Raw genomic sequence first — 57,671 nt, forward strand, 5'->3', positions numbered from 1 at the left:
TAACTACCCTTTTTCCTTTAATTTCAGAAATAATAGGATTGAGTTTCAGGTTGACAATCCGCTCGCGCATTTCCTGAGTGGGAACAATAAAACTTCTGCCGATGTATCTGTTCTTAATCAAAACAGGACGGAACGGGATACCGGAAGCGATTGAAAAACCAATGGCCGCAGGAACTCCCGAATCCGGAACTCCGATGACGATATCTGCTTCTACAGGCGCCTGCTCCCAAATTTTCTTCCCTGATTTTTCCCTGATTTCATGAACATTAAGTCCTTCCATGATGGAATCCGGTCTGGCAAAATAAATATATTCGAAAGCACAGGTCCTTTTTTCACAGTTTTCTTTAACCATAAAACTTTGTAAACCGGTTTCATTTTCGTTGGTATAAATAATTTCTCCAGGCAAAATATCCCTGACATATTGCGCACCCACCGCATCTAAAGCTACGGATTCGGAAGCGACAACATACGTTTTCTCATCAATCGCTCCTAAAACCAACGGGCGGATTCCATGAAAATCACGGAATGCAAAGAATTTATTTCTGGTCATTCCGACGACGGAATATGCTCCTTCAATTTTTTCCATGGTAGTTTTGATGGCTGCACGCAGGCCTAAATCCAGGTGTTTCTGAATTAATCTCAGAATAACTTCAGAGTCTGAGGTGGCCCTGAATACAACTCCTTCTGCTTCCAGTTCTCTTTTTAATTCCGCAGCATTGGTTAAATTTCCGTTGTGTGCAATCGAAAGAATAATTTGATCATATTCGTTCTTGGCAAAAAATGGCTGGAAATTATATTTCTTTTTGTCGCCAGCCGTCGTATACCGTGTATGTCCGATGGCTGAATTGCCCATGAAGGTTTCCGGTTCCCGTATTTCTTTAAATACATCTAAAACCAGTCCTTCATCTTTAATATTAAAAATTTTTCCGCTTTTCATCACCGAAATACCGCAAGCTTCCTGACCACGATGCTGCAAAGCAAAAAGACCAAACTGCGAAAGCGAAAAGGTATCGACATTATGGTCGGAATACAATCCGAAAATACCGCATTCTTCAGCAGGTGCGTCAAACGGCTCATCTGTTTTGAGCAGATTTCTGCCGTACGTATTTTCCTTAAACTGATTTAAATAATCCTCTCTGTATTGTTGTAAATCTTTCATTTTATCCTCACCCCAACCCTCTCCGAAGAAGAGGAAGCTGGATTTATTAATAAAACACGACTTCGTGTTTCAATGATTTTTATTTGTTTAATACTTTTTTCAATCTTTCATAGATCTCCACATACGCTTCGGTTACTTCTCCCAAATCGCGTCTGAAACGGTCTTTGTCAAGTTTCTTCATCGTATCTTTATCCCAAAGCCTGCAGGTATCCGGTGAGATTTCGTCGGCTAAAATTATTTTGCCATGGGAATCTTTCCCCAGTTCAATTTTGAAATCTACCAGTATGATGTTCATCTGATCAAAAAGTTCAATCAGAATATCATTAATATCTGACGACAGTTCATACATTTCATCGAGTTCATCGTAAGTCGCAGCACCGAGGAAAACCGCGTGATGGTCGTTTATTAAAGGATCTCCAAGATCATCTCTTTTATAACAGATATCGAAAATGGTCACTGGGGATTTAATTCCTTCTTCCACGCCTAATCTCTGTGCCATACTTCCGGCAGAGTAATTGCGAACCACCATTTCCAGAGGAATGATGTGTACTTTCTTTACAAGCTGTTCTCTCTCGTCTAATTTTTTAATAAAGTGAGTCGGAATTCCTTTGTGGTTTAAATAATCGAAAATCAACGTGGTAATCGCGTTGTTCATTTCACCTTTTAAGTCCACACTCCCTTTTTTCTGTGCATTGAAAGCGGTTGCATCATCTTTGAAACGGACAATCACCTCGTTTGGATTATCGGTTTCGAAAACCTGCTTTGCCTTTCCTTCATAAAGCATTGCTCCTTTTGTCATTTTTTACTTTTTATTGATTTATTTTTTACTTTTTAGTCTTGAACAAAACCCTTCTTTTATTACCGCAAAAGCCACAAAAGAGATGTTTGAAAAAAAATTACAAAAGATTGCAAAATGTTAAACTTATATTTTGTCCGCTTTTGAACAACTTATAACCTTGAAATCTTTTGTTTCTTTTGCGGTTAAAAACCTCCTAATTAATATACCTTTTATTTTAAATTTTTATCAAAATTCCCGTAAGAACTGCGATGCCAAAACTCAGCAAAGTTCCTATTAATACATACTCTGTGAGTTTTCTCTGTTTTGCTTCGGCCAAATCACTGAACCTGAAAACCGACTTTGCGGCGATCATAAAACCTACGCCTTCCCAATGATTGACCAAAATGAATACGAAGACCAAAAGCCGCTCGAGAATACCAATATATTTTCCGGCATTGACCAGAGATTCTGTTTGTAATTTGCTGTGTTCTATGGTAACCGGCGTCCAAATTGATATGATTATTTTAATCAATATAGAAGATGGAACAGTGAGAAAAACCAAGGCGGTAAGCAATTTTAAAGTTTCGTGGTTGAAGAAATCTTCCCATCTGAAATAAGGAAAATAAAAAACCGACAGTATTCCGATGACTGAGAGATGGGCAGCCTGATCGATAAAAAACCAGGTTCTTTTGGTCTTCGCATTTTGAAACTGCAGTTTTGCCCAATCGATCAAAAAATGGGTAACGCCAATCATTACAGCAATCCACCAAAGATTCAAATCCCATAAAAAAATCAGGGCGAGAACTGCATGCAATAAAACATGGATATATAAATAAAAACTTCTACCCTTTTTTTTCTCTTTATCGGCCACCCAAAAATTAGGCTGAAGAATAAAATCTCCTAATAAATGGGCCAATATGAGAGGAATGAAAATCATTTATAATTCTGATATTTTCTTTCTGAAGAATTGATCGGTTTCCTGTAATAATTCGAAATTAGCTCTTTTAACCCTTTGACTTACTGATGACTGCGTGATATTTAATTCTCTTGCGAGCTCTTCCTGAGTCAACTCTGAATTTCGGAGAAGCTGATGAATAATCTCCGCAGTTGCTGCAGTCCAACTGTCAAAATCGAGGGAAGCCCATTTGAAAAGAATATTTAAATCGCGGTTTACTTTGTCATTTTCGGTTTGTATCGACAGTGTTTTTCCCTGAGATTTTATTTCAGTGAGTAATCTTCCCGAATTCACATAAGCCGAACCGTTTGATTCTGTAATTTTTTCAGACCGAAATACTTCGTTTCCGATGCCGATTGCCAGACGTACATCTAAATTTTCAAAAGTTCTGATAAGCGATTTCAACAGTAACGCCTTGCGAAATACTTCATCAACGCTGCATTTTAACTGAAATTCATCACCCCGGTATATTTCCCAGTTCTCAGGCGCCGCTGACCATGATTCCAACAACTCCTTCAGTTTTGGGAGCCACAACTCAGAATCGGACTTTTGAGAATTAATAATATCACCGGTAATAATTGCAATCATGATTCAAATATAAGCATTATTCCTTATAAATTCAAATTATAAGGCAAACACCTTATAATGTTTTGTTAAAACTGAGTTCAGAATATAAGCTAATTCACTAATATGTATTCAATATAAGCAAAATGACTTATAATTAAAAACTGCTTTTCTTAAATAATAATAATAATAATAGTTGAAGCTATTTCAAACCCTGCTCAATTTTTTTTAACCGCAAAAGATGCAAAAGTTTCATTTTAAAAACCAATTCAAAAGAATGCAAAATGCTTATGGATTACATTTTTTACTTTTCGCATTATTTTGAGAATCCATTTTTTGATTTCTCTTTTGCCTTTTGCGGTTAAAAACTTACATTTTCAGAAAACTATTTAAAGTATTCAACTCCATTTTTAAAAATATTATGATAATTCGCAGTTGGAATATTTTTCATCAAACCTTCAGAAAAACGCTCCGGATGTCCCATTCTTCCGAATATTTTCCCGGACTTAGAAGTTAAACCTTCAATTCCGAACAGTGAATTATTTGGGTTAAACGGCATTCCGTGGGCAATGTTTCCATCAAAATCAATGTATTGTGTAGCAATCTGACCGTTTTCGTATAATTCTTTAATGACATTTTCCGATGCCATAAACCGACCTTCACCGTGCGAAATCGGAATGGTATATACCTGATTTTTCATTCCTTTTAACCAGGGCGAATCATCATTGATCACTTTCACATCGATCATTTGAGAAATATGACGACCAATTGCGTTATGTGCTAAAGTCGGCGAATCTGCATCTAAATCCCGAATCTCACCGTAAGGCAACAAACCTGATTTCACCAATGCCTGGAAACCGTTACAGATTCCGAGAATCATTCCGTCTCTCTCCAATAATTGATGAACTGCGTTTTTCATTTTCTCATTTTTCAAAACATTGACAATGAATTTTGCAGAGCCATCTGGTTCATCGCCGGCTGAAAAACCTCCGGATAAAACCAAAATCTGAGACCGGTTAATTTCAGAAATCCATGCCTCTAAACTTTCATTTAAAAGCTGATGATTCAGATTGATTAACGGCAAACCTGAAACTTCAGCACCTTCTTTTCTAAAGGCATTTTGAGTTTCATATTCGCAATTCGTTCCCGGAAAAATCGGTGCAAAAACTTTCGGTTTTGCCAATTGATGTTTGAGGATATGAATCGTTCTTGGCTGAATTGAATTCAGTTTTGAATCAATTTCAACCACCATTTTATTTTTTTCCGTCGTTGGAAAAAGTTCTTCAAAAGTTCCTTTCCATACTTCAAGTAATTTTTTGATATCGAAGTTAAAACTACTGATTTTCAAACTATAAGAACAATTAACTTCACCAATAACTTGAAGTAAATCATTTTCTAAAACCTCCGAACTTTCTATAATTAAACTTCCGATATTCTTGGTTAAAAGCAAATTTTCATCTGCTTTAATTTCTGCTCCAAGATGATTTCCAAAACTCATTTTTGCCAACGCAACCGCAACTCCACCTTCTTTAATGGTCTTCACTGAAACAATCTTTTTGGCCTTGATATTTTCAAATATGAAATCAAAAATACGTTTCAAATCTCCATAATTCGGCATTCCATTTTCTTGCGAAATATGTTGGAATAAATACAGTTTATTTCCCGCTTTTTTAAACTCAGGTGAAATGATAGTTGCCTTTTCTCCGTTCGCACAGGCAAAAGAAATCAAGGTCGGAGGAACGTGAATATCCTGGAAACTTCCACTCATGGAATCTTTACCGCCAATCGCAGCCAGTTCGAAATTCATCTGCGCATCGTACGCTCCAAGCAAAGAAGCCAAAGGTTTCCCCCACTTCTGCGGATTGTTTCCGAGCTTTTCAAAATACTCCTGAAAACTCAAACGAATATTTTTGTAATCTCCACCCATGGCGACGATCTTGGCAACACTTTCAACGACGGCATTTGCAGCGCCAACCAGGGAGTTCTGAGATGATATATCGGCGTCGAATCCCCAACTTGCCAATGAGACGGTTTCGATGTTTTTAGCGTTTAAAATCGGTAAAGTCTGTACACTTCCTTCCATTTCAGTCAACTGGTGTTTTCCGCCAAACGGCATCGCAACCGTCGTTCCGCCAACTGAAGCATCGAACATTTCTGCCAAACCTTTTTGGGAAGCAACATTTTTGCCGGAAAGAATCTTCAAAAAGTTTTCTTCGTTAAATTCTATCCTCTCATTTTCAATCGGTTGAAGATGCGACACTTCAGCATCCTGTGTTTTCGCACAACCATTGGTATCTAAAAATTCGCGGCTTAAATCAACAATTTTATTTCCCTGCCAGAACATCTGCATTCTGCCGGAATCGGTTACTTTCGCAACTTCTACGGCTTTTATATTTTCCTTTTCACAGAAACTGATGAATCTTTCTTTGTCTTTTGCTTCAATAACGACCGCCATTCTTTCCTGAGATTCAGAAATCGCGAGTTCAGTTCCATTTAAACCTTCATATTTTAAAGGGAGAATATCGAGGTTAATTTCCAGTGAATCAGCAATTTCACCAATCGCAACCGAAACTCCGCCAGCACCAAAATCGTTTGATTTTTTAATTAAAGTCGTGACTTCAGGATTTCTGAAAAGTCTCTGAATTTTACGTTCTTCAACTGCATTTCCTTTCTGAACTTCGGTGGATAAAGTATGAATTGAGGTTTCGTCCTGAACTTTTGAACTTCCGCTTGCACCGCCAACTCCATCTCTACCGGTTGCGCCACCTAATAAAATCACGAGATCTCCATTTTGAGGCTGTTCTCTTTTGACCCAATCTTTTTTCACGGCACCTACGACGAAACCAACTTCCATCCGTTTTGCTTTGTAACCGTCGTGGTAAATTTCATTCACCGAAGTTGTGGCTAAACCAATTTGGTTTCCGTAAGAAGAATAACCGTTCGCAGCCTGTTTCGTAATCGTTCTTTGCGGAAGTTTCCCTGCTAAAGTTTCAGAAATCGGTTCTAAAACATTGGCCGCTCCGGATAAACGCATCGCCTGATAAACGAAAGCACGCCCAGACAAAGGATCACGGATTGCGCCACCTAAACAGGTTGAAGCACCACCAAAAGGTTCAATTTCGGTCGGATGATTATGTGTTTCATTTTTAAACAGCAAATACCATGGCTCTTTTTTTCCGTCGAATTCGGCTTCGATTTCAATGGTACAGGCATTTATTTCGTCGGAAACTACCAGATTCTCCAGTTTTCCGGTTTTGTGGAAATACCTGGCGCAAACCGTAGCCAAATCCATTAGTGAAATAGGTTTCAATTCCCTGCCTAAGAATTTTCTTTTCTCAATATAATCATTAAAAATAGTCTGTAAAGTCGATTCAAAAGAATCATTAAACTGAATATCAGTCAGTTCTGTTTCGAAAGTGGTATGTCGGCAATGGTCACTCCAATACGTATCCAGAACTTTAAGTTCCGTTTCAGTAGGATTCCTGTTTTCTGATTTAAAATAAGTTTGAATAAATTCTAAATCATCAATATCTAAAGCAAAACCGTGATGGTCATAAAATTCTTTTAATTCTTCTGCAGAAAAATCATTGAAACCTTCATGAACAATAACAGGATCCGGCGTTTCTTCTGCCGGAATTTCTAATTTCGACAAATCCTTAACCTGCGATTCAACTTTATTAATGAAATGATTTTTAATAGTTTCAACATCTGATTCAGCAACCCCAAACAATTCGATGACTTTCCCACTTCTCACTTTTCCATTTTCATTTTCAGTGAGTAAAGCAATACATTGCTGCGCTGAATCTGCACGCTGATCATATTGTCCGGGCAAAAATTCGGTGGCGAAATGAAGACTTCCCGCGGGATTTTCTTCATGTAAAATATCGGTCACGGGATCTACAAAAGTACTGTTGATGACTTTTGAAAACTCATTATCATTAACCCCAAAGACATCATAAATATTATAGACTTTGACCTCTTTAATATTAGGCACGATATTTTTGATTTCATTAAAAACCTGCGGACTTTCAACATCGAAAATTCCTTTTTTTTCTACGAAGATTCTTTTTTTCATTTTTTATAACAGGATTACATCCTATCCTTTATTAAATCGTCCCGATGGGACTTTGTCAATTTCAATTTATTGGAAAAAATCACTAAAAAAAATGCAGCCAAGAAAGACTGCATTAATTTTTATACTTTAAGGTCGGCTTTTAACCCGATTAATTCGGCGTACTTTTCTAAGATCGGCTTTACCTCATTTTCAATAAACTCCTCGGTTTGGATTGGCGCGAAACCAATGAAGTTTTTCGGATCGAGCACTTCCATTAATTTCGATTTATCCAGTTTTAAGGAATGATCATTTAAAATTCTTTCGAGCAGATCATTTTCTTTTCCTTCTTCTTTTACCTTTTTTGAGGCTTCCATGGAATGAACCCGAATCGTTTCGTGAATTTCCTGACGGTCACCGCCGGCTTTCACTTCTTCCATAATAATATATTCGGTGGCCATAAACGGAAGTTCTTCCATAATATGTTTCTGGATTCTGTTTTCGTAAACCACAATTCCGTTCATGATATTGTTCCAAATCATCAGAATCGCATCAACTGAAAGAAACGCTTGTGGAATAGTCAATCTCTTGTTCGCAGAATCATCCAAAGTTCTTTCAAACCATTGTGTAGAAGCGACCATTGCTGAACTTGTAGACAATGACATCACGAATTTTGCCAAAGCACCGATTCTTTCGGAACGCATCGGATTTCTTTTATATGCCATCGCAGACGAACCAATCTGGTTTTTCTCGAAAGGTTCTTCAATTTCTTTTAAATTCTGAAGCAGACGTAAATCATTGGTGAATTTATGGGCAGATTGTGCAATATTGGAAAGTAAGGCAACAACTTTTGCATCAATTTTTCGGTCGTAAGTCTGTCCGGAAACGCCGAAAACCTTGTCAAAACCAAAACGCTTTGAAAGTTCTTTATCCAGATGCTTTACTTTGGAATAATCACCATTAAATAACTCTAAGAAACTTGCGGCAGTTCCTGTTGTTCCTTTAACGCCACGAAATCTTAAAGTTTCTAAGAAAAATTCTAATTCTTCGAAATCTAAAATTAAAGACTGTAACCACAAAGTGGCACGTTTTCCAACGGTGGTTAATTGTGCTGGTTGATAATGTGTAAAACCTAGAGTTGGCAGATCCTTATATTGAATGGCAAAATCAGCCAGATTTTTCATCACATTCACCAATTGTTTTCTGATCAACAAAAGTCCATCTCGGATCTGAATTAAATCGGTATTATCACCAACAAAAGCCGAAGTGGCACCGAGGTGAATAATTCCTTTTGCTAAAGGAGCAACATCGCCATACGTGTGAACATGCGCCATCACGTCATGACGGAATTTCTTCTCGTATATCGCTGCTTTTTCGTAGTCGATTTCTTCGGAATTTTCTTTAAGTTGAGCGATCTGCTCATCGGAAATGTCAAGCCCTAAATCTTTTTCGATTTCGGCAAGGGCAATCCATAATTTCCGCCAGTTTCTGAACTTGTTGTTCGGCGAGAAATTATAGAGCATTTCCTCACTTGAATAGCGTTCTTCAAGAGGGTTTTTGTAGGAATTCATTCTTTCTTTTACTTTTTACTTGCACAAATTTAAGAAAAAATATTGAGGTCTAAAACTTATTTTCGGCCTGTAAATTCCTTCATCGTGTCATAAATTCCAAAAACATTTTCCATCACCCAGTCAAATGCCGGGATTGGTAAAAGACCTTGCGAAAGACGAATAAACCAGTATGGAAGTGGCATTGCCAACATTTTCGTTTCATTTTCAATGGCTTTAATTATCCTTTCTGAAGTTTTTTCAGGCTCCAGAATGGGAAGTACTTTGGATTTCACCCCGTCAAACATTCCTGTATTGATAAAGAATGGCATAATCGTGGTTACCCTGACATTTTTCTTTAACTGTTCCATTTCCAAACGTACGCTGTCGCCCCAACCGATTACTGCCCATTTTGAAGCAGCATAAACAGACATTTTTGGATTGGAAATCAATCCGGCCGAAGAAGCTATATTGCAAACGGAACCAGAATTCTTCGATATCATACCGGGAAGAAATTCTAACGTAATATGCATCAGAGCATTCGAATTAATCAACATACTTTTTTGAATCTGATCGTGCGTGTGTTCATGAAAATATTTACCGACCACAATTCCTGCATTGTTAATCAGAATATCCACAGAACCGACTTCAGTTCTTACCCTTTGAGCATTAATTTTGATTTCATCCAGGTTAGAGACATCAACTTTAAAAGTGAAAACTTCACCGCCCAACTTGGAGAATTCGTCTTTTGTTCTACTTAAACCGTCTTCATTAATGTCCCAGATTATCAATTTAGAGCAACCTCTTTCCAATGATTTTCTGGCCATAATCTTTCCGATTCCGGAGCAGCCGCCTGTGATGAGAACTATTTTATTTTTAAAATCCATTTTTTAAAGATATTATTTATTTAAGGTAAATTTGTTTGGATTGATAATTGTTGCTCAATTTCATTAAATACTGATTATTGCCTAAACTGTCAATAACAAAATCTAAACTACAATTAAATTAATAATTAAAAGTAATGAATTTCAAAGATATTTTAACCGAACAGCGGGAATTATTTGACAGTCAGAAAAGCAAAAATCTGAAATTCCGAAAAATGTATCTGGAGAAGCTAAAAGAAGTCATCCTGAAAAATGAGGATTTATTATATGAAGCCATCTACAAAGATTTCGGTAAATCCAGGTTTGACACTTATTCAACTGAAATTTCGTTCGTTTTGAAAGACATTGATTATTATCTGACAAATCTGAATTCTTTAGCAAAACCAAAAAGCGCACACACCAATCTCGCTAATCAACTGGGATCCAGCAAAGTGTATGCGGAACCTTTAGGATGTACTTTGGTTATTGGCGCATGGAATTATCCATATCAGCTTTCACTGTCACCGATGGTTGCGGCTTTAGCAGCCGGTAACACCTGTATTTTGAAACCCAGCGAAATAGCAGCACATTCGATGCATGCGATGGCTCAAATCATTAATGAGAATTTCCCGAAAGAATATTTATATGTTGTAGAAGGTGGTGTAGAAGAAATTACGGAAATTCTGAAACTGAAATTCGATAAGATATTTTTCACCGGCAGCCCGAAAGTCGGGCAAATCGTTTACGAAGCTGCAGCCAGGCATTTAACTCCCGTAACTTTGGAGCTGGGCGGAAAAAGTCCGGCCATTGTGACTTCCAGTACTAATTTCGAAGTGGCGGCCAAAAGAATCGTTTGGGGAAAATTCCTGAATGCAGGGCAAACCTGTGTCGCACCCGATTATATTTTAGTCGATGAAAAAGTAAAAGACAGCTTCCTGGATTCTTTAAAATCATATATCCAAAAATTTAATTATCAACCCGAATCTGAACATTATACCAGAATCATTAACGAAAAGAATTTCGACCGATTGGTGAAATTAATTGATAAAGAAAAAGTATTTTTCGGTGGTAATTCGGACTCAGCGCAAAAATTTATTGAGCCTACCATCATGCATAATGTTACATGGGACGACGCCGTAATGAAGGAGGAAATTTTCGGACCTATCCTTCCCGTTTTAACTTTTAAAAATTTCAATGAGGCTCTGCTTCAAATCGCTGCGCACGAAAAACCGCTTTCTGCCTATCTGTTTACGGACAATTCTGAGGAGAAGGAACATTTTATTTCCAAAATATCTTTCGGTGGTGGTTGCATCAATGATGTCGTAATGCATTTAAGCAATGATTATCTGCCTTTTGGCGGCGTCGGAAATTCGGGAATCGGAAACTATCACGGCAAATTCGGTTTTGAAGCATTTTCTCACCAGAAAGCCATTCTAAACAGAGCAACCTGGGGCGAACCGGACTTAAAATATCCACCATACACCGATAAAAAACTGACCTGGATTAAGAAACTTTTATAGCATTAATCACCGTAATTTCTAGCACAGAAATGATAAAAGAAAAAACACTTCCCTAAGTAATTGAAAACTTTGCAAAAGCAGTTTACATAAGCATTTGATTTAGGAATTCTTTCTTTTTCTAAATGCATTTTTGCCTCTTTTACAGTAAAAATTAATTTTTAATAATGTAGTAAAAAAGTCCCGTCATTTTGACAGGACTTTCTTATTTTATGATTTTGGCGCCCATTCGGTAAAAAACGCTTTTACTTTTTCTAAGCTATACCCTTTTCCCTCTTCTAATACTGCACTGTCCTGTGTATGAATCTGTTTACCATCCTTATCTAAAACCACGAAAACCGGATAACCGAATTTTTCGCCCGGCTTGCCATACTGGGCAAAAACTTTTTCATTTTTATTTTCCGGCGAGTAATTCAAATGATAATAGAGATAATTTTCATCGACAATATTTTTCAGTTCTGGCGTTGTTTGTACAAACTGATTGAACCTTAAGCACCAAATACACCAGTTTCCACCGGCCTGCAAAATAATGTTTTTGTTCTCTGTCTGAGCCTGTTTTACCAACTCGGCAATTTTAGCTTCTGCATTTTCCTTATCATTATAAGGTTTTGGAAGTTTTGCTTTTTCTGCGGCTGCAGCTTTTTTCTTGGCTTCCAGAATGGCCGTACTGTCTGATTCTACAAGAAGCGTCTTGTCAGAAGCAACTTCTTTTACCTTAACATTTTCAGTTTTCTGAGAACATGCCAAGGAAGTAATCAGTAATGATGCCACTGCAAAAATCTTCAAATTAACATTAATCATTGTATTTAAATTTTTATTCCCTGCAAATTAACAAAAACAGAACCAATCATAAAGTTTATTATCGCTAAATTTGCAAATCTTTATGAATTTTATTTTTAAAATAATCCTGCTTTTTTCAAAACTTCCGCTCCGGGTTTTGTATGTGTTTTCAGATTTCATGTTTTTTGTGATCTACTATGTTGTGGGCTATAGACGAAAAGCAGTACTGGAAAATCTACATAATTCTTTTCCCACAAAATCACCGGAAGAACTTAAAAAAATAGAGAAAAAATTTTACTTCAATTTCTGTGATTATATCGTAGAAACCTTTAAATCATTTACCATTTCTTCTAATGAATTGCGGGTAAGGATTCAGCATCTTAATCAGGATGTTTTTCATGAAGCCAAATCCGAAAATAAAAACGTTATTCTATTGGCGGGCCATGTTTTTAATTGGGAATGGTTCAATGTACTGGCGACAATCATTCCCCAAGAAAACAGTTTTCCTGTTTACCGTAAAGTGCAGAGCGGCTTTTGGGAAGATAAAATAAAAGGTCTTCGGAACCGGTTCGGAAATCAACCTTTAGAAGCGAAAGAAGTTATTCGTCATATTTTCAGAAATCCTAATGACGGCAATTCGGTTTATATGTTTGTTGCAGACCAAACACCCCATGTTTCAGAAATAACCTACGGTTTAAATTTCCTGAATCAGAAAACGCCCGTTTTTGTAGGTTATGATAAACTTTCACTGAGAATGGATCTGGCTTTTGTGTATTGTGAAATGAAAAAAGTAAAGCGCGGATTCTATCAGGTTAATTATTACCGGATTAGGCCTGACGGAGAAAAATTCGTTGAGCATGAAGTCGTGAAAAAATTTCATCATCTGTTGGAAAACACCATTAATAAAAGACCCGACAATTATCTCTGGTCCCACAGAAAATGGAAATACCAACAAGCCATAAAAGTCATGGAGGAATAAATTTCAAATTCTTTAAAATTATTAGCCTTTATCAATTGGATTTAGCAATCGTCATACTCAACTGGAACGGTAAAAATTGGTTAGAACAGTTTCTTCCCAACGTCATCCGGCATTCTGAAAACGCTGATATTTATGTCATCGACAACGCTTCGGGCGATGATTCCGTGTCTTTTTTAAAGAAAAATTTTCCGCGGGTTACCATCATACAGAACGAAAAAAATTACGGTTTTGCAGGAGGCTATAATGAAGGATTAAAACATATTGACCACGAGTTTTATTGTCTTTTAAATTCTGATGTCGAAGTGACTGAAAACTGGATAATCCCGGTTTTAACTATTTTTAAAAATGATGAAAATATTGCGGCCGTTCAACCGAAAATCCTTGACTATAACCGAAGAAATTATTTTGAATTTGCAGGAGCGGGCGGCGGTTTGATCGATAATCTCGGCTATCCATACTGCCGGGGCAGAATTTTTGAAAATATCGAGGAAGATCACGGACAATATAATGACGAAGTTGAAATCTTCTGGGCTTCCGGATGTTGCTTTTTTATTCGGTCAAAAGATTTCTGGTCACAAAATGGTTTCGATGCAAGATTCTTTGCGCATCAGGAAGAAATTGACTTGTGCTGGCGTTTAAAAAACTCTGGCAGGAAAATTTTCTATACAGGAAAATCAACGGTTTACCATGTCGGCGGCGGAACATTAAATAAACAAAGTCCGCAGAAAACTTTTTTAAATATCCGGAATAATTTTTCGATGATTTTGAAGAACACTCCACTTTCTAACTTACTTTGGCTGATTCCATTCCGTTTGGTTTTAGACGGATTTGCCGGGATTTACCTGGGTTACAAAAACGGAATATCGCATTTCTGGGCGGTAATCAGGGCACATTTTTCATTTTATGCCCAGATTCCCCAAACGGTAAAACTCCGCCAGAACAGCCAGATTTCTAAATTTTATCAGGATAAATGGTTGGTATTTAAAAACTTTCTTTGATTTTTTACCACTTTCTTTTCTGTTTTTTGAATTAAATTTATCTACTTTTATGTTATGAATATAAAAATAGATATCTACCTGGCTGTTGCCATCATTGCGGTGGTTATTCTCGTACTCGGGATTTTTATTTATTTTTTTCAACATAAATTTTTCTTTCAGCCTGAAAAACTTCCTCCCGATTTTAAATTTGCCTACGACAATTTAAAGGCAGAAGAAAAGACGGTAGAACCCGAGCCCAGTGCCAAAATTAATTACCTGCATTTTCAGGTTGATTCGCCCAAAGGCGTTGTTCTTTATCTGAAAGGAAATACAAAAAGCATCAAAGGTTGGGGAAAATTCGCCATCGATTTCACCAGATTGGGTTACGAAGTCATCATGATGGATTATCGCGGTTTCGGAAAAAGCACAGGAAAAAGGACTGTAGAAGCGATGAAACGGGACTCTCAGTTCATTTATAATATTGCTAAAAAAGAATTCAGCGAAGATAAAATTGTGGTGTACGGCCGCTCACTGGGTTCCGGTTTTGCAGCACGGCTTGCGTCGAAAAACAATCCACGGCTGTTAATTCTGACCTCACCACTTTATTCCCTGTTGCGGACCATTCACCGTTATCTCCCTTTTATGCCGGCGAAACCCTTTCTACGTTATAATATTCCGACTTTTCAATATTTAAAAAATGTACGCTGTCCGATTAAGATTATTCATGGGAGCGATGACCGATTGGTTCCACTCCGCACAGCGGTCGATCTGTCGGAAATAAATCCTGAACGGACAAGACTGTATGTTATTCTAGGAGCGGGACATATTAATATTCATCAGTTTGAAGAGTACCACCGCGTGATGGAAGAAATTTTCGAAGAAAAAAAGATTGTCATCGATTCGGCAAAGACAAGTCTGGGTTATTCGCACCGGAAATAAAAAATACAGTCCTACAATCAAAAAAATTAACTTTGTAATAAATATTAAAATTTAATGGAATTACTTATCATTATTTTACTTGTTTTACTTAACGGAGTTTTTGCCATGTCGGAAATGTCACTTGTCTCGTCCCGAAAATTTAAATTGGAAAATGCCGGCAGGAAAGGAAGTGAAGGAGCCAAGAAAGCGCTTGAACTTTCAGAAAATCCTACCCGATTTTTATCGACGGTACAAATCGGCATTACATTGATCGGCGTTCTACTGGGGGTTTATTCCGGTGCAAATCTCAGCAGTGATTTTAAAAGTTTTCTGGATCAGTTTGCGGTTATCCAGCCTTATTCGAAAACATTGGCAACGATGGCAATCGTTATTTTCATTACTTATCTGTCAATTCTTCTCGGAGAACTGTTACCGAAAAGAATCGCTATGACTTTTCCAGAGCGCATTATTACCCTGCTCGCAAAACCGATGGACATTTTATCTAAAATCGCCTCACCCTTTGTTTTATTGTTAACCCTGTCGAATAATTTATTATTGAAAATGTTGGGAATAAAGAATACATCAGAAAGCAACATTACCGAAGAAGAAATAAAATCGATTGTTAAAGAAAGTGCTCTGGAAGGGCAAATTGATCAGATAGAACACAATATTGTAGAAAGGGTTTTCGAACTGGGTGACCGAAAAATCAACACGCTTCTAACGCATAAAACAGCCATCACTTTTTTCAATGTCAATGAAAGTTTAGAAAATGTTCTCACTAAAATAAAAAAAGAAAAGCACGATGCATATCCCGTTACAGAGGGAAATAATCTGGATAATATCATCGGAATTGTCTTGATGAAAGATTTATTTCCTATTGAGGATCCTTTAAATTTTGACTTAAAAAAGCATGTACGGCAACCTATTTTTCTCAACGAAAATTATTATGCATACAAAGTACTGGAAATTTTCAAGAAAGAAAAAAACCATTACGGAATCGTCATCGATGAATACGGAAATACAGTGGGTATCGTAACCATGCATGATGTATTGGATGCGTTGGTGGGAGATACTACAACCAATGAAAATTTTGATTACAGAATTACGCAGCGGAGCGAAAATTCCTGGTTGGCAGATGCCCAGTTTCCTATCATAGAATTTTTAAAATATTTTGACCTGGATTATGAATTTGAGAATAAGGAAAATTACACCACCTTGGTGGGCTTTTTTCTCAACCAACACAACGGTTCTACGGAAGTGGGAGACAAAATAAGAATTGAAGATCTCGAGTTGGAAATTATCGACAAGGACCGACAGCGTGTCGATAAAATTCTGATAACCAGAACAACTCCTTTACCGCATCATTAAATGGGAAAACTATTACAATATTTACAGGAAAAAGTAGTTTTTTTTCCCATAGTTTTGCCACAGACTCATGAATTTATTTTTGAGAAAAAATTCGATGAATACATTTGGGATACTCCTTTTCAAGGCAAAATAAATGTCCTTCATTTTAAAATCGAAAACCCGAAAGGCGTGATCATTTACTTTCATGGAAATTCTGCCAATATTCACCGGTGGGGAAAAATCGCCCATGAATACACGCAGTTCGGGTATGATGTTCTGATCATGGATTACCGCGGTTACGGTAAAAGTACGGGGCCGCGAAATGAAGAATTCCTTTATTCTGATGCGCAATTCTGCTATGATTTTGCAAAAGAACATTATGGTGAAAATAAAACGGTGGTGTACGGAAGAAGTTTAGGTGGAGCATTTGCCATAAAAATTGCTTCCGATAATCATCCTAAAGCAGTGATTTTAGAAGCGACATTTTTCAACATTCAGGACATTGTCAACCGTTGGCTGCCCGAAAGAGTAACCGATAAAGTTTCGCCAAGAATGACGTATCATTTTTCATCCAATGAAAACATCTGTAAAGTAAAAGTCCCGCTCTATCAGTTTCACGGGACAAAAGATAAGGTCGTTCCTTTTACATCCGGTAAAAAACTGTTTGAGGTCTTTAAAAAAGCGCAACCTGAGGTTGAAAAAAAATTTATTGAAATTCCTGGCGGAAATCACGACAATTTAATTAATTATGACTTATTTTTGACGGAAATGAAAAAAATATTAGGTGACTGAAATTTTTGATAAAAATCTGAATCCTTTAAAATAAAATACTTTCTTATGATCGATTTCTGCGCTATTGATTTTGAAACTGCAACTCACGAAAGAAATTCTGCATGTGAAATGGGAATCTGTATAGTGGAGAATGGCGAAATCGTTTCTACCAAAACGTGGCTCATCAAACCGCCAAGCTATCCTTATTTTCATCCCAGGAATATCGACGTTCACGGAATTACGCCAAAAGAAGTTCAGGATGCGCCGACCTTTGATCAGATTTGGCATGAAGCGGAAAGTTTGATGTACGGCAATCTGATGATCGCTCACAATGCGGGTTTCGATGCCGGAGTTTTGCGTTCCTGTCTGGATTATTATGGTTTCTTTAAACCAAAACTGAATTACTTATGCAGTATTTCTTTAGCCAAAAAATCGTGGAAAAATCTACCGAGATACGGATTGAAAAATTTAGCGGAACAGCATAATATTCAGTTCAAGCATCACAGAGCTGGTGCCGATGCGGAAGTATGTGCCAAAATCTCGCTTTTGGCATTCGATAATTTAATGCTTACAAGAAATGATGAAGTAACGGAGGTGATGAAGAAAAATCTGAAAATCTTGTAAGATTATTTTCATTTTAATTATTCAAAACTTCTGAAACCAAATTGAATTTAGGGACTTCTACTTCTAATATTTCATCGCTCAGCAGATTTTTACAGTAGAAAGTACCGGACATATTGCCCACGCCCGAGCGCAGTAAAACATTTGAAAAATAGGTGAAATTATCGCCGGGTTCAATAATCGGCGTTAAACCGATCACTCCTTCTCCGGCTACTTCGGTAAAGCCATAGCCCAGATCAAAAATCAGCCATTTTCTGCTCATTAACTTTATGGTGTCCCGTCCTAAATTTTCGATGCTGATATTATAACGGAAGACGAAACGGTTCTCGGCAGGAAAACTGTTTTTGATATCATATTGCGGAACAACAGAAACTTTAATATCGAAAGTAGTAGTTGAAAACATTATTCAAATTTTAAATGAAACAAAGCAAAAATCCCGCCTATGTAGACGGGATTTATATAATTGGTTAAAATCTTTAAATTAATTAAAGTTCTAGTCCTTTTCTTTCATCTCCTCCTAATAAGAATTCAACAGGATTGTCTATCGCTTCTTTTACTGCAACGAGGAATCCTACCGATTCTTTGCCATCGATAATTCTGTGGTCATAAGACAATGCCACGTACATCATCGGACGGATCACAACCTGACCATCAATTGCCATAGGTCTTTGAAGGATATTGTGCATTCCCAGAATCGCTGACTGTGGCGGGTTGATAATCGGCGTCGACATCATCGATCCGAACGTACCGCCATTGGTAAGCGTAAAGGTACCGCCGGTCATTTCGTCAACGGTAATTTTGCCATCTCTCACTTTTTCTGCCAAAGATTTAATATTACTTTCCACCCCTCTGAAAGACATATCTTCTGCATTTCTCAGGACCGGCACCATCAATCCTTTTGGACCAGAAACTGCTACCGAAATATCGCAGAAATCATAATTGATTTTATAATCGCCGTCTATAGAAGCGTTTACGTCCGGATATAATTTCAATGCTCTGGTAACCGCTTTGGTAAAGAAAGACATAAATCCTAAACCAACACCGTGTTTCTTTGCAAATTCTTCTTTATATTGTTTTCTGATTCTGAAAATTTCCGACATATCCACTTCGTTAAAAGTAGTCAACATCGCTGTTTCATTTTTCACGCTCACCAATCTTGCTGCCACTTTTCTTCTTAATACAGAAAGTTTAGTGGTGCTGGATGCTCTGGAACCGCTGGTAGCAGAAATTGATCCCATTGCCGGAACCGAAGCAAATTCAGCGTCCTGTTTGGTGATTCTACCGTCTTTTCCAGAACCGCTTACTTGAGAAGCCTCCACTCCTTTTTCGTCTAAGATTTTCTTAGCCGCTGGTGAAGGGGTTCCTGTTGCATAGGTTGCTGCAGGTTTTGCTTCCACTTTCGGGATCTCCACTTTTGCCGGCTCTGCTGCTTTCACTTCCGGTTGAGCGGGAGCTGAACCTTCAGGTTTTGCGGCGGAGGTATCGATTAAACATACGACCTGACCAACTTGTACTACTTCACCTTCTTCTGCTTTCAGCGTGATGGTGCCGCTTTCTTCAGCAGGTAATTCAAGGGTTGCTTTATCAGAATCTACTTCTGCGATGGGTTGATCCTTCTCTACATAATCGCCGTCTTTTACTAACCACGTCGCGATTTCAACTTCGGTGATCGATTCTCCCGGAGAAGGGACTTTCATTTCTAATATTGACATCGGATATATTTTTTATTTTTTGTTTATTAATTTGATGATCTTAACAACGATTCCGGGATAAACTGTTTGAGAATCGGAATTTGTTTTTTTTCTATGATGATGAACTTCCAGTTTTTTAAATCGGCAGAATTGGCCACCGCTTCTCTTACCGTTCTTACTTCAAAAAGTCCGCTACTTTCTTTATAATCTACCTGTCCGTTTCCAAATTCTGCCTGCAATGCCGAAAGCAGCTGTCCTGACTTTAGACCGGGCATATTGAACTTCATCTCCAGGTTTTGTCTGTAACTTAATTTAACGAAAGTATTATTTTTATCTTTAATGATTTCAGTGCTTACAATCACATTTTCGGGTTGATGAATCTTTAAGTCAAAATCTTTAGAATTGAACATCTGATCCATCACAGCAATCACCTGTTCTTTTGGAAAAATTTTCAAAAAATCTTCATTACCGTAAATATCAAGGGCTTTACCAAAGTTTTTATTTTCAATTAAAGAACTGTAATCTCTAAACTGACTTTCGATATCAGACTGAATATTCTGCGAAAAAGACAGTACAGAAAATGAAAAGCATAAAAATAAAAACACCTTTTTCATTATCGGAATTAAGCGGTTACCGGCCTTTTTGCCGGCTCATCATTTCTATCAAAAACTCTGTTGATTACGCTGTTTTGATTTTTCTCAAACATTTTATGGCTTCCCGGCGCTGGTGAACCACTTGGTACCGCAGCAACGACCTGAATTCCTGTATCGCGGAAGTTTCTTAAAATATAACCCCAGGCTCCCATATTCTCCGGTTCCTCCTGAACCCAAAGTAACTGTTTTCTGTTGCTGTATTTTGCAAAAACCTCATCGATTTTATCTTGCTGAAGCGGATACAACTGCTCCATTCTCACCAATGCAATAGTTTCGCAGTTCAATTCTTCTTTCTTCGCTAAAAGTTCATAGTAAATTTTACCTGAACAGAGGACTAATTTTTCAACCTTTTCTGCGTTGGCAGTTTCATCATCAATGATGGGCTGGAACTGTCCGTTGGCTAAATCTTCGATGGTTGAAATTACTTTTGGATGACGCAATAACGATTTCGGAGTCATTACTACCAAAGGTTTTCTAAAGTTCCACTTCATCTGTCTTCTCAACAAATGGAAGTAATTCGCCGGTGTTGTCGCATTGGCAACGACCATATTTTCATTGGCACAAAGTCCTAAGAATCTTTCTAATCTTGCGGAAGAATGCTCTGCACCCTGCCCCTCGTAACCATGCGGAAGAAGCATGACCAAACCGTTCTGGATCTTCCATTTTTCTTCTGCTGCCACCAAATACTGGTCAATAATGATCTGCGCTCCATTAACAAAGTCACCAAACTGTGCTTCCCAAACCGTTAAGGTATTGGGAGAAGCCATTGCATAACCGTAATCGAAACCAAGCACTCCGTATTCTGAAAGGTGCGAGTTATAAATATCGAAACGGTTTTCGGAAATGTGTCTTAATGGAATATATTCTTCTTCGGTATCTTCGGTTTTCACTAAAGCGTGACGGTGCGAGAAAGTTCCCCGTTCCACATCTTCCCCTGAAATTCTGATATTGTGACCTTCTGTAAGTAATGTTGCGTACGCTAACCACTCACCAATTGCCCAGTCCAAAGTATTTCCTTCGATCGCTTTGATTCGGTTCTCAAAAAGACGCGTTACTTTATTAATGAATTTTTTGTCGCCTGGTAAAGTTGACATTCTGATGGCTAAATCCTTTAATTCTTTAGCATCGAATTTAGTATCAACAGTATTGTAAACCGCGCCTTTACCAGACATTGGCAAAGTCTTCCAATCATCAGACATAAAAGGATCCATGGTGTTTTTTTCAATTTCTTTCGACGCGTCAAAATCTGCATCTAAAAGTTTCTTGAAAGAAGTTTCCATATTCTTCAGAACCTCATCAGAAAGCATTCCTTCTTTAATCAGCTGTTCTTTGTAAATCTCCCTCGGGTTAGGATGTTTTGAAATTGATTTATACAAATTAGGTTGTGTAAATCTCGGTTCATCGCCTTCGTTATGCCCGTATTTTCTGTATCCTAAAAGATCGATATAGACATCTTTACCAAACTGCGCACGGAAATCTGCTGCGAAGCGGATCGCGTGTACAACCGCTTCTACATCATCAGCATTCACGTGCATTACCGGTGATTCGGTCACTTTGGCAACATCAGTACAGTAGTTGGATGAACGCGCGTCTAAGAAATTCGTGGTAAATGAAACTTGATTGTTCACTACAATATGTACGGTTCCACCCGTTCTGTATCCTTCCAAAGTCATCATTTGAGCCACCTCGTATACGATTCCCTGTCCGGCAATCGCGCCGTCACCATGAATAATGATCGGTAAGACTTTCTTGAAATCTTTGTATTTGTTATCTACTTTTGCACGGCAAATTCCTTCTACCAAGGCTGCAACCGTTTCTAAGTGCGATGGGTTGGGTGTTAAATTGATCGCTACCTCCTCTCCATTTTCAGTTTTTATAATCTTGGAAGAACCTAAGTGGTATTTTACGTCACCGGAAAACACATCTTCTTCAAATTCTTTCCCTTCAAATTCCGAGAAAATCTGCTTGTAAGATTTACCGAAAATATTGGTTAAAACATTTAATCGGCCTCTGTGCGCCATTCCTAAAACCACTTCATCAACGCCTAACTGCGATGAACGCGTAATCAGCTGATCCAATGCCGGAATCAACGACTCCCCTCCTTCCAGAGAGAATCTTTTTTGTCCGACGAATTTGGTATGAAGATAATTTTCAAAAGCAACTGCCTGATTGAGTTTTTCTAAAATCTCTATCTTCTCTGCAGCATTTAATTTCGGATGGTTTTCATTGACCTGCAACCATTCTCTAATAAATTTGCGCTCAGCAATATTATTAATGTGCATGTATTCCACGCCGATCGATTTGCAATAAATCTTTTCGAGATGATCAATGAGCTCCTGAAGCGTCATCGCATTCGGAAGACCTGTAGTCGTCGCAGAATTAAACTTTCGGGATAAGTCTGCCGCCGTTAGACCAAAATTTTCAATGGCTAAAGTGGGTTCGTAATGCCTTCTCTGTCTCACCGGATTGGTATTGGTAAAGAGATGACCACGGTGTCTGTAAGCCTCGATCAGATTGAGAACCTGAAATTCTTTCTGAATATCTGCAGGAATCTGACCATTTGCAGAAGCTTGCTGAGCCAACTGCACTGGTGTCGAAACCTGTGACGGGCCCGAATTTCCCCCAAAATCATCACCATATCCCGCTAAAGCGAAATCGAATCCCTGAAAAAATGCTTTCCAGGAAGGTTCTAACGAATCAGGAAACTTTAAATATTGTTGGTATAAGTCTTCTATTAACTGCGAATGAGCAGCGTTTAGGAATGAAAATTTGTCCATTATTTACAAATTATCTGTTTATTTTTATTTAAAGAACAAATTTAACAAAAATAAGTGAAGTACTAAAGCCTAAAAATGGTTAATAAAGGGATAACGACAAATTATTTGTAAACCGGCAGAGATAACTTCATAACCGTTTTATTATCAGCAACTGGCTCTTCTAAAAAAGTCTGCTGCAAATCACCAATTCGCATGGTATCCTGTTTTGCTTTTGTTAAAAGTTGCTGAATTGCCCTTATTCTGCCTTCGTAATTTCCCTTATAGAAGATTACGTAATACGTGCCTTTTTTTAAAGTTCTAAAACTAAAATTATTATCGGTAACCGCTTCTTTTTTTGAAACCGGAATTCCGTAAAAATAAGAGACTTCTTTATCTTTATAATTATCCGCATCATTAATTAAGATCGGCTCGCCATATTCATCCTCTTTTTTACCCAAATCCATTTTCACATAGTTCATCACCTTGTTGTGATTGATAACAATGTTTTTGAAAAGCGCATCTTTTACATTTTTCGTCGTCACATTAATTCCCAAAAGTAATTGACTTTCCTGCTGCTCAACCATTAGGCTGTCGAATTTTAAACTTTCGAGCTGAGTTTCTTTATTTACTTTATTTCCTAAAATCTGATAAAGATTTTTCATGCTTTTATCAATATTGCTTACCCAAAAATCTTCTGAAATCAAATTCAAAGATCTCTTTAAAAAAGATTGTTTTGGAGTACGCACGTACCAAATAATTCTGGTTTTATCTTTTTCAGGAATAAACTTAAGGTCGATTTCGTAGGGCGTATTTTTTCGGCCTTCGAATAATTGGTATTTAAGAGTTTGCCCGGGATTTTCATACCGGATAAAAAAATCTCCGAAGACAGCCTCATCTTTTCGGTCACGGAAACTCATTGCACTTCCTTTCCCTTCATAGGGCGTAAAGTATTGTACCGACAAATTTTTATGATCTGCAAAAAAAGAATTCCATCTGGTGAAATTCTGCAAATTATTAAATTGCGGAAACACTTTATCAACAGGATAATTTATTTCTTTTTCAAGGGTAAAATTTTTGCTTTCATCCACAAAAGTCATTGAGACAGCATAAACTGCTCCAAAAAACACAACGATAATAATTCCGAATTTTAACCAACGCATGGGGCAAAAATAGGCAAAAAGACGCGCAAAAAAAACACGGTCACCAAAATAGTGCCGTGTCGTTTTATTTAAAAATGAACTTTCTTAAGAAATTTGAGTTCCGGGCGCAATCACTGCATTCTTTTTAACAATGACAATTCCATCCTTAATGGAATGGTTTTCAAAATCACCATCAGGCAAATGCTTGCCTCCAATTATTCTGACATTATCACCGATCCTGCAATTCTTGTCAAGAATCGCCTGCTCGATATAACAGTATTTCCCCACACCCAGATTAGGAATCCCGTCTCTATCATTTGAAACAATTTCCTGAGTATCCTGATAAAAATCGGCACCCATCATATAGGAATTCATGATGGTACTTCCTTTGTCAATGCGGCTTCTGTTCCCCACAATTGAATTTTCTATTTTATCTGCCATCACAATACATCCATCGCCGAAAACCGCTTTACTCACATAAGATCCTAAAATTTTGGACGGTGGCAACATTCTGGCTCTCGTATAAATGGGCGATTTGCTGAATAAGTTAAATTTCGGAAAATCGGTGGTTAAATCCAAATTTGCATCAAAGAACGACTGTATGGTTCCAATGTCAGTCCAATAGCCATCATATTGAAAACTCAGTGTTTTATATTTGCCAATACCGTTGGGAATTAATTCGCCACCGAAATCATCACCGGCGTCTTCATCAAACATTTTCTTCAACCCGTTTTTATTGAAAACGTAGATCCCCATTGAGGCCAGATATTCTTTACCTTCTGCTTTATTCTTGTCTGATACTTCAGATTTCCAGTCATGCAATAAGTCGCCGGAAGGTTTTTCTATAAATGAAGTAATATTTCCTTCTTCGTCAGATTTCAAAATACCAAATCCAGGCGCATCCTTAGAATTTACAGGAATCGTTGCGATGGTAATATCTCCTTTATTCCGGCAGTGAAAGTCGATCATTTCCCGAAAATCCATTTGATAAAGCTGATCACCCGAAAGAATGAGGATATAGTCATAATCATATTTATCCAGATGCTTCATCGACTGACGCACGGCATCTGCTGTACCCTGATACCAGGCATCGCTTTCAATATTTTGCTCTGCTGCCAAAATATCTACAAAACCTTTGCTGAAAGTATCGAAATGGTATGAGTTCTTGATGTGTGAGTTCAGTGAAGCTGAATTAAATTGAGTCAGCACCAAAATCCGGTTAAAACCCGAGTTAAGACAATTGGAAATAGGAATATCCACCAACCTGTACTTTCCGGCAATAGGAACCGCCGGTTTTGAGCGGCTATGGGTTAAAGGCGACAACCTCGTCCCTCTGCCACCACCTAGGACAATTGAAATAACACTGGGTTTCATATACTTTTATTTTAATAGATTAATAATAATGTTGCTTAACAATATTACCATTTTTCCTGTACTAATCAAAATAAAACAGCATGATTAACGCTATTATTCCTATTATATTTGAATAATAAACTTAAAACCAACAAGGTCATGAGAAGGGAAATTTGAAATTGTAAAAAGCGGGCTTAAAAAATATTATTTCAAATTTCAGACCAAAAGCTAAAAGACAACCTAAGGGGAATATTTAGAATTAATTGCTTACAAAGAACTTCGGACAGGATTAAACAAAGGAAGCCGTCTCAATACAAAGACGTTTTTTACCTCAAAGTCGCAAACTTCCGAAAAAACCCATTTTTAAATAAACTTCAGCCAATGTAACATAACTGTATCTTTTGTTGTCTAATTAATATTAAGTGAAAACTATGATGAAAAATTTTACTGCAGCGGTCATGTTTTGTGGCGGCTTTTCCTTCGCACAGGAGGCAAATGCGGATTCAGCCAAAACCGAAAATATAAAAGAGGTCGTTTTAATTGCCCGCAAACCCACTATAGAAAGCAAGGCAGACCGAACGGTTTTCAACGTGGCGAACAGCGCCATTCTTACCGGAAACACTACCTGGGACGTCCTCCGGATGACCCCTTTGGTCAATATCGACAACAATGATAATGTTCAGGCAGAAGGCAGCAGTGTTACCGTATACATCAATGACAGAAAATCTGTATTCACAGGAAAGGAACTGAAAGAATATTTAAAAACCATCGTTGCAGATAATCTCTTGAAGATAGAGGTAATCACCAGTCCTTCTGCAAAATACGAAACTTCCGGAGCCGTCATTAACATCGTTCTTAAAAAAAATGATAATGAGGGACTAAAAGGAAGCGTTTCAATGAATAATTCCCAGAGTTATAAAAACTCACAATCCTCGAGCCTCAACCTCAATTACCACAGCAAAAGATTTACACAGTCACTCAGCGGGAGTTTCGGCAACAACAATAATGTAATGAAAAGCTATAACGAAAACCTGATTTATGCAGACAACTCCCTGACCAAAATAACCTCTGAAAACAACAGTAACTGGAAATCACCCTCCGCTTCCTCATCTACAGAATTTGAGCTGGACGATAAGAATAATGTGGGAATGGTCGTGGAATATTACGGTTCAAATAACAGTGCGGTTTCCGATGCAAGAGGAGATTATTTCCTTAATGATATTCTGCAAAAATACTATACTAAAACGGTTGATTCAGACGGTAAAAATAGCTTTGTAGGCAGCAATATTTTTTATAAATACTATGATAAGGAGAAGAACAGAATACTGGACCTCAATGCAGGAATTAATTACGACAGCAACCATAATAACAGTATTCACTCGACTGTATGGGATGCATCAGCTTTCGAAGGAATAAGAACAATGGCGGATAACAAAAACCGTGAATATTATTTAAAAGTCGATTACTCGCAACCCATAGGTAAAGATGGCAATCAACTAGAGTTTGGCGGTAAAATGAATTTCCGGAATAATGTGATGCCATTTTATTATTTTAATTATCAAAATAATACCTGGGCACTGGACGGCTCGAGAAGCAATACCTTTCGGTATGATGAAAACCTGAATTCTCTATACGCTAATTTCAGCAGAACCTTTTTCAAAAAGCTGGAGACACGAATCGGTTTAAGGTACGAATACATCAATTTCAAGGTAAAACAGGAGGTGGGAACTGTTGAAAAACGTGATTCATACGGAACACTGATGCCTGATTTGCTTGTAAAATATTCTTTTAATGACAACTATAACTTAACTGCAACCTACAAACACAGTCTATGGCGTCCCTGGTACACAGAATTCAATCCTTTTTTAATGCCGACAGAAAACGGAACTTACCGGCGCGGGAATATGGACTTGCAACCCAACCCTAATGACAGATTCGGATTAAAATTAGGACTTTACAAGAAATATTTCATTTCGGCAAACTTCTCTACTACCAATCAGGATTACTGGACCTCTTATATCATAGAAGATGACAAAACGATTATGATGCCTACCACTTATTACGGCAGAATCAATAACTACTCTCTTTATGCCAATACGAATCAGAATTTTCTGAAAAACAAACTCAACATCAACCTTAACTTGGGAGTCAGCTATGTCGATAACAGCGACTTTAAACAACGGAACAATTTTGTAGGGATGAAAGATAATATCATTAATTTCAGTGGTTCAACGAACTTTTCCTACACAAACCTTTTTAATAAAAACATCAATCTCAATGGCTGGTTTGGCCTGCACTCGCAAAACTGGGGCAATTCTGTGGGTAACAAAATGAATTTCTTCCACAGCTTCGGAGCGACAAAACTTTTCCCAGAAAGGCAGATGGAAGCGGGAATCCGTTTCAATAATATCTTCCAGAGACCAGGAAACGACTATATTACTTATTCACCAATCGGAACCTTTAGAAATGTAAACCAATGGGACTGGTATGGTGTCAACCTCTCATTCGTAAAACGCTTTGGGAACCAAAAAGTAAAAGAAAGCACCAAAAGGAATGTAGAAAAGGAAAGCGGTGGAGGGAAAAATTAATACTGAGCTCATAAACTGAAAAACAAAACCCCTTCAAATCACATTATTTGAAGGGGTTTATAATAAATTAAATTTATGCCTACAATGGGACGTATTCGAACCCGTCTCGTCAGCTGCTGACGAGCTGACAGATCGGCATGCTAACCTATCAGCTTCTCGATGGATTTCCGGTTTAATTTCTTCAAACGTTTCTCTTCTTTTAAAGCTTCTTTCTTTTCATCAAATTCCTGAACGTAAACGATAATCCAATCTTTAGCCTGCGAAGTAAATTTATGTTGGGAATCTAAATGATATTCAAGACGTTTATTCACATCGGTTGAAAAATCTTTGTAATAAACATCCAAACTGGCGGAGTAAAGTATGTAAACGAAATATTCCATCAAAAAAAAATCTCCCAAAAATAATTTGAGAGATTTGCGATCCGGACGGGATTCGAACCCGTCTCGTCAGCTGCTGACGAGATGACAGGGCAGCATGCTAACCTATCAGCTTCTCGATGGATTTCCGATTTAATTTCTTCAAACGTTTCTCTTCTTTTAAAGCTTCTTTCTTTTCATCAAATTCCTGAACGTAAACGATAATCCAATCTTTAGCCTGCGAAGTAAATTTATGTTGGGAATCTAAATGATATTCAAGACGTTTATTCACATCGGTTGAAAAACCTTTGTAATAAACATCCAAACTGGCGGAGTAAAGTATGTAAACGAAATATTCCATCAAAAAAAAATCTCCCAAAAATAATTTGAGAGATTTGCGATCCGGACGGGATTTGTACTTTTTCAGAAAAAACCCTATCCATAAGCTTTATGCTGTTCTCTTATTTAATTGGTCACCGAATAGGTCACTTTTTTAAACAAGATTAAGAGCGTTTGTTTTAACTGGTGCAAATATATAATTTTTTTTATGTTTTGCAAAAAAATTGAAATTTATTTAGCAATACGAAACTTAAAGATCGGGGTATCAATTACAAAAATATAATATTACTGTTTACATACTTTAAATTTGTAAATATATTATTTGAATTTTGCTATTTTATCTAGATTTCCTACTTTCTAATCTCAGTAATTCCTCAATAATATCTTTTTTAAACTTAGAAAATGGACGACTGTGATAATCTTCTTCGTTTATCTCTATACCAAAAATCATTCTATAGGCTTCTTCTTGTGAAAGTGCCATTTCTTTAAATGTATTGTTCAATAAGATATCTAAATAATTTTTAAAATATTTATATCTAAGATCCAATAAATCTTTTAATTCTCTATGGGAATGAGATTCGTAAATTTTATCAATTTTACTAAAAACAATTGTTTTCTTTACTTTAATATTTTCCGTTTTTAGTGTTACTTTTGGTTGAGTTAATGAATTATAAAAATAACTAAACAAAAAAGTTTCATCTTTATTATCAATGTATGGATGCATAATATTAGATAAGGCTTTATACCAACCTTCATCTGGAGGTGTATTATGCTTGATATGATTACAAGAATGGCAGCTCGGGATCAAATTATAAAAACTTAATGCAAATTGGAAATGATTCTTTTGGAAACCAGTGGTCTAATTCAGCTCGGGCTCTTTCCTTTACTAATTGAGTTGTATAATTTCTGTTACAATAAATACAAGTATCTATATTCAACTTCTCCAAAAACAGTTTGTTATCGAAGTTATTATATCCTGTTTGTATAAAAAAACTTTTAATTAATTTTAACTGATGAACCGAAAATCTCTTTTTTTCGAATTCTAACTGTATTTCAAATAATCTTTTGGGTTTACTACTTATTAGTTCATTTTTAAACTGATTTAAAAATAGAATAAAGGCTTTCGGTAGATTTTTTTGTCTCTTGTTTCTAAGTACATAACCTTTATTTATGGTTTCTTCAAAAACCTTACTTACTCCTTTTTGATGAAAGTCTATAGCTTCCTGTGTGGGATTTATTTTTAACATTACAAATTGAATTTATTTTTTAAAAAGTCAATTTCCTTCTGTGCAATCTCCTGTTGTAATTTTGAACTACCTTGTAGCTCATCTAACATTTCTGCTAATTTCATTTTTAAAATGGGCTCATCCACTAACTGAACTATTTTCTTATGATATTCATAATTTTTTAAATTCAAATTATATGATTTCTCAGATTTATCTTGTTTCTTTGTTCTTTCCCGATTAAGCCACTTTATTGTTTCATCAATTTTTCCTTTGGCAAAGTCTCCCATAAGTCCATCATTAATGAAAAAGCTATCCGCCAATAAATCTGTAATATTAGCTCCAAAAGTATTCATCCTTTTAAAGTTCTGAGGTTTTCCATCATCTAAAAACAGAACATTTTCTTTAGGGATATCTGATAAAATAAATGGCGAATGGGTAATAAAAAGTATATTTAAGCCTCGAATATTATTAATTGACAACTTACTTATCCCTGCAAGTATGCTACTTACAAATTGCTTTTGCATCTCAGGGTGTGAGTACAATTCAATCTCATCTAAAATTAAATTTAGAAATTTATATTTGTTAATTGTTTCATTTTCGTAAGTAGAATTCAGATTGGTTAAATGATACAGGATTGAATTAATGCTGTATATAAATTGTTTTTCCCCTGAACTAAGATATGAGAATAAACTTCCATTTTCGAATACATAATCAATCTCAAAAATAGATGGTGGTAAATGAAAAATGTCTTCATTGGATTTTTTCACTTTATAGAATCTATCTAATTTGCCTTTGTTTTTTATACTACAAGAAATTTCATCAATTGTAAATCTTCCTTCTGAAATATTTAAAAATTTCTGATAAACTTCATTCTCAAATTCTGGAATTTTTAAATTATTAAAAAATAGAAAATTTAGTGCCTGCTTTACTTTATATGTAATATGACTATTATCCTCTCTTAACATTTCAAAAAACTGATTATAGTCTTTTGAAAACCTATAAGTTGAAAAGTTCTCGTCGTAGTGTAATCTTCCCTTGTTTAGGCACACTCAAAAGTAGAGTTTTTTGATAATATTTTATTGTTGTCGTTGTTGAAATTTTGTTGGAATGTGGGAAACTCATTTGCGCTATTTTGATTGAGTTTTCCATATTTCAATAAAAAATCCCGTGGTGTAAGGTATTGTAACGCACTATGCGGTCTCTCATTATTGTACATCCACATCCATATTTCTGCATAATTTCTCATTTGTTTGATGTTCTCAAAGAGGTAAACACTTAAAAACTCTGTCCGGAATGTTCTGTTAAATCTCTCAATCAATGAGTTTTGTGTAGGTTTCCCTAGTTGAATGAAGGCTAGTTCGATATTCTCTTTGTTGCAATAATCTTTCATTTTTTCTGCAATAAATTCCGGTCCGTTGTCCACTCTTATTTTTTCAGGTTTTCCCCGCCATTCAATTAATTGTTCCAATTGCGAGATTACTTTTGCAGAGGGCAAGCTGCTGTCAATAGTGATGTTTAAAATCTCTCTGTTAAAATCGTCAATGATATTAAGGGTTCTCACGCTTTTGCCATTTTCCAAACTGTCGTGCATAAAATCCATGCTCCAAGTAACGTTCGGATAGATGGGGCGAACCAGTGGTTGTTTTATCCGTGCTGGAAGCCGCTTTTTCCTTTTACTTCGCAAATTTAATCTCATCGACTTATAAATCCGATAAACCCTTTTGTGATTCCATCCAAAGCCTAAGTTTTTCAACCGATTGTGCATCATCCAAAAGCCCCACGTTTGATTAGAATCTGCAAGTAAAATAAGTTCTGCACGGATTTCATCATCTGAACTTTTAAATACCTGACGATAATAATAAACTGAACTTCTTAAACTGAACACTTTGCACGCCTTGCGCAAACTCATGTTATGGATTTCTTTCGAATAATCCACCAACTCACGCTTCTCACAAGGCGTTAGAGCTTTTTTTCGATCACATCTTTTAAGACGACAATCTCCAAAGTTTGCTCAGCTACGATCTTTTTATATTGCGAAAGTTGCTTTTCCATCTCTTTCATTTTTGAAAGTTGCTGAACATCCAATCCACCATATTTGCTCTTCCACTTGTAAAAGGTTGGCTGGCTAATTCCATGCTCCCGGCAAATCTCATTTACCGTTTTTCCCTGATTTTGTTCAGATAATATCTTGATGATCTGAACTTCTGAAAATTTACTGTTTTTCATAGTCTTTCAAATTTAAAAACTATATTTTTAAATGATCCTATTTTTGGGGAAGATTACAAACACTCTGATCACTTGCTGGAACTTATCATAAAAAGTAAAGTTTCTTATTCTGATAAGTACCGATCGTATTTACATTCATTTACAGGTTTAGAATTTAACGATTCAGAAATTGATCGAATGATTCTAGGCAACTATTCTGAGGAAAAAGATATCCATAAGAGACCATTAGCTAAGATGTATCAGGACATAGGATTATCCTTAGGATTAATTAAGAGGTCAAAGTAACGCTATCTCTATGAAAATCTAAAGAAAATATAAAATGTCAGCACTATTTAAAATCCCAGATACCTTATATTTACAAGAGTTACGAAGTGAGCTGTATAAAGCATCAAAAATGTACAGCGAAGACCTTGAAATTAAAAATCTACTAGAATTAGCAAGATGTGAACTTTCCGATGAGCCATTACTCAGGCTTTCTAAAAGTGTGGGCTTTATAACGCCTGTAGTGGAGACTGAAAATATGGAAATGTTAGCAAGATTAAATGACTTAAAGTTTATTTCAGGAGATCAGGATAAAATACCGAGTATTAAGATTGCTGTGTCACTTTACCAGCAGCTGTTTGATGAAACAAAAGAATTAAAATTCTTTCTGCGTTCAATAGAACTGGCTCGCAAGGTCAAAAATTTATTTATTAATGTCTTAGATGACTATGAGAGAAAAGCATTGTATATTTTTGAAAATCTTGAAACTCCTTATTACAGGAGTTTACTAATTAGTTCCTGCGACTTCCTTCTTCATGAAAATTCTAAACAAATATTGATCGAAAAATCGATTAATTTTTTAAGCAATGAGTATGCTAAGAACGAATATAGTTCAGCACAACATTATATTACAATTTTAAATAAGTTGAAGTATTATGGTAATAACGAAGTGAAAATACAACATGCTTTATGCTTAGAAAAAGAAGGGGATTTTCTCACTTCGCAGAAAAAACCAAAAACATATTATCCTACAATTTTACAAGCTTACACTAATGCTTTGAGAGAACTCAAAAGTTTGCCAAACAATGATTTTTTTAGAGATAGGCTTAACAACAAGATTAAATATGAGCAGGCAGAACAATATAATGTTCTAAAAAATTCAATTATTAATATCAAGTCAGAATTTGACATCTCCAAAATGATGAAAGATTTAAATATTACTGATTTCCAAACCGGCTTAAGCATCCTTCTGCAAATTCCTATTATTGAAGAGAAAATAATCAATACAGCTTTTGAACAGAAAGGAAAATCAGTATTTGGTCAATTTCCCGGTAATTATACTCACATATCTCATAAAGGTACAGTGAGTGGTATTACTGACGAAAAAGATTATTATAATAATGTTTTGAGAGATCACTATAGAAAAGTGAACATAGGTTTGATTCTTGAAATAAAATCTACTATGGATACTTATGAGAAACTATCAAAAGAATCAATATCGGAATTGATTCGGACAACAAATAGCTTATTCATTCCTAAAGAGAGAGAAGAATTCTTTATTGAAGGAATTTATAATGGTTTTGAAAATAATTTTATAGTATCATCTCATCTTTTAATACCTCAAATCGAGAATAGCCTTAAGAACATCGTTGAAGTCAATGGTAGAAATACTATACGTCTCGCTGATGATATTCAAAATGATAATACACTTGGTGCGATTTTAAATCCAGAAAATAGAAATAAGATGTTGAATGGAATATGTAATGAGGATCTTCAAATAGAACTTCAAAGCTTTCTTATAGATGGTAGTAGTACAAATTTCCGTAATAGAATTTGTCATGGCTTAGTTAGCCCATCCGAAACTAACCTTTACGGAATTTACTTGTGGTGGATTACACTTAAAATGATTTTCAATACAAAAGAACTTTTTACAATACCAGAATAAATACATTTGCAAAACCAAGAATTAATATAATTTGGTTAGTCAATTTGTTTGTCAAATGCATTTTTCACTGGTGTCAACGTAAAATCCTTGACAGTGACATCGTAGGAATGTTCACCGCCGGGGAGAAAGGTCTTGAAATTTGTCAGATCTGATACTATTATTTTTTGCCGAACAGGAACAGTAGGCTTTTCATTCTTAGCACAGCTTGTGTAAAAACTTAGCAGGATCAAACCGTAAAAGATATTTTTTATATCCATTGAATATATATATATATATCGATTTGTTAGCGTTGGTGAAATTTCAGGTTCTTGATGAGATCCAAAAAGTATTGCTCTCCCCATAGATCAAGTACGGATGAGTCGGGAATGAACCGAACCACATCTTCCTTAACGCTGGCAAAATTCACCGATTTAATCTTCTCTTCTAAAAGCTGAATGACCTGCACCCCATTGATGGTTTCACCCTGCCAGTCACCAGTATCCTGAGCACGCAGCAAAAAGTGGTCGAGATCCAACGGAGTTCCTTTTTTGATATACCACTCCAAGTCATACCAGTCCCTCCCCTTTACCCTTTTGATCCATTTCCGGAATAATAAAGCGTGCATCTTACCAGCAAACAGACTGGGCATTTTAAAACATTTTACATAAAATGAAAAGGGTCGCAACAACAATTTCTCTTCAGTTTCAAAACCTAAAGGCGGCTTGCGGTCTACTTCGATCTTAATCTTTACATTGGGAAGAATCCCTACACCCATCTGTGGTACAACGTCTTCCAAAACAAGCTCTTTCCACACCGTGCCTGATTTTAAAAATGCAGACTCTACATTGGATGCGGTAGATTTCTTTTTCTCCTGGATGCTGACACTGATTCCCAAAGCCTCAAATTCTTTGACGACCGCTTCAAAGTAAGGTTCAAGGGAGAACTTATCGTCAGGCTCCAATAGTGAAAAATCAAGGTCTTCAGAAAATCGATCCAAATTGTAGAAAATGCGGAGTGCAGTACCACCATAGAAAGCGGCCTTTTCAAAAAAACCGGCACGTTGAAGACCTGCCAAGGCAATCTCCTGCATAATTTCCCGCAGTGCATCGTACACATCCTGCTTGTTTTTGGGATTGTATTCCTGTAGCCATTCTTTGATCATAAGGTTTTAAGTGTTTTTGTTAACATCTCTAAACTTGATTTTTTTGGTGCATCTTGGATCCATGAGTCAATCGTATCTGAGTTTAGCTTGAGGAGCATATTTTCGTCGATGCGCATATCTTCGGTCAGAAATGTGATGACTTGGTTAATACTGCGCAGTAATATTCCCGAGGTCGTCACGATCTTATCACAGATGGCCTTTTCCGGAGACGCCATAAGCACAGCTTGTTTCTTTGTGAGACTCACACGGTCAATGCCCATCGAATAATATGGCAGAGGCAGATGATGGTAGCTGAAACGGCCTATCTCGGTATTGTAGGTTTTGGTCGTTTTTGTCGTTGCGGAAGTAACCTCATATACGCGTTCCGGAATAAATCCCCAATGTGAAAGTGCGGCTTCCAATGAGACATAGCTTGGTCCTCTAAGGTGATTGGCCACCAGAAATAATTCAGGGGATACAAGATCAAGTTTTGATCCCGGCACATATAGTCCTTTCTTTACTGTTCTAAGATATCCAGCTTTTACCATCTCCGAGATCTTGTCGTTCGGACGTTTGTAATCTGACAGCAGGGAAAGCATGACCTGTCTTGTCAAAGGTTCCTCTGAAAAGTTTTTGATAAGATTGGACACTGCTAACATTTGTAAATATTTAATACAATAATCGGAATTTTTCCGATTATATGCAAATATTTTTACATTATTGGAGTTCTTTTAAAATTCCGATGCATTTTTTACCATTTTCCAAAGCCTTGCTTTTTAGCTTAGTGTACCATCCTTATTAACTTATTGCCCTATAAACTCCTCCAATAGAATTTCTACAGAAGAGCGTTTACGATCTTTATACAGAAACCATGAGATATTAACGATCTGGAGATAATCACTTTTTGCTCCCAGCTTCTTAAATTCTTTCTCAGTTAAAAGTTCTGTGGTTGAAATGCATTCTCCTGTACGCGGAAAAAATGGGAGATTCCATTTGATTTTTACGTTTCCGTGTTGATAACATAAATGTACTTTCATATTTTTTTTACTTCTAAGATACATATTTCAGAATAAATTTTTACAATGAAAATATAAATTTTGGATCTCGAACCAAAATTAGTCCAATAAGCGGAATATAATCATATTATAAACAGATTCTTCTTTTAAAGCTTTTAAACCTCAACTTTCCTCAAAAATGGAAACAACACATTCAATCCACGATCTAAATACGCAACAAACAAAAGTGCATTTTGAAGCACTTTACTATTACTTATATTAAAATATTTATCATTACTATTATTACTGGTCATCTGGACATTGTGCTGGCATTTGGGACATTTTAGCTCAGGGGTATTTTTTGAATACTTTCTTTTTATAAAAAACCTAATTACTAACCAACTACTTGAGAGTTTGCTGCCACATTCTTTCTATCAACAAATTTTTGTTTCAATAACATCATGTCTTCGCTTACTTTTTTATCCAGAATTTTAGCATAATGCTGGGTAGTTTTAATACTTTTGTGACCCAGCATTTTACTTACACTTTCAATAGAAACCCCATTAGACAAAGTAATAGTCGTTGCAAAAGTATGACGGGCAATATGATAAGTTAATTCTTTATTAATACCACATAAATCTGCTATCTCTTTCAAATAAGCGTTCATTTTTTGATTACTAAGAATAGGGAGTAGCTTTCCATTATTCACACATACAGGATGATTTTTATATTTTTCAATGATTTTTTCAGTTTGAGAAAGCAAAGGAATATTAGAGATCGTTTTAGTTTTCTGACGTTTGGTATAAATCCATTGAGATCCATCTAGTCCCAAATTGATATTGTGATAGGTGAGTTCTTTAGTATCAATATATGCTAATCCAGTGAAACAGCTGAAGAGGAAAATATCTCTTACCAATGACAATCTTTCATTTTTAAAATCTTTAGTAAAAAGCACCTCTATTTCCTTTTCATTGAGAAACATTCTTGTTACTTCATCATACTTGGATTGATAATTCATAAAAGGATCTCTTTCCATCCATCCATTTGCAAGACAAATATGAATAATCTTTCCTAAATTTTTGATATACTTAACAGCAGAATTATTGTTACAGGATTTTTCGGTTCTTAAAAACAGTTCAAAATCATTCAGAAAAGCGTAATCTATTTTCTTAATATCAATGTCTGAAATATTATACTTCCATTTCAAAAACTCTTTGGTGTGCTTTAGAGTGGTTTTATAGCGGGTTAATGTTCCAGGAGCGAACTCCTTCCCTACCAACTTTTCCATTCGGTCATTATGATCCTGAAAAACCGGAACAAGTGTTCTTGAAAGTTCACCTCTACCCAATAGCTTATTTTTAAGCGCTTCACAAGTCACTGTTTCTTTATCCCTCATCAATTCATGATAAGTATCGTAAACTTTTTGCTCAAATGTTTTTAAATAAAAATTAAGCGATTTGCTTTCTTCTGAAGAACCACTCACCTTCTGCATCGCAGAATTCCATTTCAAAGGATTTACAGTACGTTTTGTGCTGATTTCGGATATTTTACCGTCAATCGTAATTCGCAAATAAATAGGAGCTTCTCCCGCAGAATTGACTTTAGCTTTTTTTACATAGAAAAGTAAATTGAATGTCTTGTTCATTTTGATAGGTTTTAAGATTTAAAATTAACTTTAGTAAAACCTAAGCACAAGATGTTCAGTTGCTGAACTACCTCCTGAACACGCTTTATCTGATTTCCAGTGACCTATTTTAACCTGTTTGTACAGGTCACTGAATAGGTCACTTTCAGATTGTGCTTTTTTAACTCTTTTTGAACAACCATAAAACAAAAAAAGCTTTAAAACATACGTTTTAAAGCTTTTTGTACTACTTTGATAATGTAGTTGCGATCCGGACGGGATTCGAACCCGCGACCTCCGCCGTGACAGGGCGGCATTCTAACCAGCTGAACTACCGGATCATTTTTTAAAGTAATGATAAACTTTTATTAAAATTTTTATAAATAAAATGTATTTATAAAAAGCGATCCGGACGGGATTTGTACTTTTTTAGAAAAAACCCTTATCCATAAGCTTTATGCTGTTCTCTTGTTTAATAGGTCACTGAATAGGTCACTTTTATAAACAATGTAGAGAGCGTCGTTTTTACTGGTGCAAATATATAGATTTTTTTATTTGTTGCAAACAAATTATCGTTTATTAAAATTAAATTACTGTAATAATCAGATTATCAAATAACATATTTTCAAACGTTGATTTTTCTTTTAGATTGTAAATTGTAAAAACAACTACTTCAAATGGTGCCTTTTAAAAATATATTGTATTTATTTTAAATAGAACCATTGATACAAACATATCATTAATTATTGTAAAATATTATTGCATTACAAATATAAGGAAATTTTAAAAATATGTATTGCAAAAGTAAAAACAAATGATCATATAATTCTGCAAGATACTCTTCTGATTAAGCAGACAAATGTATTGCATGCATTAGAAGATAGGAAAGTTAAATATTAAGATTAGATTCTATAATAGGTGATATATAAATTTAAATGAGACGTTGAATACATTTATCTTTTCTACCGTTACCATCAATCATATTTAATTTATAATCTTTACCATCGGTTAATCCTGTATCTTTTATCATGGTAAGTAAGTTTATTTCTTTTGCCTCAATAGTTGATCCGTCCAATAATTCTTCTTTTTTAATCTTGTCTTCTTTTGAAATAGCAATAATTACTTGTCTGTTTTTTATTTTTGCAGCTTCTTTTAAAAGCATTTTTAAATCCTCTGTTGCCATAGCATGCTGTCCTGGTTCATCTAAAACCAAAATTCCTAAATGAAATTTAGCCTTTACAAGAAGAGACAAATAAAAAGCCCATTGTGCACGAATAAAATCACTTGCAGAGGACATTAGTCTTATCGGTTGAGGAATTATGCCTGGAGTATTTACGACTGGAAACAACTTGTTATTTTCTTCTGTTGAAATAAAAATTCTACCGAGAATCTCTTTTGAATATCCAAATGATTCCAAATATTTAAGAAAGGTTTTCTGAAATGCGTATGCTAATTCATTATCTTGTGCCTGATGAGATTTCAGTATTTCTCTCCTTTCTTTTATGGCTGATAAATTCTCAGCAAATTCTGTCAAATAAACTTTAAATTGATCAAATTGTACCTTTACTTTTTCCAATTTATTTAACTCAAATCGGTAATTAATCTCATCATTAATTGCAACACGAGAAGGGATTCTGGAATCATCGACAATTTCTTTATCTATGGTTTCAAGATTAATTCTCAAATCACTAATCCGCTCATTATAATAAAGCAGAGTTCTATCAAAACGTTCAAGAAGATTCTTTGCACTTTTAATGTAAGACTCATAAAGACTGCGTTCTGCTTTATAAAATGATAAGGATTTTATAGCATTTACACGCTCAACATTTTGTAATTCAATATCTGGATTTGCCGATAATGAAGAATTACAAACAGGGCAATTTTTTACAGAACCTACATGAAACGTTTCTAAATGATTAATTTTTTGCAAACCTTCCAATACTTCAATCTCTCTTTTAAGCTGTTCTAAAGTGGATTCATACTTTGAAATTTTAGTTTGTTCATTTATTTTTTCCTTCTGGAGAGTATTTATCTCTTCGTTAAGAAATTTTAAATCGGTTCTTAGTTGTATTTGTCTTTGTAGTAACAGGCTATTGCTTTCTTTTAAATCTGTATTAACACTATTTTTTTTCTGCAATTCATCAAAGACAGTTTTTGTATACAATATCACTTGTTCTAAACTCTCGTATTTATCATTTAATGCTCTCGTATTAATTGTTAATTTACTTATCTTTTTTGGTGTCAAATCTGTTGTAAAGATTCTGGGCAAGTTTGGAGTCGAGAAATTATTATAAGCTAATAGTGACTGAAAATTGTCAACTGAATTTGACCAGTAGGTTTTAATTTCTTTTTCCTCTTCTTTTAGTTTATCGAGTTCAAATTCTTCTACAAGACCACTTAACCCCAAAGTAAATTCCACAATCTTTTGCTTTGCTTTTTTTGTGCCAAATATTGGCACTTGTGCAAAAAAGTCGGACCACCCTTTGGTTTGTTCTACGAAAGAACTAGCGAAGATTTGCTGTAAGTACAATATTTTCTGCACTCCGCTTTCACTTTCAAAAACAGGTATATCTATTCCTGAAAAATCAGATAACCAGCGATAAAAGCCACTCTCATGATCACTATCTCCTTTTGCATGAATGAACTTCTCCTCAAAATCACCATCATTTACCTGAACAAAAAGAATGTTAGCATCTTCTCCATAATTTGACTTAATTGAACGTTTTACAATGGCAAAGTCCTTTTTTTCATTGTATAAATGGAGCTCTGCATGAGACTCATCAACTGAAATAGTATTATTCTCATACTTGAAACTACTCTTTAAGCATTCTTTCAAACCATCAGAGTTACCGGTTGCAGCTAACTGTTCCATACCTAGACAGTAATATATGCAGGACAATATAGTAGATTTACCACTGGAATTATCACCAGATATAATATTTAAACCAGCACTAAAATCATATTTAAAACCATATCGTATTTTCTGCTTATCAAGTACTATTGCTTCGATACTTTGGATATTAATCATATTCTACCAGATTAGACGTTGATTTTTAAGTTCATTATTACTCACAGCTTTTGACCAAATTTTTATATCAGAAGAAAGATCCGGCAATATTTTTTCCCTTTCAATTTTTTCTATTAATGCTGAACCTTCTGTTGTTAAACTAAAACTGATTATACTATTAGTTTCTTTAATATCAAGAAAACCTTTCTCAAATGCTATTATTACCATTTTTCGCATTCCATCGGATATATGCCAGGGAGAAGAGAGCAATGTTGATAATTTAGATACATTCAAATTTTTTTTAACTGCATCCAAAATGAATGCAATTTTCTTTAACTGCACAGATAGGGTTTTTCCACCAATTGAATAGTGTAATACAAGAAGAATCATGATAACACTCACGTCATCATTTTCCCAGTATTTTTCAAAAACTTTGATTTTATTCCCTTTAATTTTTAATCTTTCATTCATTTTCTAAAAAACTTAAGCTACAATTCGCAATCCAGTCGCTAATTCCATAATTTGCTAAAATCTTAATATCATCAATACCAAGAATACCTTCAAGACATGATAAAAGATATTCTTCATATGTTTCTTTTATTTTCTTAATACCAGCATTAGCTTCTTGTCTGTTATTAGCAACTATTTCCAAATCTTCCAAAGCATAAGCATTATATGCTTTTGTATACTGGTTAAATATAGTTTCATGCTTTTTTAACTCTGTTGACAAAAATGTTTTGCCAATTATAAGCTTTCTAATAGTATTTTTTCTCATTAGATCTAAACGATCATCACTATAAGCCTTTGCTAATTTCGTATTGATATATTCCAGTTGAGGCTTGTTGATTTCATCCTCAGTCCATTTTGAAATTGCTTCATCATCGGTTTGATCAAAAATCGCATTTATTGAACTTGCTAACAATTTTTTTTCAAGATCAAGTTGACTTGCCGCTCGTATATTAAAATTAAGATTATTCAAAGCCGAAACACTGGTAAATTTTAGCTGACCATCATTACCTTTATTTGGAATATCAGTCATTACACCAAAGCAAATTAGTTCATGATGATTATCTAAAAAAAGACCGGTACCGGACCACCCTCCTAACCAATCACTACCCGATTTATAATCGTTATTCATCAGTAATGCTTTTTCAATTGTACAAAAAAACTTAAAATCGCTTTCTGTACATAATGAATTAAACTGTAGATGTCTCTGAGTGACTACTGTTTTACTTTGCTCATATTTCGCTCGAAAAGTGAATGAATGAGCAGGATTTATTGGTATTGTATAAAATTCAGGACAATGAAATGACTTAAGATCAGAACCGCATTCCAACTTAAGGATTACTATATCATGAGCTTTAGCAAAGTTCATATCACAAATACATTCCTTAATATCATGCTTTATTCCGAGATGATCTTCAACTTTCCAAAAATCAGGATCAAATACCTGATCAAAATTTTTCCCATAAATATTATGACCCGCCGTCAAACATAAAAATTCACCATCAAGTGGAAATATTACTGAACATCCCACAAAACTGCCATTTTTAATCAAAAGACCGGTTGTCTTATTCAAATGTTCCATCATCTTTCTTTTTGACAATTTCTAATTGATCAATCTCTTTAAATTCAATATTAAAACGTTCATCTTCAGAAAGCAATTTATCTATATCTAAAGAATAATTTGAGTAAATGACTATAGGCTTATCTCTGGAGGAACGACCATATTCTGATATTAAAATTAGGGTCTCTCGCGAAGGATGATAATACGGTCCGCTGCTATCAGTCGAAATCAGATAGTCAGAACAATCGATGATCTCAAGGAGTCGTTTGGTCGTATTATATTTTGCACCGTGATGGCTTATCTTCAACATTTCCAAAGGTAATTTATTATCGGGGGTGTAACCTTGATCAGAAAGCTCATCCGCAACAAGATCAGGATTAGAATCACCCATAAAAAGTATATTCGCATCGTTAAAGCTCAACACAAATGCAATTGAGGATGAATTTAATAGGTCTTTGTTCCACTGATGTGGCTGGGGAGCGTTATTTAAGATATCATCTTTTGATCGATTGTTTGAAATACCTTTCGCACTGACCTTATCATTGTCCTCAAGTTTTTTATCAAGATAATTTTGATATATTTCTCTAGCAGTCCATTCCTCAATTAGCTTTTTAAGAACCTCGCTAGTCGGAGATAAAATCTTTAATTGCAACCCATTTAGATGTAATATATTGTCTTCATATTGGTATAAGAATAAAGGACGAGGGGTAATTCCTGTTTCTTTTAGCAACTCTTCTAGATTAATCCCATGCTCTATACCGACTTTATCCGACTGTTCAGGAGTGATTAAAAGCTGTGGTGTATTCATATAAAATCCTACTGACGGATTTATTGGCTGCTGATCATCATTTAACCATTTAAAGATACCACCAATATGATCATAATCTACATGTGTAATCACAATGCTATCATTCTCGGTAAAATCTCTAACTAATGGCCCAAAGAAACGATAAGTACCTTCGATTCCCGAGTCAATTAGTAATCGATGTGTCTGACCTTTTTCCCAAGTGAGTAAGAAACAATCTCCCTTCCCGGCTTTAAAGCATCTTAAATTAAGCATCTAAGTATATAATTTTTTGCTTATTAGTATTATAACAAGCATATAGTTATTAATTTTAACGAAAAATACAAAAATCTTTTAAACAATGGATAAATATTTACGCACACAGTTAAGGATTAGCACAAATCAAAGTTAATTTTTAGATTTAAGTAAAAGTAACAAGTAGTATTCAAAAAAATTTACGGTAAACCGTAAGTAACATTTCAAGATAAAAAAAGGCAACATTACAATCGACATTTACAACCAAATTGTTTTCAAATTTTTGCTTTCTTAAATTCTATTTATACTGAAGTAATTCTTCTCGTAGCATATAGGCTTTGGGAGAACTTCTTTTGACTAGAAAATCTAAAATAAATAGAAAGTCAGCTAAAATATTTTTATCTCTTTTTATTTTACCACCATATCTATAAAAAGCTTTCTCAACGAATTTTTCTAAAATATTGTTCTCGACCTGCTCAGCATTTTGGCTCTGCAGCATCGGCACAATCCATGATATTGAGTCAGGCATAAAATTATGAAATGCAATGCCGCTTAAAAATTTAATAGATGAGTTAATTCTGTTGAATCCTAAAGTAGTTATAAAATCTTTGAAATATAAACTTCTACCATCCAATACTGACCATTTGTCAGAGCTCTCCACCCAATCAATATCAAAAAGAAAAACTGGTAAAAATCTTGCATTATTATTGCTAATCATCCAATCTTCAAGAAATTCCCAAAATATCCAGAAATTTTCGAGTTGAATTCTACCTATTGCTGCTCTAATAAACTCTTCAACTAACTTATATATAAATTTTAAATAATCATCGGGAATACTTTTTTCAGGTGTTTCTATACTTGAATCAAGTATTTCTTTTAAAAGAGGTAATGAAACTTCTGTAGGCTGATTCAGTAGATATCGTGGATAAAAAAAAGTGAATGCGTGCCTACTTTCATAAAAATCCAGCATACTTGATTTGGGATTATTTAGAAAATTAACGTGTAGTGTCAGGACATCCTGAATGAATTTGTGATGAACAGGAAGAGCTGTATTCCACGAGATGATCCGGAGCATATCATCCAAGTACCACTGAGTGTTCACGTCCAATGAAACGATAATTTCATCAGGAGCGCTTATACTTCCATTGATAACAGATGCAATTAAGACTTCCGACCAATTGTCTTCTTCCGATTTACGAAGGTCACTAGCACTTAATTTTCCCTGATGATATAGCATTCGCTTTCTTTCGCTTTCTTTATCTTGTGCTTTTAGAATTTTGATAGCTTCCGCTAATCCATACCAACAACTTAATACGAACGCTGGCTCGACTAATGCTAGATCATTTACAACTGCATGTTGCAATGCAATTCGCTCTCTTTCATCCAAACCTTTTAAAAGCAGACCGAAAATTAATTCCTTAACCTTCAGTTTTAAATATGGCACAATATCAACCTTAAAAATATAGCATAATCCTTTTAAAGGAGGTATATTATCCAATAAATCAAAGTTAATAGGGTATGGATCTATTTTAGATAATTTTTTTTCTTCTAAATTGATGATAGTTTCACAACACCATACAATTTCTTCAGTTTGAAGCTGATCAGTAAAATCACGAAGAGCAATAGATGCCATAACACCTGGGGCAACCATTATTTCCCGTTCACCATCTAGTTTCAAAATAAATTCATAACCTTTTTTCCAAGTTTCATAATTATAATCAGCAACCTCTTTATAGTCGAAAGCATTTCTTGCCCAAGTCGTATTAGCTGTTGGAATTGTATAATTTGTCCCGCTTTCTACTAAATTTCTAATTGTATCATCATATCCGGGAACTATCTGAACATAATTTCCGTTTTGATCGAAATGTTTAAATTCATATTTTCTGGCATCCATATCAAATAAAAATTTTTTAAAAAGCCAATCATCTTCCTTAACATTCTCCCACATTTTGTCAACCTGTTTATATAAAAGTTCATTAAAATCTCTTTGATAAAACATATAATCAGCAACAAATCCAACTAGGCCGATATAGTATTTGTTGCGATGAATCCTGCCGTTTGATGCAATACGTTCTTTTCTTTCAAATTCATTGTCATTATAAACATGGTTTCTTATCATATCCGAAGTAGACCGTGTAGAATCCCATTTAAAAAACAATTGAACTCCTAACATTGAAACAGAAGTTTCATCAACCAAATTGGGGAATGCCTGTAAGATACTAGAGACCACTCCTAAAACAGCAACATTATTAGACTCTCTTATCAGCCTGCCTAAAAATGTGCGAGCAATTGTAAAATCTTTCCTATCTCCAATCTCTAATAAAGTTTTTTCAAGGGCCATCAGCGATGATATTAAAACCTTATCATAAATTGAAAATCCTCGATACATAGACCAATACTCATAATTTCCATAGTATCTAACAGACGATCCATCTTCAAAAACAATATTAATACATTCCACCTCTCTCTTGTTTAGAGATAAAAGGATTTCATAATTTTTTTCAAAAGCAGTATTTAAAAAGTAAATAAGGAAATCAAGAGCTTTTTCACCGTGATACAAAAACATCCAATAAAAAAAAGTCTGATAACCAGATGGTAATCCATAATCATATTCTAAATCTTTGTTTAAACCAAAATCATTTACTTTAGGTTCCCGAATCAGCATACTATTAATACTTCCCGGTGTATATTTTTCTTCTTTTTTAGCCCAGTCTTCGGTAGCTATTTGAATAACTTCTTCAGGGAAAAAGCGACAAATTTGATCCGAAATTACACCTCCGGTAATATAAGCTCTTATTTCCCGTAAAAATGCAGGATCAGTCCATCTTTCATTGCCTGTCTCAGGACTCATGCAAGCTTGAATTATGGAAGCAATAAGTTCCTTGTCAGCTTCCGTCAATTTAAAAAGAATTTCAATATATTTTTTTAAGTATTCAGAAGATCTCCTACCCAATCTCCTTTGAACTGAACGAGCCTGCAGCCTAAAAATAAAATCTTCCAACAAAAAAGCAGCACTTTTTGCACCGGCTGGAAGTATGCCTTGGTTAAATTCAGGGAGCTGTTTTGACCATGATTCAATAAGACTCAAATGTTTTAATTCAAAATTTTGAAGTTTAATTTCATTAATATTCGTTTTAATAAAATCAATTATATAATCCCATCCGGAACCAACTGGCAGAAGATCACTAAAATTTCTTTTTTTAGGATCTATTTTTTTACAACCCGTTTGTAATAAATAGATTATGCGATCCAGCAATTTTGCTCCATCTTCAAGAAGCTGTACTTTTAAACTATCCAAAAGTACTTTCGAATGATTTGATCTAAGCGAAACAATCAGTAACTCATCTTTCCATGACGGGAACAAAGTATCATCACTTAAAAGCTCGTGCATAAAATATACGGATGCCTCCGGTTCATATTCATAAAACTCTTCCATCCATAATCTGAATGCCCTTCTCATGGCTGGAGTATTTTCTATTGAAAGTAAAAAATCTTTTGAGTTCGGAATCTCTGATTTTTGATGTCTTATAAATCTGATCAGTGCCCAATCTTCCAATATATCGTGAGATGGACTATAAGCATTAGCATCGGACATATCATCCAACTGTAGAATATTATCTTTAACAAGATCAGTGGTAACAGTGTCATCGCCCTCATATGTTGTAAAAAGAGACATTTCTCTAGATCTTTTAAGACAAATCTCATAGAAAACAGTTCCGCGTCTTGTTTGATTATTTTCGACAATATGTTGCCACATCAATTTTTTAAATTTTAATTCGTCTAGTTGTCGTTCATTTAATAATTGCGGCATGATGCGGACTGCCTTATCCAAGTAATATGGAGTATGTAATAAGCTCTTAACTTTAGGGTTTTCCAATAAAGAACTAATTTCAGGTATATTTTCACAAATAAGTTCCATTTCCTGATCATTAAACTCGTTCACTTGAAAATAAGAAGTAGTTTCAGGAAGCTCATAATAATAATTGATCCTGAATTTTTGCAAGAGGTAATCTCTAATGGTTAAGATTACAGTTATATTAGGGTTTTTCGATACCAGTTCAAGCAATTCATTAAATGCTCCTGAAATGTCGGATTCTACAATCTTTTCGAAACTCTCAATCCAAATCAGAAAATACTTATTTGATAGAGGACTTAATAATAATTGCTGAATACCCACTTTACATCTAGAATTTTCTAGAGCTTCGCTTAGTGTATCACAATAAAGATTCTCCGGTGTAAAAGTTAAAATTGTGTGATCTCCTGTTGCCTTTAAATGTGCAACAGTTGATTTCGTTAATGCAGATTTTCCAACCCCAGGATTTCCATGAACCACTACAATATTATTATCTTTAATTAACTTCAATAAACCTTTATTGTCACGAGGAACGTTATAATCACCAATTTTTTCACGTGTTCTTGCATTGACTGTTTTTTCATTCTTTTGTATTTCCTCAAAACTGGTAAGAACTTCCTGATTCGTTTCCGGATATATACTTTCAATTGGGCTGAATTTAGGCGGAATTATTTTGTTGTAAGCCAAAATTTTTGTTACTGTAAAAACACCACTATCTTCGTAAGTGTGAACAATTCCTGTGAAATAAATATTACCATATAAAAGTGAATAAGCGCCACTCCCAGATATACCTTCAACATTTTCAAGTGCCTGCTGATAATAAGTATCCATAGGATTTTCAGCCTGTAAAAGAAATCTACTAGTATTACTTTTATCATCTTCTATAAATTTCATTCGAAATGGGCGATCAGCTTCTTGATTATTAAAATTAGCAAATCCACGAATATGATAATTAAGAATTGAATCCTCTGTGTCAATCACCTGGCAAAAAAATTGTTTACCGGTAAGGGGAATAATATCCTTTTTTAAAAGAATTAACAATGCAATATCTTCTTCATTTTCTGAAACCTTCACGATATCAGTTTCAGTCAAATTATAGGAATGAAATGTCGATGTCTCCTCATTAAAGATCTTTTCAAGTTTAATATCTGTAGTAGTAAATTCTTTATTGAAATCCTTTCCCTTCAGACAGTGTTTGGCAGTCATTACGTAGACATAGTCTAAATCGGGATCGGGGAAATATATAACAGCTGTTCCGACTTCACCATTACAGATAATTTTAATTGTTGCAAGTTGCGGTATATTTTGCTTCATATTATTCAGTTATAGGTAAATAAGCAAGAATTTCACTTTCTAATCCCAGCTGCGAATAGCTGCAATTAAAATTATAATTTTCCAATGCATCGTTATCAACATCAAACATTTCCCTCAGTTCTTGGGTATCACAAGCAAAATGAATATTTATGATTTCGGAATCTCTTTTATCATTAGTAATTACCCGAACAATTGCCTCCTTATCCGGATGCCGGTTATGAATACCATTGCCTGTTATAACATAAGAATTAGTTTGAACAATTTCTAATAATTCAGGACTTGTATTTGCTTTACTGCCATGATGCGACAACTGCATAAACTGAGCTTTTACAGGATTATCTTTTGAGAAACCTAGAGTCTTAAGGCTGTCAACGATATCTGAAGGATGGCTGTCAGCAAGCAACAGTACGTTTACTTCACCGAATTGAGCAAGAACAGCAATGGAACTGCCATTAATAGGATTTGTATCAGTATTAAATTTAATACCTCTTAGTTCATCTATGCTCTTTTTGTGATCAGACTGAATTTCAGTTCTGCCAACTTTTCCATTACTTTCTTCTTTTTTCCATAGTTCAGTCGCAACAGCTTCCTTCTCTGGTGTAGGTGAGAGAATAGTTATTTTTAAACCATAACATTCAAGAGGATTGGTTATCGTATTTATTGGCACTGTGGTAAGAAGATTATGCTTAGCCAGAAAATCTCTAAGGATAATACCATCTCCGACCGAAATTTTGCCATTAGATTCTTTTATTATTTCAGGTGAATGATTGAATAAAAAATTCTTCACGACATTTTGTTTATTGTCAATTCTTTTATCGGCGACAAAACCTTTTACAGCACCTATATGATCACGATCTATATGGCTAATTATCCAATTTTCAATCTGTTCACCTAAAGTTAGAATTTCTTTAATTAATGGGGCAAAGGAATTTTTATATTCTCTACCATATCCACCATCAATAAGTATATTATGCCAATTGGAATCATTTCCTAAAAAACGAATAAAAATTGCATCTCCACCGCCTATGTCAAAAAAATGAAAACTAATTTGATGTGTTTTTTGAGTCATAAAATAATGATTATTTATATTTCTTTCTTTTTCCTAAAAGTTATTTAAATTAGGAAGGAATTTATGCATTACTTAAATAAAAATCCATTTGTAATCTTCCCCAAAAATAGGATCATTTAAAAATATAGTTTTTAAATTTGAAAGACTATGAAAAACAGTAAATTTTCAGAAGTTCAGATCATCAAGATATTATCTGAACAAAATCAGGGAAAAACGGTAAATGAGATTTGCCGGGAGCATGGAATTAGCCAGCCAACCTTTTACAAGTGGAAGAGCAAATATGGTGGATTGGATGTTCAGCAACTTTCAAAAATGAAAGAGATGGAAAAGCAACTTTCGCAATATAAAAAGATCGTAGCTGAGCAAACTTTGGAGATTGTCGTCTTAAAAGATGTGATCGAAAAAAAGCTCTAACGCCTTGTGAGAAGCGTGAGTTGGTGGATTATTCGAAAGAAATCCATAACATGAGTTTGCGCAAGGCGTGCAAAGTGTTCAGTTTAAGAAGTTCAGTTTATTATTATCGTCAGGTATTTAAAAGTTCAGATGATGAAATCCGTGCAGAACTTATTTTACTTGCAGATTCTAATCAAACGTGGGGCTTTTGGATGATGCACAATCGGTTGAAAAACTTAGGCTTTGGATGGAATCACAAAAGGGTTTATCGGATTTATAAGTCGATGAGATTAAATTTGCGAAGTAAAAGGAAAAAGCGGCTTCCAGCACGGATAAAACAACCACTGGTTCGCCCCATCTATCCGAACGTTACTTGGAGCATGGATTTTATGCACGACAGTTTGGAAAATGGCAAAAGCGTGAGAACCCTTAATATCATTGACGATTTTAACAGAGAGATTTTAAACATCACTATTGACAGCAGCTTGCCCTCTGCAAAAGTAATCTCGCAATTGGAACAATTAATTGAATGGCGGGGAAAACCTGAAAAAATAAGAGTGGACAACGGACCGGAATTTATTGCAGAAAAAATGAAAGATTATTGCAACAAAGAGAATATCGAACTAGCCTTCATTCAACCAGGGAAACCTACACAAAACTCATTGATTGAGAGATTTAACAGAACATTCCGGACAGAGTTTTTAAGTGTTTACCTCTTTGAGAACATCAAACAAATGAGAAATTATGCAGAAATATGGATGTGGATGTACAATAATGAGAGACCGCATAGTGCGTTACAATACCTTACACCACGGGATTTTTTATTGAAATATGGAAAACTCAATCAAAATAGCGCAAATGAGTTTCCCACATTCCAACAAAATTTCAACAACGACAACAATAAAATATTAACAAAAAACTCTACTTTTGAGTGTGCCTAAACAAGGGAAGATTACACATTAAAGGAAGATTACAGTGGCAATAGCTACTGCAGCACCAATTATTATTGTTGCTACAATACCAAAATTTCCGCTTGGATCGGTAAAAGTAAGGGATTATTAAATACGTACGAATATCAGTCATAACTCTACGTATTAAAAGGATCTTGAAAGTAATTATCAGGACTCAAAAATTTTCTTAGAATAGGATCATAAAGACGGGCATTCATATTAATCAGTCCCACTTTCCAAAGATGTTCGTTTCCTCCAACTCAACTTAAAACCCTGTAAATTATAGATTTACAGGGTTTTGTATCTTACGATGCTAATTTATGTGCTATTAAGATGTTTTTAAAACAAATGTGTTTTTTTTGAAATACGAGAAAGTTTACGCTCAAAATCATAATTTTAACTTTACTATTTTTCAAATTGCTTTCAAAAAAGTTTACTCTAAAAATATTTTTTAAATAGCATCGTTATATCTTATTAACTAAACGCATCTGGGTATATCGCAGTATCCTCCATCTTTTTAAACAATTTTGTTTAAGCAGTCAATAACATTTCTATTTTATAAAATTCCCAGTTATCTCCATTCTTTTTAAAAAAGTAAATTTCAGTTTTCCCACCATATCTTCCTTCTTTAAAATTATTCTCTTGCACGATAATAAACGCCTTACCCTTTTTATTATCAATAAAAAAATTAGAAAAAATCACTTCTACATATTCTTTTTCTTTGATATTTCCTTCACTGTCCTCTATTTTTATATTATTCCTACTATAGAATTCATCTAGGTCAAAAGATGTATAATTAGTTTTTTCATTAATATCAAATCCCTCTTTGTTTATAAAATTAAATAAATCTTTCTTGCAATTTTCCACCAAATTTAAACCTTTCATTTCTTCTATCGATTCACAATGTTCTACGATAAAATCTTTGCCACCCACCTTTCTCCTTATAAATATTTTTTCATTTTTCAGAGAAACATTATATAGATTAGAAATAAACAAATTAGCATTATCATTAATTATATTTTTTCCAATCTTCTGTTGGTCATGTAAATTATTACATCCTATAGATAGACATAATAAAACACATATTTTTAAAATTTTAATATTTCCAGCCATATTTATATGATAAATTAATTGTCTCCTTATTTTCACCTAATAGCATTCCAAAAGTTCTTTTTTCCCAATATTCTCCATAGTCTTCACCATTTGGACGTTTATATGTAATATTATTTGATGACCTTCCCCAATGAACAAATTCATGCAGAACAATTACTGCTAATAAAAATGAAGTACCCTGTATATATTTTTGAGTTTGTAGAGTTTCAAACCTTTCCACTAAGTCAAGGTTAATCCAAGTTTTACTAAGGTGACCTGTCAATCCATATTCTTTCATTCTTGCTAGGGCAATAACTTGTCCTTCTGGACTCTTAATATCTAAAAGTTCTAATACTCGCGTTTCAGTAAGCCCCGTATCTTCTGCTATGGTAGTTAAAACTGTGCAATTTGCTTTTAATAATTCAGGTAGCATTTCTAAAACTTTATATAACTTTGGATGATTTTGTTTAAAACCTTGAATATTCGCTTGACGACTTTCCTTTTGTATAAATTCTGTGGCTAAATGTGCTACGTGATTCAAGCCACTTGTAATTAAACCCTGTCTAAACCCATCAATAAATTTACCCCCTGCAATTGTTGAAGAAATACCCCCACTAAATCCTCCTGCTGCAATCATAGTTGCTTTCATATAGTTTTGCCCAAATCCATTATAAACATTTTTGCCTGAAATTTTAGATTCTGAAAACTTAATTCCTAAAGCACTCACTCCGCTAGAAATTAAAGAAGAAACTAAACCACTAAGCATGGCGGCGCCACCATTTCCACCATCTAAAGAAGCCATTATACCGCTGGAGAAAGAGTGCATCCCTGCTTCAAAAAGAGCCTTCCCGAAAGTTAAAAGTTCACCAAAAGAAGAAGTTGCCATACTCCCTATTCCAAAACTTATAGCCCCACTAATCGCTCCCATAAATCCGGCTTTACCTATACCATACCAAAATGGAATGCCCGAGATCATATTAGCTATTCCTTTTGCGAAAATTCCAACTGCTGCGCCAATTATTATTGCCAATCCTATGGAAATGGGTTCGTTTCCATCTATATCGATATAAAGTAGGGGATTATTCATTCCGTATCCATACCGGTCATAGGATTGGGTGTTGAACGGATCTGGAACTAAATTATCTGCGCTTAGAAATTTCCTAAGAATGGGGTCATAAAGGCGGGCATTCATATTAATCAGCCCAGCTTTCCAAAGATGTTCATGTCCTGTGTAACCTCGGTCTATGAAAAAATTATTGTTGGCTAATTGTTGCACATCTGTAATTAATGTTCCTGCTGCATTTACCAATCCTTTCAGATTCCCCCAAGCATCAAAGAACCGCTTTTCTACCACAACACCATCTGTGGCTTTGGTAATGGCAAGAATACTGCCTAAATTATCACGATGTAGAAAATAATTTTCTTTTTCGGAAAGAGTAGTTCCGTTTAAAACTTCTTTTTTAATATAATTGGCTGAGTAGGGATCACCTGTAATGTAGGTGACTATTTCCGTTTTGTTACCTGTTTTGGTAATCTCTACAGCAAAATCTGAAGAATAGTACCGCATTTTACCCGTAATCGAGGAAGTCATTGCTGATCTTGTCTTCAGGATGCTGTATTCAAAAGATAAATCTTCTTTTCCTGCAAGGGTAATTTGCAACGGACTTTTAAAGGCGTTATAAGATGCGGAAGCAAATCCTCTTTGTGCATCTACATTTTGACCATTAGCGTTAAAGGCAATATTTTGTAGTTTATAATCGGAACTATTATAATTATATTTTCCTAATTCAGAATTAGAGGTAATTCTACCTCTTTTATCGTAGGTGTATTCGTTTGTAAGAACACTATTTACGGTTTCAGTAAGCAAACGATTAAGGGTGTCGTAGGTGAAGTCTTCTTTTTTGTTGAAGGTATTATTTCTACGCCAATTGAGTACGCCTTTGTTTACATTATAATTATAATCAATATCTAAGGCAACCGTTCCATTGGTGGTATTTTGATGCTTGATATTGAACAAGGTAAAATCACTCGGATTGTATTGATTGCTTATCGAATACCCATTACCATATTCCATTTGCATGGTTTGTCCCTGCGCATTAACGTCAGATACATGCCAAACCATTCTTCCAGCATCTACATCATTTTGCTGGATGAGAATTCCATTGGTATCATAAATATTTTTAATATTTGAAATACTGGTGTAAGAAGGATTAAGTAGTTTAGTAGAAATAGAAACTACATCTGCCTTTCCGAAAGTATCAAAGGTGGTAGAAGATTCATAAGTAAATTCTGGTGTGACTTCTTTTTTACCTTTTATGCGGTAATAATTATCGTATATTGTGGTATAGGTAAATGTTTCCCCATTGCTGGTCCCTGTAATTGTTTCCGGAAGTTTTGTGATAGGATTGTAAGTGAAAGTTTTATAAATATTAGTATTTTCAGCTGCAGTAATTCCTGTGGTCGTTTCTGTTTCGGGTCTCCCTAAAGAATCATAAGTATATACTGTAGTTCCTTTGGGGTTAATCTCTATTGTAATTCTACCTATTGCATCATACTCATAGTCGAAAGTTCCTGCAGATGGATCTACAATTTTCTTTTTATTTCCCCACCCATCAATTTCAAAGGTCGTTTTTATGCCTTCATAATTAGTTTCTTTTAAAGCTCCATTTGGGTAATAACTGTAATTGATCACGCCACCATGATCTTGGTGTCTGATGGTGTTTCCCATCGCATCAAGCGTTTTAGAAGTTTTTTTGAAACCATCATCTACGGTAACTTTCATGCCTTCATAACAAGTGGTAATTACTTTGTTTGTGAAAGAGGTGTTTTTTATCGGACGGTTAAGTTCATCATATTCTACGGAGTTCCATTTTGGAGTTTCGCCCTCGAAATGAGTTTCACTGGCTTTAATTTTTTTACCAAAAATATCATATTCGGTTTTGGAAACAAGCCATTTTCCGTTGATGGATTGCGTTTTAGATTGTATTTCACGGTCGAATTTATCGAAAGTAACAATACTTTCTGTTCCGCCCTCTCTTTTTTTAGAAAGGTTATAAATACCCCCTGTGGGAAGATTAGTCGTATTTTTTGAAATTGTGGTTATCTTGCCAAGATAATCTGTAATAGAAGTAATATTACCCCAAGAATCATAAGAATAATAAGTTTTAAGATTTCCTATTGGAGCTGTTGTATCTAATGTTCTACCTAAAGCATTAATATTTGCATTTGCAATTAAACCGTCTGGCGTAGTGGTTTTGTTTACATATCGTTTTGTACTCTCATATTCGTAAGTAGTTGTCTGAGGAGTTATTCCTAAAGTGGATATGGTTTGACCAGTAAGGTTTCCTGTAGATGAATCATAGGTATAATTGGTAACAACCGGAGGGGCATTGGCTTGATTTCCAAATTTTCTGGTTTCTGAGGTTGTGCCAGTAACTAAATCATAATCGTTTTCTTCTCTTGTGCCAAACGAATCTTGCCCTTTATAAGTTGTATCTTCATAAGCAGAAATTTTTCCATAGAAATAATGATCTCCATTAGAAAATTCATTTTTATAGGTGTATTTCGATACTGAAGATGCGATGCCATCATAATCGATGTAAGCAGTTTTTAATTTTAAATCATCATTTTCATCATATTGATATTTTTTACTGATGGTGATTTTCTTTAAAAAGTCTTTAGATATTTCATCGGTTGAGAGTACTAAATATTGATGATTACCCCTGTCAAATCTTTGGTTTGTAATTTTGTTTTCTGTGAAAAATTTGTTTATCCCGCCATAAGTAGAAACTATTACAGCATTATCCATTAAAGGATCTTTGGTTTGTATATTCCAAAAAACTGCTTTCGCGGGATTTTTATTGATATATTTTCCATTTTTCACTTCCGATTCGTAAGCATCACTCGAAAAAGTTTTTTGGAATCCCATAAATCCTTTGCCTTCCAAATGTTGTAGTCCATTTTCATATCGATATTCTTTAGTAAGTATCTTTCCGTCAAATAAAGTATGGATTTTATTCACCAAATAAAGGGAAGAATTGGTATTGTGAACATAATAAGGGTATTTGAAAGATTGGGTTTGATAAGAATAAGTCATCTCATCAGTACCAGTAGTAGGTATCATATTTCTATAATCAACCCTTTGTAAAACCGTGGAGCCATTATCTACTTCCTGTATTTGTTTTTCTAAAAAACTGCTATTATCAATTGCAATAGTGGTGCGTAAACCAGTAAGGGGGTCAAAAATATAAGCTCCTGATTTTGATACATTTAGAAAATCAAACTCTGTAGCTGAAAGGATTAAGGATAATGGGGAAATCTTTGTATTCTCTACAGAATAGGTCGTAAGTTGTTGAAAAGTTCCGCCTTGTAAGTTTTTATTTTCATAAAAATTTATGCGGTTAGTAATTGAAGAAACAAATGTAACAATTGGATTAAAGATTTCTCCTGTATATTTATACAAAGTATTGCTCAGATTATTAACTGGGATATTAGAAAGAAGACCATTTGCATTATATTTTGCAGATCCTATCTTATTTAAAGTAATAATATCAGATCGACCATCATTATTAAAATCAGTAACTATAATATTGTGAGTAGAGTATCTTGTGTATTCGTACTCGTCTGGTTTTCCATTCCAAAATTTTTGCCAAAACGTAGATTTTTTTATATAGTTAGATTGTGAAGGTTTTAAGTAAGCAATTTTTTGATTTGTGTAGTTTTCTTGATTTTGAATAAATCCTTTTCCAGTACTAATGTTTTTCCACCAGAGTAAGGATTCGGTTTCCATTTGATGATAAATTCCACCCATTTTTATTCCGGAGTTATCGTCTTCAGGAATCTCATATACTTTCTGCGGAGTCAAAAAATCTGTGAGCCCATCTCCATTGAAGTCTCCAAAAAAAATTGGGGTGCTGGATCCAAAATTAGAAAGAACGTTGTCAGAGAGCACATTGTCAAGCTTATTATTTACAAAATCTATTTTGAAAATCGAATAGTTTGCGGGACTTCTATTTACTGTAAATAATTCAGGAAGTCCATCGCCATCAAATTCAATAGGGTATATTTCTTTATTATAAAAATTTGACGATGTGTCTAAAACTATTGGATTAACTTCTATTTCAGCTCCAGCATTTTGTTTGCCTAATTCTACTAAATATACCTTGTTTCCTCTGTTTAAATTTTGTGGTTCTATAATGAGAAAATCAATAAGACCATCATTATTAAAATCACCCTGAATATATTCTCTTCTTGTTTCGTCTCTGAAATAGTCCGTCACATAAGTTCCATATCCATAAGGATCATAGGGGTCATCGGGTACATAATTTTGCACTTCCGTCAATCCACCTTTTACAGGCACAGTCACCTTTCTCGACTGTCCTGTGATTATATTTTTTATTTCAAAAACAACATTATCCTTTAATAAAAAGTTAATAGAATTATTCGGATTAGTTAAATCCTCTGTTCCAACAGCAATAGAATGTTCGTTTATTGCAATTAGTTGGTCATTTTCTGTAATCTGGTTGTTTAAATCAAGTACTTTCCCTGAAAAAAGCTGTGTAGCGGAA

The 57,671-nt window shown here is 35.0% G+C and carries 44 protein-coding genes and 1 tRNA gene (2 of these 45 running past the window's edge); 11 read left to right on the forward strand and 34 right to left on the reverse strand.

Annotation, left to right across the window (positions count from 1 at the left end; translation table 11 throughout):
• The 7 genes from purF to NBC122_RS13160 form a co-directional block, all read right to left on the reverse strand.
• Positions 1–1,159, reverse strand: the 5' portion of a protein-coding gene (gene purF, locus NBC122_RS13130; protein ID WP_133440811.1) for an amidophosphoribosyltransferase. It extends 332 nt beyond the left edge of the window; the window shows 1,159 of its 1,491 coding nt (coding positions 1–1,159); the start codon lies at positions 1,157–1,159; its stop codon lies off the left edge, out of view.
• A gap of 79 nt (positions 1,160–1,238) precedes the next feature.
• Positions 1,239–1,958 carry a phosphoribosylaminoimidazolesuccinocarboxamide synthase gene (gene purC / locus NBC122_RS13135; protein WP_133440812.1) on the reverse strand — a complete coding sequence of 240 codons (720 nt, stop codon included), beginning with the start codon at positions 1,956–1,958 and terminating at the stop codon, positions 1,239–1,241.
• Positions 1,959–2,172: 214 nt separating this feature from the next.
• Positions 2,173–2,874 carry a DUF3307 domain-containing protein gene (locus tag NBC122_RS13140; protein ID WP_133440813.1) on the reverse strand — a complete coding sequence of 234 codons (702 nt, stop codon included), beginning with the start codon at positions 2,872–2,874 and terminating at the stop codon, positions 2,173–2,175.
• Positions 2,875–3,480 (reverse strand): SatD family protein, encoded by a 606-nt coding sequence (locus NBC122_RS13145; protein ID WP_133440814.1) that lies wholly within the window; start codon positions 3,478–3,480, stop codon positions 2,875–2,877. It abuts the gene before it with no gap.
• A gap of 361 nt (positions 3,481–3,841) precedes the next feature.
• A complete protein-coding gene (locus NBC122_RS13150; RefSeq protein ID WP_133440815.1) occupies positions 3,842–7,531 on the reverse strand; it encodes a phosphoribosylformylglycinamidine synthase in 3,690 nt (1,229 codons plus the stop codon).
• 119 nt (positions 7,532–7,650) lie between these two features.
• Positions 7,651–9,078 (reverse strand): adenylosuccinate lyase, encoded by a 1,428-nt coding sequence (purB, locus tag NBC122_RS13155; RefSeq protein ID WP_133440816.1) that lies wholly within the window; start codon positions 9,076–9,078, stop codon positions 7,651–7,653.
• 56 nt (positions 9,079–9,134) lie between these two features.
• Positions 9,135–9,941: an SDR family oxidoreductase gene (locus NBC122_RS13160; protein WP_133440817.1), complete on the reverse strand. Its 807-nt coding sequence runs from the start codon at positions 9,939–9,941 to the stop codon at positions 9,135–9,137.
• A gap of 134 nt (positions 9,942–10,075) precedes the next feature.
• On the opposite strand from NBC122_RS13160, the gene NBC122_RS13165 reads away from it, so the two are divergent.
• A complete protein-coding gene (locus tag NBC122_RS13165) occupies positions 10,076–11,437 on the forward strand; it encodes an aldehyde dehydrogenase (protein WP_133440818.1) in 1,362 nt (453 codons plus the stop codon).
• Positions 11,438–11,644: 207 nt separating this feature from the next.
• On the opposite strand, the gene NBC122_RS13170 is transcribed toward NBC122_RS13165, so the two are convergent.
• Positions 11,645–12,235 carry a thioredoxin family protein gene (locus NBC122_RS13170; RefSeq protein WP_133440819.1) on the reverse strand — a complete coding sequence of 197 codons (591 nt, stop codon included), beginning with the start codon at positions 12,233–12,235 and terminating at the stop codon, positions 11,645–11,647.
• Between the two features lie 82 nt (positions 12,236–12,317).
• Here NBC122_RS13170 and NBC122_RS13175 point away from each other — a divergent pair, with 82 nt between their 5' ends.
• Genes NBC122_RS13175 through NBC122_RS13200 form a run of 6 tightly spaced genes read left to right on the forward strand, consistent with a single transcriptional unit; the run spans position 12,318 to position 17,830 of the window.
• Complete coding sequence (locus tag NBC122_RS13175) at positions 12,318–13,193, forward strand: lysophospholipid acyltransferase family protein (protein ID WP_165983222.1); 876 nt, start codon at positions 12,318–12,320, stop codon at positions 13,191–13,193.
• Between the two features lie 35 nt (positions 13,194–13,228).
• Positions 13,229–14,191, forward strand: a complete 963-nt coding sequence (locus NBC122_RS13180; RefSeq protein ID WP_133441132.1) for a glycosyltransferase family 2 protein — start codon at positions 13,229–13,231, stop codon at positions 14,189–14,191.
• Between the two features lie 54 nt (positions 14,192–14,245).
• The gene (locus NBC122_RS13185; RefSeq protein WP_246012380.1) at positions 14,246–15,109 is read left to right on the forward strand and encodes an alpha/beta hydrolase; all 864 of its coding nucleotides are present in this window, start codon (positions 14,246–14,248) and stop codon (positions 15,107–15,109) included.
• 54 nt (positions 15,110–15,163) lie between these two features.
• A complete protein-coding gene (locus tag NBC122_RS13190) occupies positions 15,164–16,456 on the forward strand; it encodes a hemolysin family protein (protein WP_133440820.1) in 1,293 nt (430 codons plus the stop codon).
• Positions 16,457–17,227: an alpha/beta hydrolase gene (locus NBC122_RS13195; RefSeq protein WP_133440821.1), complete on the forward strand. Its 771-nt coding sequence runs from the start codon at positions 16,457–16,459 to the stop codon at positions 17,225–17,227.
• Positions 17,228–17,272: 45 nt separating this feature from the next.
• Positions 17,273–17,830 carry a 3'-5' exonuclease gene (locus NBC122_RS13200; RefSeq protein ID WP_246012382.1) on the forward strand — a complete coding sequence of 186 codons (558 nt, stop codon included), beginning with the start codon at positions 17,273–17,275 and terminating at the stop codon, positions 17,828–17,830.
• A 13-nt stretch (positions 17,831–17,843) separates the two neighbouring features.
• Here NBC122_RS13200 and apaG read toward each other — a convergent pair whose 3' ends face one another.
• From apaG to NBC122_RS13230, 6 genes are all read right to left on the reverse strand, one after another.
• Entirely contained in the window at positions 17,844–18,230 is a 387-nt protein-coding gene (apaG, locus tag NBC122_RS13205; RefSeq protein WP_185145766.1) for a Co2+/Mg2+ efflux protein ApaG, read from the reverse strand.
• Between the two features lie 82 nt (positions 18,231–18,312).
• Positions 18,313–19,539, reverse strand: a complete 1,227-nt coding sequence (gene odhB / locus NBC122_RS13210; protein ID WP_133440823.1) for a 2-oxoglutarate dehydrogenase complex dihydrolipoyllysine-residue succinyltransferase — start codon at positions 19,537–19,539, stop codon at positions 18,313–18,315.
• A gap of 26 nt (positions 19,540–19,565) precedes the next feature.
• Positions 19,566–20,132, reverse strand: a complete 567-nt coding sequence (locus NBC122_RS13215; RefSeq protein WP_133440824.1) for a hypothetical protein — start codon at positions 20,130–20,132, stop codon at positions 19,566–19,568.
• Positions 20,133–20,140: 8 nt separating this feature from the next.
• Positions 20,141–22,948: a 2-oxoglutarate dehydrogenase E1 component gene (locus tag NBC122_RS13220; RefSeq protein ID WP_133440825.1), complete on the reverse strand. Its 2,808-nt coding sequence runs from the start codon at positions 22,946–22,948 to the stop codon at positions 20,141–20,143.
• Positions 22,949–23,049: 101 nt separating this feature from the next.
• Positions 23,050–24,087 carry a polyketide cyclase gene (locus tag NBC122_RS13225; protein WP_133440826.1) on the reverse strand — a complete coding sequence of 346 codons (1,038 nt, stop codon included), beginning with the start codon at positions 24,085–24,087 and terminating at the stop codon, positions 23,050–23,052.
• A gap of 84 nt (positions 24,088–24,171) precedes the next feature.
• Complete coding sequence (locus tag NBC122_RS13230; protein ID WP_133440827.1) at positions 24,172–25,440, reverse strand: glucose-1-phosphate adenylyltransferase; 1,269 nt, start codon at positions 25,438–25,440, stop codon at positions 24,172–24,174.
• Between the two features lie 410 nt (positions 25,441–25,850).
• On the opposite strand from NBC122_RS13230, the gene NBC122_RS13235 reads away from it, so the two are divergent.
• Entirely contained in the window at positions 25,851–28,007 is a 2,157-nt protein-coding gene (locus NBC122_RS13235) for an outer membrane beta-barrel family protein (RefSeq protein WP_133440828.1), read from the forward strand.
• A gap of 140 nt (positions 28,008–28,147) precedes the next feature.
• On the opposite strand, the gene NBC122_RS13240 is transcribed toward NBC122_RS13235, so the two are convergent.
• The 7 genes from NBC122_RS13240 to NBC122_RS13270 all read right to left on the reverse strand — a co-directional run bounded on the left by NBC122_RS13240 (position 28,148) and on the right by NBC122_RS13270 (position 32,154).
• Complete coding sequence (locus NBC122_RS13240) at positions 28,148–28,387, reverse strand: GIY-YIG nuclease family protein (RefSeq protein WP_133440829.1); 240 nt, start codon at positions 28,385–28,387, stop codon at positions 28,148–28,150.
• A gap of 97 nt (positions 28,388–28,484) precedes the next feature.
• Positions 28,485–28,724: a GIY-YIG nuclease family protein gene (locus NBC122_RS13245; protein ID WP_133440830.1), complete on the reverse strand. Its 240-nt coding sequence runs from the start codon at positions 28,722–28,724 to the stop codon at positions 28,485–28,487.
• 315 nt (positions 28,725–29,039) lie between these two features.
• The gene (locus tag NBC122_RS13250; protein ID WP_133440831.1) at positions 29,040–29,426 is read right to left on the reverse strand and encodes a hypothetical protein; all 387 of its coding nucleotides are present in this window, start codon (positions 29,424–29,426) and stop codon (positions 29,040–29,042) included.
• Positions 29,427–29,511: 85 nt separating this feature from the next.
• On the reverse strand, positions 29,512–29,949 hold the full coding sequence (locus tag NBC122_RS13255) for a hypothetical protein (protein ID WP_133440832.1): 438 nt from the start codon (positions 29,947–29,949) through the stop codon (positions 29,512–29,514).
• On the reverse strand, positions 29,949–30,893 hold the full coding sequence (locus NBC122_RS13260) for a hypothetical protein (protein WP_133440833.1): 945 nt from the start codon (positions 30,891–30,893) through the stop codon (positions 29,949–29,951). The genes NBC122_RS13255 and NBC122_RS13260 overlap by 1 nt, the downstream gene beginning before the upstream one ends.
• Before the next feature lie 74 nt (positions 30,894–30,967).
• On the reverse strand, positions 30,968–31,864 hold the full coding sequence (locus NBC122_RS13265) for an IS3 family transposase (protein WP_246012368.1): 897 nt from the start codon (positions 31,862–31,864) through the stop codon (positions 30,968–30,970).
• 23 nt (positions 31,865–31,887) lie between these two features.
• The gene (locus NBC122_RS13270) at positions 31,888–32,154 is read right to left on the reverse strand and encodes a transposase (protein WP_133439681.1); all 267 of its coding nucleotides are present in this window, start codon (positions 32,152–32,154) and stop codon (positions 31,888–31,890) included.
• 319 nt (positions 32,155–32,473) lie between these two features.
• Between NBC122_RS13270 and NBC122_RS13275 the strand changes: the two genes are divergently transcribed.
• A complete protein-coding gene (locus NBC122_RS13275; RefSeq protein ID WP_133440834.1) occupies positions 32,474–34,081 on the forward strand; it encodes a DUF4209 domain-containing protein in 1,608 nt (535 codons plus the stop codon).
• 283 nt (positions 34,082–34,364) lie between these two features.
• On the opposite strand, the gene NBC122_RS13280 is transcribed toward NBC122_RS13275, so the two are convergent.
• The 11 genes from NBC122_RS13280 to NBC122_RS13330 form a co-directional block, all read right to left on the reverse strand.
• Positions 34,365–35,222, reverse strand: a complete 858-nt coding sequence (locus NBC122_RS13280) for a nucleotidyl transferase AbiEii/AbiGii toxin family protein (RefSeq protein ID WP_133440835.1) — start codon at positions 35,220–35,222, stop codon at positions 34,365–34,367.
• The gene (locus NBC122_RS13285; protein WP_133440836.1) at positions 35,219–35,860 is read right to left on the reverse strand and encodes a type IV toxin-antitoxin system AbiEi family antitoxin domain-containing protein; all 642 of its coding nucleotides are present in this window, start codon (positions 35,858–35,860) and stop codon (positions 35,219–35,221) included. Before NBC122_RS13285 ends, NBC122_RS13280 begins: the two co-directional genes overlap by 4 nt.
• 144 nt (positions 35,861–36,004) lie before the next feature.
• Positions 36,005–36,238 (reverse strand): hypothetical protein, encoded by a 234-nt coding sequence (locus tag NBC122_RS13290; protein WP_133440837.1) that lies wholly within the window; start codon positions 36,236–36,238, stop codon positions 36,005–36,007.
• A gap of 352 nt (positions 36,239–36,590) precedes the next feature.
• Positions 36,591–37,841: a site-specific integrase gene (locus NBC122_RS13295; protein ID WP_133440838.1), complete on the reverse strand. Its 1,251-nt coding sequence runs from the start codon at positions 37,839–37,841 to the stop codon at positions 36,591–36,593.
• 246 nt (positions 37,842–38,087) lie between these two features.
• A tRNA-Asp gene (locus NBC122_RS13300) sits at positions 38,088–38,161 on the reverse strand.
• Between the two features lie 590 nt (positions 38,162–38,751).
• Complete coding sequence (locus tag NBC122_RS13305; protein WP_133440839.1) at positions 38,752–40,848, reverse strand: SMC family protein; 2,097 nt, start codon at positions 40,846–40,848, stop codon at positions 38,752–38,754.
• A gap of 3 nt (positions 40,849–40,851) precedes the next feature.
• On the reverse strand, positions 40,852–41,298 hold the full coding sequence (locus NBC122_RS13310) for a hypothetical protein (protein ID WP_133440840.1): 447 nt from the start codon (positions 41,296–41,298) through the stop codon (positions 40,852–40,854).
• A complete protein-coding gene (locus tag NBC122_RS13315; protein ID WP_133440841.1) occupies positions 41,291–42,418 on the reverse strand; it encodes a hypothetical protein in 1,128 nt (375 codons plus the stop codon). Before NBC122_RS13315 ends, NBC122_RS13310 begins: the two co-directional genes overlap by 8 nt.
• Entirely contained in the window at positions 42,399–43,454 is a 1,056-nt protein-coding gene (locus NBC122_RS13320) for a ComEC/Rec2 family competence protein (protein WP_133440842.1), read from the reverse strand. Before NBC122_RS13320 ends, NBC122_RS13315 begins: the two co-directional genes overlap by 20 nt.
• 277 nt (positions 43,455–43,731) lie before the next feature.
• On the reverse strand, positions 43,732–48,600 hold the full coding sequence (locus tag NBC122_RS13325) for an NACHT domain-containing protein (protein ID WP_133440843.1): 4,869 nt from the start codon (positions 48,598–48,600) through the stop codon (positions 43,732–43,734).
• A gap of 1 nt (position 48,601) precedes the next feature.
• A complete protein-coding gene (locus NBC122_RS13330) occupies positions 48,602–49,669 on the reverse strand; it encodes a ComEC/Rec2 family competence protein (protein WP_133440844.1) in 1,068 nt (355 codons plus the stop codon).
• A gap of 147 nt (positions 49,670–49,816) precedes the next feature.
• Between NBC122_RS13330 and NBC122_RS13335 the strand changes: the two genes are divergently transcribed.
• The gene (locus NBC122_RS13335) at positions 49,817–50,083 is read left to right on the forward strand and encodes a transposase (protein ID WP_133439681.1); all 267 of its coding nucleotides are present in this window, start codon (positions 49,817–49,819) and stop codon (positions 50,081–50,083) included.
• A 23-nt stretch (positions 50,084–50,106) separates the two neighbouring features.
• Positions 50,107–51,003, forward strand: coding sequence for an IS3 family transposase (locus tag NBC122_RS13340; RefSeq protein WP_246012384.1), 897 nt, complete (start codon positions 50,107–50,109; stop codon positions 51,001–51,003).
• Between the two features lie 540 nt (positions 51,004–51,543).
• On the opposite strand, the gene NBC122_RS13345 is transcribed toward NBC122_RS13340, so the two are convergent.
• On the reverse strand, positions 51,544–52,125 hold the full coding sequence (locus tag NBC122_RS13345) for a hypothetical protein (protein ID WP_133440846.1): 582 nt from the start codon (positions 52,123–52,125) through the stop codon (positions 51,544–51,546).
• Positions 52,109–57,671, reverse strand: partial view of an RHS repeat-associated core domain-containing protein gene (locus NBC122_RS13350; protein WP_133440847.1) — the 3' portion only. 1,142 nt of this gene lie beyond the right edge of the window; the window shows 5,563 of its 6,705 coding nt (coding positions 1,143–6,705); its start codon lies off the right edge, out of view — the gene reads right to left on this strand; the stop codon is at positions 52,109–52,111. The genes NBC122_RS13345 and NBC122_RS13350 overlap by 17 nt, the downstream gene beginning before the upstream one ends.

This window comes from Chryseobacterium salivictor (assembly GCF_004359195.1).
In the GTDB taxonomy this organism is placed as follows: domain Bacteria; phylum Bacteroidota; class Bacteroidia; order Flavobacteriales; family Weeksellaceae; genus Kaistella; species Kaistella salivictor.

Excerpts from the sequence above, each read along its gene's own strand:
- purC (WP_133440812.1), bottom strand. The coding sequence starts at position 1,958 with ATGACAAAAGGAGCAATGCTTTATGAAGGAAAGGCAAAGCAGGTTTTC.
- NBC122_RS13140 (WP_133440813.1), bottom strand. The coding sequence starts at position 2,874 with ATGATTTTCATTCCTCTCATATTGGCCCATTTATTAGGAGATTTTATT.
- NBC122_RS13145 (WP_133440814.1), bottom strand. The coding sequence starts at position 3,480 with ATGATTGCAATTATTACCGGTGATATTATTAATTCTCAAAAGTCCGAT.
- NBC122_RS13150 (WP_133440815.1), bottom strand. The coding sequence starts at position 7,531 with ATGAAAAAAAGAATCTTCGTAGAAAAAAAAGGAATTTTCGATGTTGAA.
- purB (WP_133440816.1), bottom strand. The coding sequence starts at position 9,078 with ATGAATTCCTACAAAAACCCTCTTGAAGAACGCTATTCAAGTGAGGAA.
- NBC122_RS13160 (WP_133440817.1), bottom strand. The coding sequence starts at position 9,941 with ATGGATTTTAAAAATAAAATAGTTCTCATCACAGGCGGCTGCTCCGGA.
- NBC122_RS13165 (WP_133440818.1), top strand. The coding sequence starts at position 10,076 with ATGAATTTCAAAGATATTTTAACCGAACAGCGGGAATTATTTGACAGT.
- NBC122_RS13170 (WP_133440819.1), bottom strand. The coding sequence starts at position 12,235 with ATGATTAATGTTAATTTGAAGATTTTTGCAGTGGCATCATTACTGATT.
- NBC122_RS13175 (WP_165983222.1), top strand. The coding sequence starts at position 12,318 with ATGAATTTTATTTTTAAAATAATCCTGCTTTTTTCAAAACTTCCGCTC.
- NBC122_RS13185 (WP_246012380.1), top strand. The coding sequence starts at position 14,246 with ATGAATATAAAAATAGATATCTACCTGGCTGTTGCCATCATTGCGGTG.
- NBC122_RS13190 (WP_133440820.1), top strand. The coding sequence starts at position 15,164 with ATGGAATTACTTATCATTATTTTACTTGTTTTACTTAACGGAGTTTTT.
- NBC122_RS13195 (WP_133440821.1), top strand. The coding sequence starts at position 16,457 with ATGGGAAAACTATTACAATATTTACAGGAAAAAGTAGTTTTTTTTCCC.
- NBC122_RS13200 (WP_246012382.1), top strand. The coding sequence starts at position 17,273 with ATGATCGATTTCTGCGCTATTGATTTTGAAACTGCAACTCACGAAAGA.
- apaG (WP_185145766.1), bottom strand. The coding sequence starts at position 18,230 with ATGTTTTCAACTACTACTTTCGATATTAAAGTTTCTGTTGTTCCGCAA.
- odhB (WP_133440823.1), bottom strand. The coding sequence starts at position 19,539 with ATGTCAATATTAGAAATGAAAGTCCCTTCTCCGGGAGAATCGATCACC.
- NBC122_RS13215 (WP_133440824.1), bottom strand. The coding sequence starts at position 20,132 with ATGAAAAAGGTGTTTTTATTTTTATGCTTTTCATTTTCTGTACTGTCT.
- NBC122_RS13220 (WP_133440825.1), bottom strand. The coding sequence starts at position 22,948 with ATGGACAAATTTTCATTCCTAAACGCTGCTCATTCGCAGTTAATAGAA.
- NBC122_RS13225 (WP_133440826.1), bottom strand. The coding sequence starts at position 24,087 with ATGCGTTGGTTAAAATTCGGAATTATTATCGTTGTGTTTTTTGGAGCA.
- NBC122_RS13230 (WP_133440827.1), bottom strand. The coding sequence starts at position 25,440 with ATGAAACCCAGTGTTATTTCAATTGTCCTAGGTGGTGGCAGAGGGACG.
- NBC122_RS13235 (WP_133440828.1), top strand. The coding sequence starts at position 25,851 with ATGATGAAAAATTTTACTGCAGCGGTCATGTTTTGTGGCGGCTTTTCC.
- NBC122_RS13240 (WP_133440829.1), bottom strand. The coding sequence starts at position 28,387 with ATGGAATATTTCGTTTACATACTTTACTCCGCCAGTTTGGATGTTTAT.
- NBC122_RS13245 (WP_133440830.1), bottom strand. The coding sequence starts at position 28,724 with ATGGAATATTTCGTTTACATACTTTACTCCGCCAGTTTGGATGTTTAT.
- NBC122_RS13250 (WP_133440831.1), bottom strand. The coding sequence starts at position 29,426 with ATGCATCCATACATTGATAATAAAGATGAAACTTTTTTGTTTAGTTAT.
- NBC122_RS13255 (WP_133440832.1), bottom strand. The coding sequence starts at position 29,949 with ATGTTAAAAATAAATCCCACACAGGAAGCTATAGACTTTCATCAAAAA.
- NBC122_RS13260 (WP_133440833.1), bottom strand. The coding sequence starts at position 30,893 with ATGTTAAGAGAGGATAATAGTCATATTACATATAAAGTAAAGCAGGCA.
- NBC122_RS13270 (WP_133439681.1), bottom strand. The coding sequence starts at position 32,154 with ATGAAAAACAGTAAATTTTCAGAAGTTCAGATCATCAAGATATTATCT.
- NBC122_RS13275 (WP_133440834.1), top strand. The coding sequence starts at position 32,474 with ATGTCAGCACTATTTAAAATCCCAGATACCTTATATTTACAAGAGTTA.
- NBC122_RS13280 (WP_133440835.1), bottom strand. The coding sequence starts at position 35,222 with ATGATCAAAGAATGGCTACAGGAATACAATCCCAAAAACAAGCAGGAT.
- NBC122_RS13285 (WP_133440836.1), bottom strand. The coding sequence starts at position 35,860 with ATGTTAGCAGTGTCCAATCTTATCAAAAACTTTTCAGAGGAACCTTTG.
- NBC122_RS13290 (WP_133440837.1), bottom strand. The coding sequence starts at position 36,238 with ATGAAAGTACATTTATGTTATCAACACGGAAACGTAAAAATCAAATGG.
- NBC122_RS13295 (WP_133440838.1), bottom strand. The coding sequence starts at position 37,841 with ATGAACAAGACATTCAATTTACTTTTCTATGTAAAAAAAGCTAAAGTC.
- NBC122_RS13305 (WP_133440839.1), bottom strand. The coding sequence starts at position 40,848 with ATGATTAATATCCAAAGTATCGAAGCAATAGTACTTGATAAGCAGAAA.
- NBC122_RS13310 (WP_133440840.1), bottom strand. The coding sequence starts at position 41,298 with ATGAATGAAAGATTAAAAATTAAAGGGAATAAAATCAAAGTTTTTGAA.
- NBC122_RS13315 (WP_133440841.1), bottom strand. The coding sequence starts at position 42,418 with ATGATGGAACATTTGAATAAGACAACCGGTCTTTTGATTAAAAATGGC.
- NBC122_RS13320 (WP_133440842.1), bottom strand. The coding sequence starts at position 43,454 with ATGCTTAATTTAAGATGCTTTAAAGCCGGGAAGGGAGATTGTTTCTTA.
- NBC122_RS13325 (WP_133440843.1), bottom strand. The coding sequence starts at position 48,600 with ATGAAGCAAAATATACCGCAACTTGCAACAATTAAAATTATCTGTAAT.
- NBC122_RS13330 (WP_133440844.1), bottom strand. The coding sequence starts at position 49,669 with ATGACTCAAAAAACACATCAAATTAGTTTTCATTTTTTTGACATAGGC.
- NBC122_RS13335 (WP_133439681.1), top strand. The coding sequence starts at position 49,817 with ATGAAAAACAGTAAATTTTCAGAAGTTCAGATCATCAAGATATTATCT.
- NBC122_RS13345 (WP_133440846.1), bottom strand. The coding sequence starts at position 52,125 with ATGGCTGGAAATATTAAAATTTTAAAAATATGTGTTTTATTATGTCTA.